The sequence below is a fragment of the Paenibacillus sp. FSL H8-0537 genome, from assembly GCF_038051995.1.
In the GTDB taxonomy this organism is placed as follows: domain Bacteria; phylum Bacillota; class Bacilli; order Paenibacillales; family Paenibacillaceae; genus Pristimantibacillus.
Genome location: NZ_CP150290.1, coordinates 1,566,267 through 1,623,937, shown reverse-complemented (window position 1 = coordinate 1,623,937; position 57,671 = coordinate 1,566,267). Strand labels below are relative to the sequence as shown.

49 protein-coding genes (2 of these 49 cut by a window edge) are annotated in these 57,671 nt (G+C 45.5%); 13 read left to right on the top strand and 36 right to left on the bottom strand.

Annotation, left to right across the window (positions count from 1 at the left end):
* The 16 genes in view from rfbB to MHB80_RS06535 are tightly spaced (at most 48 nt apart) and all read right to left on the bottom strand, a layout consistent with a single transcriptional unit that may run on beyond the window.
* Positions 1 to 907, bottom strand: the 5' portion of a protein-coding gene (gene rfbB / locus MHB80_RS06610) for a dTDP-glucose 4,6-dehydratase (protein WP_341281428.1). The gene continues 116 nt to the left of window position 1, outside the view; the window shows 907 of its 1,023 coding nt (coding positions 1–907); the start codon lies at positions 905 to 907; its stop codon lies beyond the left edge, outside the window.
* Between the two features lie 9 nt (positions 908 to 916).
* Positions 917 to 1,474, bottom strand: a complete 558-nt coding sequence (rfbC, locus tag MHB80_RS06605) for a dTDP-4-dehydrorhamnose 3,5-epimerase (RefSeq protein ID WP_341281427.1) — start codon at positions 1,472 to 1,474, stop codon at positions 917 to 919.
* Between the two features lie 15 nt (positions 1,475 to 1,489).
* Positions 1,490 to 2,233, bottom strand: a complete 744-nt coding sequence (locus tag MHB80_RS06600) for a sugar phosphate nucleotidyltransferase (RefSeq protein WP_341281426.1) — start codon at positions 2,231 to 2,233, stop codon at positions 1,490 to 1,492.
* 27 nt (positions 2,234 to 2,260) lie between these two features.
* Positions 2,261 to 2,611 carry an EamA family transporter gene (locus tag MHB80_RS06595; RefSeq protein WP_341281425.1) on the bottom strand — a complete coding sequence of 117 codons (351 nt, stop codon included), beginning with the start codon at positions 2,609 to 2,611 and terminating at the stop codon, positions 2,261 to 2,263.
* A gap of 34 nt (positions 2,612 to 2,645) precedes the next feature.
* Positions 2,646 to 3,008, bottom strand: coding sequence for a DUF2304 domain-containing protein (locus MHB80_RS06590; protein WP_341281424.1), 363 nt, complete (start codon positions 3,006 to 3,008; stop codon positions 2,646 to 2,648).
* Between the two features lie 23 nt (positions 3,009 to 3,031).
* Positions 3,032 to 3,757, bottom strand: a complete 726-nt coding sequence (locus MHB80_RS06585; RefSeq protein ID WP_341281423.1) for a glycosyltransferase family 2 protein — start codon at positions 3,755 to 3,757, stop codon at positions 3,032 to 3,034.
* A gap of 6 nt (positions 3,758 to 3,763) precedes the next feature.
* On the bottom strand, positions 3,764 to 4,696 hold the full coding sequence (locus MHB80_RS06580; protein ID WP_341281422.1) for an NAD-dependent epimerase/dehydratase family protein: 933 nt from the start codon (positions 4,694 to 4,696) through the stop codon (positions 3,764 to 3,766).
* A gap of 42 nt (positions 4,697 to 4,738) precedes the next feature.
* A complete protein-coding gene (locus tag MHB80_RS06575) occupies positions 4,739 to 6,553 on the bottom strand; it encodes a hypothetical protein (protein ID WP_341281421.1) in 1,815 nt (604 codons plus the stop codon).
* Positions 6,554 to 6,583: 30 nt separating this feature from the next.
* Positions 6,584 to 7,651 carry an acyltransferase gene (locus tag MHB80_RS06570; RefSeq protein ID WP_341281420.1) on the bottom strand — a complete coding sequence of 356 codons (1,068 nt, stop codon included), beginning with the start codon at positions 7,649 to 7,651 and terminating at the stop codon, positions 6,584 to 6,586.
* Between the two features lie 25 nt (positions 7,652 to 7,676).
* Positions 7,677 to 9,461 (bottom strand): glycosyltransferase family 2 protein, encoded by a 1,785-nt coding sequence (locus tag MHB80_RS06565; protein WP_341281419.1) that lies wholly within the window; start codon positions 9,459 to 9,461, stop codon positions 7,677 to 7,679.
* Between the two features lie 34 nt (positions 9,462 to 9,495).
* The gene (locus MHB80_RS06560; RefSeq protein WP_341281418.1) at positions 9,496 to 10,974 is read right to left on the bottom strand and encodes a methyltransferase domain-containing protein; all 1,479 of its coding nucleotides are present in this window, start codon (positions 10,972 to 10,974) and stop codon (positions 9,496 to 9,498) included.
* Between the two features lie 9 nt (positions 10,975 to 10,983).
* Positions 10,984 to 12,186 carry an ABC transporter ATP-binding protein gene (locus MHB80_RS06555; RefSeq protein ID WP_341281417.1) on the bottom strand — a complete coding sequence of 401 codons (1,203 nt, stop codon included), beginning with the start codon at positions 12,184 to 12,186 and terminating at the stop codon, positions 10,984 to 10,986.
* Positions 12,176 to 12,967, bottom strand: a complete 792-nt coding sequence (locus MHB80_RS06550) for an ABC transporter permease (protein ID WP_341281416.1) — start codon at positions 12,965 to 12,967, stop codon at positions 12,176 to 12,178. The genes MHB80_RS06555 and MHB80_RS06550 overlap by 11 nt, the downstream gene beginning before the upstream one ends.
* A 48-nt stretch (positions 12,968 to 13,015) precedes the next feature.
* Complete coding sequence (gene cysC, locus MHB80_RS06545) at positions 13,016 to 13,618, bottom strand: adenylyl-sulfate kinase (protein WP_341281415.1); 603 nt, start codon at positions 13,616 to 13,618, stop codon at positions 13,016 to 13,018.
* A 21-nt stretch (positions 13,619 to 13,639) separates the two neighbouring features.
* Positions 13,640 to 15,286 carry a hypothetical protein gene (locus tag MHB80_RS06540; RefSeq protein ID WP_341281414.1) on the bottom strand — a complete coding sequence of 549 codons (1,647 nt, stop codon included), beginning with the start codon at positions 15,284 to 15,286 and terminating at the stop codon, positions 13,640 to 13,642.
* Between the two features lie 14 nt (positions 15,287 to 15,300).
* Positions 15,301 to 16,668: an ABC transporter ATP-binding protein gene (locus tag MHB80_RS06535; RefSeq protein ID WP_341281413.1), complete on the bottom strand. Its 1,368-nt coding sequence runs from the start codon at positions 16,666 to 16,668 to the stop codon at positions 15,301 to 15,303.
* 260 nt (positions 16,669 to 16,928) lie between these two features.
* Between MHB80_RS06535 and MHB80_RS06530 the strand changes: the two genes are divergently transcribed.
* The 3 genes from MHB80_RS06530 (at position 16,929) to MHB80_RS06520 (ending at position 20,878) form a co-directional block, all read left to right on the top strand.
* Positions 16,929 to 19,169, top strand: a complete 2,241-nt coding sequence (locus MHB80_RS06530; protein WP_341281412.1) for an O-antigen ligase family protein — start codon at positions 16,929 to 16,931, stop codon at positions 19,167 to 19,169.
* 194 nt (positions 19,170 to 19,363) lie between these two features.
* Complete coding sequence (locus tag MHB80_RS06525; RefSeq protein ID WP_341281411.1) at positions 19,364 to 20,404, top strand: M23 family metallopeptidase; 1,041 nt, start codon at positions 19,364 to 19,366, stop codon at positions 20,402 to 20,404.
* A 24-nt stretch (positions 20,405 to 20,428) separates the two neighbouring features.
* Positions 20,429 to 20,878: a polymer-forming cytoskeletal protein gene (locus tag MHB80_RS06520; RefSeq protein WP_341281410.1), complete on the top strand. Its 450-nt coding sequence runs from the start codon at positions 20,429 to 20,431 to the stop codon at positions 20,876 to 20,878.
* A 270-nt stretch (positions 20,879 to 21,148) separates the two neighbouring features.
* Here the strand turns inward: MHB80_RS06520 and MHB80_RS06515 are convergent, their stop codons facing one another.
* The 4 genes from MHB80_RS06515 to MHB80_RS06500 form a co-directional block, all read right to left on the bottom strand.
* The gene (locus MHB80_RS06515) at positions 21,149 to 21,952 is read right to left on the bottom strand and encodes an ABC transporter permease subunit (protein ID WP_341281409.1); all 804 of its coding nucleotides are present in this window, start codon (positions 21,950 to 21,952) and stop codon (positions 21,149 to 21,151) included.
* Positions 21,945 to 22,847: an ABC transporter ATP-binding protein gene (locus MHB80_RS06510; protein WP_341282880.1), complete on the bottom strand. Its 903-nt coding sequence runs from the start codon at positions 22,845 to 22,847 to the stop codon at positions 21,945 to 21,947. The genes MHB80_RS06515 and MHB80_RS06510 overlap by 8 nt, the downstream gene beginning before the upstream one ends.
* A 686-nt stretch (positions 22,848 to 23,533) precedes the next feature.
* Positions 23,534 to 24,469, bottom strand: coding sequence for an LCP family protein (locus tag MHB80_RS06505; RefSeq protein WP_341281408.1), 936 nt, complete (start codon positions 24,467 to 24,469; stop codon positions 23,534 to 23,536).
* A gap of 13 nt (positions 24,470 to 24,482) precedes the next feature.
* Positions 24,483 to 24,914 (bottom strand): PilZ domain-containing protein, encoded by a 432-nt coding sequence (locus MHB80_RS06500; protein WP_341281407.1) that lies wholly within the window; start codon positions 24,912 to 24,914, stop codon positions 24,483 to 24,485.
* 314 nt (positions 24,915 to 25,228) lie between these two features.
* On the opposite strand from MHB80_RS06500, the gene MHB80_RS06495 reads away from it, so the two are divergent.
* Positions 25,229 to 25,597 (top strand): helix-turn-helix transcriptional regulator, encoded by a 369-nt coding sequence (locus tag MHB80_RS06495; protein WP_338554856.1) that lies wholly within the window; start codon positions 25,229 to 25,231, stop codon positions 25,595 to 25,597.
* A 544-nt stretch (positions 25,598 to 26,141) separates the two neighbouring features.
* On the opposite strand, the gene gltB is transcribed toward MHB80_RS06495, so the two are convergent.
* The gene (gltB, locus tag MHB80_RS06490) at positions 26,142 to 30,743 is read right to left on the bottom strand and encodes a glutamate synthase large subunit (RefSeq protein WP_341281406.1); all 4,602 of its coding nucleotides are present in this window, start codon (positions 30,741 to 30,743) and stop codon (positions 26,142 to 26,144) included.
* Between the two features lie 577 nt (positions 30,744 to 31,320).
* On the opposite strand from gltB, the gene MHB80_RS06485 reads away from it, so the two are divergent.
* Positions 31,321 to 32,610, top strand: coding sequence for a stalk domain-containing protein (locus MHB80_RS06485; RefSeq protein WP_341281405.1), 1,290 nt, complete (start codon positions 31,321 to 31,323; stop codon positions 32,608 to 32,610).
* A 128-nt stretch (positions 32,611 to 32,738) separates the two neighbouring features.
* On the opposite strand, the gene kapB is transcribed toward MHB80_RS06485, so the two are convergent.
* Entirely contained in the window at positions 32,739 to 33,125 is a 387-nt protein-coding gene (gene kapB / locus MHB80_RS06480; RefSeq protein ID WP_341281404.1) for a sporulation phosphorelay system protein KapB, read from the bottom strand.
* A gap of 306 nt (positions 33,126 to 33,431) precedes the next feature.
* Here kapB and MHB80_RS06475 point away from each other — a divergent pair, with 306 nt between their 5' ends.
* Genes MHB80_RS06475 through MHB80_RS06465 form a run of 3 tightly spaced genes read left to right on the top strand, consistent with a single transcriptional unit; the run spans position 33,432 to position 37,225 of the window.
* Positions 33,432 to 34,547, top strand: a complete 1,116-nt coding sequence (locus tag MHB80_RS06475; protein WP_341281403.1) for a glycosyltransferase — start codon at positions 33,432 to 33,434, stop codon at positions 34,545 to 34,547.
* 49 nt (positions 34,548 to 34,596) lie between these two features.
* On the top strand, positions 34,597 to 36,012 hold the full coding sequence (locus MHB80_RS06470) for an NAD-dependent malic enzyme (RefSeq protein ID WP_341281402.1): 1,416 nt from the start codon (positions 34,597 to 34,599) through the stop codon (positions 36,010 to 36,012).
* A 25-nt stretch (positions 36,013 to 36,037) separates the two neighbouring features.
* Positions 36,038 to 37,225, top strand: coding sequence for an acyltransferase (locus MHB80_RS06465; protein WP_341281401.1), 1,188 nt, complete (start codon positions 36,038 to 36,040; stop codon positions 37,223 to 37,225).
* A 111-nt stretch (positions 37,226 to 37,336) separates the two neighbouring features.
* Here the strand turns inward: MHB80_RS06465 and MHB80_RS06460 are convergent, their stop codons facing one another.
* The gene (locus tag MHB80_RS06460; protein WP_341281400.1) at positions 37,337 to 38,314 is read right to left on the bottom strand and encodes a C40 family peptidase; all 978 of its coding nucleotides are present in this window, start codon (positions 38,312 to 38,314) and stop codon (positions 37,337 to 37,339) included.
* 329 nt (positions 38,315 to 38,643) lie between these two features.
* Positions 38,644 to 39,555, bottom strand: a complete 912-nt coding sequence (locus MHB80_RS06455; RefSeq protein ID WP_341281399.1) for a cation diffusion facilitator family transporter — start codon at positions 39,553 to 39,555, stop codon at positions 38,644 to 38,646.
* Between the two features lie 398 nt (positions 39,556 to 39,953).
* Here MHB80_RS06455 and MHB80_RS06450 point away from each other — a divergent pair, with 398 nt between their 5' ends.
* Entirely contained in the window at positions 39,954 to 41,099 is a 1,146-nt protein-coding gene (locus tag MHB80_RS06450) for a DUF6688 family protein (protein ID WP_341281398.1), read from the top strand.
* A gap of 102 nt (positions 41,100 to 41,201) precedes the next feature.
* Here the strand turns inward: MHB80_RS06450 and MHB80_RS06445 are convergent, their stop codons facing one another.
* From MHB80_RS06445 to MHB80_RS06435, 3 genes are all read right to left on the bottom strand, one after another.
* A complete protein-coding gene (locus MHB80_RS06445) occupies positions 41,202 to 41,597 on the bottom strand; it encodes an immunity 22 family protein (RefSeq protein WP_341281397.1) in 396 nt (131 codons plus the stop codon).
* A gap of 189 nt (positions 41,598 to 41,786) precedes the next feature.
* The gene (locus tag MHB80_RS06440) at positions 41,787 to 41,930 is read right to left on the bottom strand and encodes a hypothetical protein (RefSeq protein ID WP_341281396.1); all 144 of its coding nucleotides are present in this window, start codon (positions 41,928 to 41,930) and stop codon (positions 41,787 to 41,789) included.
* 142 nt (positions 41,931 to 42,072) lie between these two features.
* Positions 42,073 to 42,399 carry a hypothetical protein gene (locus MHB80_RS06435; RefSeq protein ID WP_341281395.1) on the bottom strand — a complete coding sequence of 109 codons (327 nt, stop codon included), beginning with the start codon at positions 42,397 to 42,399 and terminating at the stop codon, positions 42,073 to 42,075.
* 361 nt (positions 42,400 to 42,760) lie between these two features.
* Between MHB80_RS06435 and MHB80_RS06430 the strand changes: the two genes are divergently transcribed.
* Positions 42,761 to 44,488: a methyl-accepting chemotaxis protein gene (locus MHB80_RS06430; RefSeq protein ID WP_341282879.1), complete on the top strand. Its 1,728-nt coding sequence runs from the start codon at positions 42,761 to 42,763 to the stop codon at positions 44,486 to 44,488.
* A 177-nt stretch (positions 44,489 to 44,665) separates the two neighbouring features.
* Complete coding sequence (locus tag MHB80_RS06425) at positions 44,666 to 45,829, top strand: ParB/RepB/Spo0J family partition protein (protein ID WP_341281394.1); 1,164 nt, start codon at positions 44,666 to 44,668, stop codon at positions 45,827 to 45,829.
* A 136-nt stretch (positions 45,830 to 45,965) separates the two neighbouring features.
* Here MHB80_RS06425 and MHB80_RS06420 read toward each other — a convergent pair whose 3' ends face one another.
* The 3 genes from MHB80_RS06420 to MHB80_RS06410 all read right to left on the bottom strand — a co-directional run bounded on the left by MHB80_RS06420 (position 45,966) and on the right by MHB80_RS06410 (position 50,158).
* Positions 45,966 to 47,585: an ATP-binding cassette domain-containing protein gene (locus MHB80_RS06420; protein ID WP_341281393.1), complete on the bottom strand. Its 1,620-nt coding sequence runs from the start codon at positions 47,583 to 47,585 to the stop codon at positions 45,966 to 45,968.
* Positions 47,586 to 47,811: 226 nt separating this feature from the next.
* Positions 47,812 to 48,882 carry a Gfo/Idh/MocA family oxidoreductase gene (locus MHB80_RS06415; RefSeq protein ID WP_341281392.1) on the bottom strand — a complete coding sequence of 357 codons (1,071 nt, stop codon included), beginning with the start codon at positions 48,880 to 48,882 and terminating at the stop codon, positions 47,812 to 47,814.
* Positions 48,883 to 49,018: 136 nt separating this feature from the next.
* Complete coding sequence (locus tag MHB80_RS06410) at positions 49,019 to 50,158, bottom strand: MBL fold metallo-hydrolase (protein WP_341281391.1); 1,140 nt, start codon at positions 50,156 to 50,158, stop codon at positions 49,019 to 49,021.
* A gap of 420 nt (positions 50,159 to 50,578) precedes the next feature.
* Between MHB80_RS06410 and MHB80_RS06405 the strand changes: the two genes are divergently transcribed.
* The gene (locus MHB80_RS06405) at positions 50,579 to 51,721 is read left to right on the top strand and encodes a conserved virulence factor C family protein (protein WP_341281390.1); all 1,143 of its coding nucleotides are present in this window, start codon (positions 50,579 to 50,581) and stop codon (positions 51,719 to 51,721) included.
* Between the two features lie 291 nt (positions 51,722 to 52,012).
* On the opposite strand, the gene MHB80_RS06400 is transcribed toward MHB80_RS06405, so the two are convergent.
* From MHB80_RS06400 to MHB80_RS06385, 4 genes are all read right to left on the bottom strand, one after another.
* Positions 52,013 to 53,155: a transglutaminase domain-containing protein gene (locus MHB80_RS06400; RefSeq protein ID WP_341281389.1), complete on the bottom strand. Its 1,143-nt coding sequence runs from the start codon at positions 53,153 to 53,155 to the stop codon at positions 52,013 to 52,015.
* Positions 53,156 to 53,390: 235 nt separating this feature from the next.
* Positions 53,391 to 54,023: a bifunctional 4-hydroxy-2-oxoglutarate aldolase/2-dehydro-3-deoxy-phosphogluconate aldolase gene (locus tag MHB80_RS06395; protein WP_341281388.1), complete on the bottom strand. Its 633-nt coding sequence runs from the start codon at positions 54,021 to 54,023 to the stop codon at positions 53,391 to 53,393.
* 21 nt (positions 54,024 to 54,044) lie between these two features.
* Positions 54,045 to 55,295: an A/G-specific adenine glycosylase gene (mutY, locus tag MHB80_RS06390; protein ID WP_341281387.1), complete on the bottom strand. Its 1,251-nt coding sequence runs from the start codon at positions 55,293 to 55,295 to the stop codon at positions 54,045 to 54,047.
* A complete protein-coding gene (locus tag MHB80_RS06385) occupies positions 55,292 to 56,188 on the bottom strand; it encodes an AraC family transcriptional regulator (RefSeq protein ID WP_341281386.1) in 897 nt (298 codons plus the stop codon). Before MHB80_RS06385 ends, mutY begins: the two co-directional genes overlap by 4 nt.
* A gap of 153 nt (positions 56,189 to 56,341) precedes the next feature.
* Between MHB80_RS06385 and MHB80_RS06380 the strand changes: the two genes are divergently transcribed.
* Positions 56,342 to 56,698 carry a cytochrome c gene (locus MHB80_RS06380; protein ID WP_341281385.1) on the top strand — a complete coding sequence of 119 codons (357 nt, stop codon included), beginning with the start codon at positions 56,342 to 56,344 and terminating at the stop codon, positions 56,696 to 56,698.
* Between the two features lie 226 nt (positions 56,699 to 56,924).
* Here MHB80_RS06380 and acpS read toward each other — a convergent pair whose 3' ends face one another.
* Together acpS and nadE are read right to left on the bottom strand one after the other, a co-directional pair.
* Positions 56,925 to 57,320 (bottom strand): holo-ACP synthase, encoded by a 396-nt coding sequence (gene acpS, locus MHB80_RS06375; protein ID WP_341281384.1) that lies wholly within the window; start codon positions 57,318 to 57,320, stop codon positions 56,925 to 56,927.
* 123 nt (positions 57,321 to 57,443) lie between these two features.
* A protein-coding gene (gene nadE, locus MHB80_RS06370) for an ammonia-dependent NAD(+) synthetase (protein ID WP_341281383.1) crosses the window boundary here: on the bottom strand, positions 57,444 to 57,671 show its end. The gene runs 582 nt beyond the window's last position; the window shows 228 of its 810 coding nt (coding positions 583–810); its start codon lies off the right edge, out of view — the gene reads right to left on this strand; the stop codon is at positions 57,444 to 57,446.

The window sequence follows — 57,671 nt, the reverse complement described above, 5'->3', positions numbered from 1 at the left end:
TTATGCCGCTTTCATATGCGAACTTTGGCTTCCAGCCGAGTTCATTACGTATTTTGTCCGCATCAATCGCATAGCGTCGGTCATGACCAAGACGGTCTTGTACATAAGTAATAAGCGACTCTGGCTTATTTAGTTCCTGCAAAATCGTTTTTACAACGTGGAGATTATCCCGCTCATTGCTGCCGCCAACATTGTAAACTTCACCATTGCGTCCTTTATGCAGAACCAAATCAATGGCGCTGCAATGATCTTCGACATAAAGCCAGTCACGAACATTGAGTCCATCGCCGTATACAGGAAGCGGTTTATCCTGCAAAGCGTTTTGGATCATAAGCGGAATAAGCTTTTCTGGGAACTGATAGGGCCCATAGTTATTCGAGCAGCGCGTGATATTCACCGGAAGGCCAAACGTCTCATGATAGGCTCTAACGAGCATATCTGCACCGGCCTTGCTTGCCGAATAAGGACTATTCGGGGCAAGTGGTGTCTCTTCCGTAAAAAGACCTGTAGCTCCAAGCGTACCATATACCTCATCAGTCGAAACCTGAACAAATTTATTTACTTCGTACTTTTTCGACAAATCCAACAGTGTCTGGGTGCCGAGAATATTGGTCTGCACAAAAATTTCCGGATGCAAAATGCTGCGGTCCACATGCGACTCTGCTGCAAAGTTAAGCACTGCATCCACACCAGCAGCGAATAGCGGCTCTAGCGCAGACTTATCAGCAATATCAGCCTTGACGAACGTATAGTTAGGATGCTGCTCAATACTGCGCAGATTTTCTAAATTTCCAGCGTATGTGAGTGCATCAACATTAATGATGTGGTAATCAGGATATTTATTAAGCATATACAGTACAAAGTTGCTGCCAATAAAGCCGGCTCCGCCAGTAACTAATAGTTTCACGAGTTGAACTCACCCTTCATATACAAAGTTAATTTCCGCATCAGCCAGAACGGGGTGTTTGTTATCCTTGTCAGATAGGATCGGTGTTGAAGTCGGCCAATCAATACCCAAAGCAGCATCATTCCATGCTATGCCACGGTCATGCTCTGGGGAATAGAGCGCATCGACTTTATATTGCACCTCACTGCCCGGAACAATCGTGCAGAACCCATGAGCAAAGCCTTGCGGGACTAGCAGCTGCCGTTTATTAGCTGCACTAAGAATAAAGCCCTGCCAATGTCCAAATGTAGGCGAGCCATGGCGAATATCTACAACGACATCATAGATTGCCCCGGCTGTTACACGTACAAGCTTAGTCTGAGCCTTTGGGTTCAACTGATAGTGCAAACCACGCAGCACGCCTGCTTCAGCCGAAAGAGAGTGATTGTCTTGAATGAACTTGTGCATAATGCCGTTTGCATGAGCTGTATGCTCATTATAGCTTTCAGTGAAAAAACCTCGATGATCGCCGAACACCGTTGGTTCTATAAGTTTAACGCCAGATAATCCTGCTTCCAATACTTTCATAATTGGCACCCCTCTTTAAAGCTTCAGCTTGCCAAATTCTTCACAAAAAATTAGATCTTTAGCAAGTTCATTGGCTTTCGTTAACGAATGATGCGTACCTGCATCTGTCCACCAGCCTTGCAATATATCGTAGCTTAGTTCATTCGCTTCAATGTACGCATTGTTCACATCTGTTATTTCCAACTCGCCTCGTCCAGAAGGCTTTAACGTTTTTACGATCTCGAATACTTTGTTATCATACATATATATTCCTGTTACAGCGTAATTACTCTTAGGTTGCTGCGGTTTTTCCTCAATGGAAACAATTTTATTTTCATGAAGTTCGGGTACACCATAACGTTGAGGATCATGTACCTCTTGAATGAGAATCTTTGCCCCTTGATTCTGCTCATGAAATTTATCCACAAATTCAGCAATGCTATCCTCAAAAACGTTGTCTCCCAAAATAACGACCATTTTGTCCCCATTTACAAAATGCTCGGCTAGTCCCAGCGCTTGTGCAATACCGCCTGCCTCATCCTGTACCTTGTAAGTGAAAGAGACTCCGAATTCATTCCCACTTCCAAGCAAGTTTACTACATCACCCATATGCTCTTTGCCTGTGACAATTAGAATATCCTTTATATTTGCCGATTTCAGCTTGGCAATAGAATGATAAATCATAGGATACTTCCCTACAGGTAGCAAGTGCTTATTCGTTACTTTCGTAAGCGGAAATAGGCGTGAGCCGGTTCCCCCCGCTAAAATTATCCCTTTCATTGAGAAGCCCCCTTTGTCAAAATCCTTCTATGTTTTATCAATTGCTACAAAAGTAACACCAACAATTATAATTAAAACGCCAATCCATTTCGTTACAGATACAGGTTCTTTAAATATTATCAAAGCTACAAGTAGGCCAAAAACGTAAGCTAAACTTTGTAAAGGGTAAGCAAGGCTTAATGGCATCCTTGTCAAAATTACAAACCATAACAACGTCGCTAGAGCGTATAATGTAATGCCAGAAATAATATACGCATTAAATAACGCTTTCCAAGCCGTCTGTAGCGTTACCCCTCCGATTTGATTTAAACCTAGTTTGAATAAAATTTGCCCCGTTACAAGCATTAGAATATTTATTAATAGATAGATATAATTCATTTTAGGAATGCTCCTTAATACAGGCTCTGGCCTCTTATTGCTTTTCCCGTTGCTGTTCATCCAAATAGTATCGTACTTTTTGCTCCAGCACTGCATTTTTCTGAACTAATTCTTTGAAACGATCGTTCATTATAGATATTTGTTGACTTTGTCTAAATAGCAAAAACAATATGAAAATAAAAGCTATTAAGAACAACAACGAAGGTGGATAGGCAATCCCAAGTACTCTAGAAATCACATCTATTGTTTTTGGAAAGATAGAAAGAACAAATAAAAAAAAAGCACCAATCATCCAAAAAAAGCTTTCTTTTTCTGAAAACAGATTTTTCTTCACTCGATTATAAACATATAACGTAAATAAAATCCCTATTAAAGCAAAAAACAAACTTGTTATCAATTAAATCTCTCCCAATTCAATCTTTACTTTTGAAAATCAACAGATCTTTTACCCTTCATAAATATCAATAGTATTGCATATATCATTTTCACCATATATTTCATCGGTTTGAAAATACCGCTATGCATACTCTCCCCAAATTCTCTGCTTCTCATATCCACTTGATATTCTGAAATTTTGTAATTATTTAATAACATTTCAATAATGAGATTGGCATCAGGATACTCTGGATAGCTATTCATTTTAGAATATTTCTCGAATATTTCTCTTTTAAGCACCTGGAAACCCGATGTTGGGTCTGTGATGTCTACTTTGCAAATTTTCCTTATTATATTTTTAAATAGTCCAGTACCTAATTTTCTAAACAAACTGTGGTTATAAGAAGACTTCATTTTAAATCTTGAGCCTATTACGATATCTGCATTCTCTTGCTCCATTACATGAATTAACTTGAGTGCTTCCGCTGCAATATGCTGCCCATCGCCATCAAACTGAATGACAATTTGATAGTCGTTTTCTACAGCGTACTTAAAGCCCGTCTGCAACGCACCAGCGTAACCGAGATTTACAGGTAATGATAAATAATTTATCCCTTTGCTACTTTTTAACACATCGAGTGTTTTATCAGTAGAGCAATCATTCACTACAAGAATATCTACAAAAGGTAGATCATGTTGTACTTCAGTTATAACCTTCCTTATATTAAGCTCCTCATTATATGCAGGAATAATTAATAAGACTTCACTCACTGCAAGTCACCCCTTTAGATTAAAATCCAATTCTTTTTGCATAGCCAATGTTTCTTTCAAGCCTCTTTCAAGCGAATACTTGGGTTCCCAATTTAGATGAAGAGCAATTTTTGAGTTGTCCAAATAACTTTTTCTAATATCTCCGTTTCTTTGTTCTTTGTATATGGGAGCTAATGAAGTTTCTGTTGCATTCGACATTATCTCATATAACTTATTAATTGTAATAGGGATACTTGAACTGACATTAAAAATTTCGTTATCTCCTTTTTCCAAAACAGATAAATTAGCGTTAGCAATATCTTTGACATAAATAAAATCTCGAACTTGCTCTCCATCACCGAAAATATGAGGATTTTCTCCATTTAAAATTCGGTTCATAAAAATCGAGATTACGCCGCCTTCTCCTTTTGGATCCTGCCGATATCCATATGCGTTTGAATATCTTAAGATCGTATATTTAATATTATATAATTCAGAAAATACCTTTATATAGTGTTCTGGGGTCAGTTTGGATATCCCATAAAAAGAAAGAGGTTCTTTAGCATGCTCCTCGTCTATAGGATAATAATTTGGGTTCCCATATATAGCTGCAGATGAAGCATAAACAATTTTTCTAACACCTGCATCCCTACAACATTCTAATACAGAAATTGCACCTAATATATTAGAAGTAGCATCAAACTTAGGATTTTTAAGTGAATGCTGAACATCAATTTGGGCCGCATGATGAATCACCACTTCAGGTTTGAATTGGATGAAAATCTGACTCATATTTTCATCCAATACATCCATTTGTACAAACTTTGCTTTAGGATTCAAATTATTTAATGAACCTGTTATCAAATTATCAATAACTAATACTTCATAATTCAGGTCTATTAATTCATCAACAATATGTGAACCAATAAACCCGCAACCTCCAGTAACTAAAATTCGCATACTAGTCTCCCTTTCAACTTGCCTCTCTAATAGAAGCATCTCTTACTTAATATACTTTATTAGTACTGCGCCTTCTACTTCATATACGGTTTCAAAATCATTTAAATTCACTTGTTCTTTGGTCAACCATTCATCATAATTGTTTAACAAAATAATATAAGGGTTCTTATCAGAATCTACTTTCCATTTACCATAGTCAAGAACTCTTTCCTCATAAATACCCCTCAACTCAGTGCTTCCATATTTAGGCCATATTTCTGTATAGGAATAAAACCATAGTTGTTGAAGTAAATTCCCGACGACTGGTATATAGTGGTGATCCCCTACAAAAACATCTCTGTTTGCTGCTATCTGCTCCATAAACTGTCGTTGCACTTTCGTATAGGAAAGTTCCATATTAGCAGGGATTTTTTTATTGAAATCCTGAACCTTTGTTAAATTACGTTCAATTTCTATATTAAATAGATTATTGTTCTTTTGAACTGGCTCATCAATAAAGAATGTATTTATAGCTAAAAACACTAAAACCAATATATATGAGTAATATAACATTTTAACATTACTCTTTTTCACATAGTACAACCCAAAACAAAATAATATTATAAGTAGATTTTCAATTAGATAATAGTTTTTATAAAAATAATAAGATGATGCTTCTCCTGCCATTCCAAATAAAAATACACAAACCGCAAATACATTGTAAATCATAACACTAATAAATACGGTAGGATTAATTCTATTTTTGAACCAAATAAATAAAGCAAGCACTGCGAAAAGTAAATAGGGCTTGTAATCCGAATATAATTCCCTATAAATAAACCCTTCTAATTTTATGGAACTGACATTACCATTTTCCTCAGACTTATTCAGTATGAAAAGATAAATGCCACCAAAAGTTATAGTAATCAAACTTATAAATATATTTTGTTTTCCAACTAAAGCTTTAAGCATAGCAGTCCACTTCATATTAGGAGTTTGAATTGAATTACTGATTAATAATGAAATAATTGCAGCAGGTATAAAATAATAGTACGCATAAAATAGTCCAATTAAATTAAGTGACATAAATATAATTTTCGCCCATGAGCTCCATTTCAAATCACATATAAGTATTAGAACTAAAGCAATAAATATGCCTGCCAACTGACTCGTAAAACCGAAAATGATACTATTTAGATTATACCCTATCGAAGCTGCTCCTATAAGAATTGTTGCTTGCATATAATCAACTTCATTAACGAGTTTCTTATATATACTGTATACAGCTAATATAATTAAGAAGAACAAAATAAAATTACTTATTAGATAAATCATAAATTTCGCTTCAATGGAGTCTGTCATCCCCATCCATATTCCAGTGTTGACATAAGCAAGGAACGGATAGCTTGACATGTGCAGGTAACCCATGAGTTCATTAAACGTAAGTAGCAGCTCTCCTGTTTCAGAAAAATATTTACTAAAAATAAAATGCACGGATGGATCGGTAGTCAAAAACTTTAAGTCTATCTTTGTGGAATACAAGTATATAAAAAAATAAGAACTAATACATAAAGTCAATATTATTGTATACCAGTCAATTTTATCGAAACTAACTCTACCTTTTTCATATCTTATCTGTTTTCTCCTTAATAACAGATACATGAGGCCTGCAAGTACAATATTGAAGATAGCAAGTGAAATTGGTGTAATTCTTAATGATACTAAGCTGAACAAAACACTTGCAACCGCATTATAGGATAAATATGTTGATACGATAATTATGAATACAAAGATACCTTTATTCACATATTGACTGATTAATATAAATATAGGGATCAATATAAGAATTGATGAAAAAAGATATAAAAACAAATCCATTATGATACTCCCTTTTAGATGCTGATATTTCTAGCTTGTTTTGCTTTTATCCCATATACTGAATTTCAGTTTTAATGCCTGCTTCTCCACTAAATGCCAGGACAAAAATGCTAGGACACTAGTTAGTATAAACGAGATAAAGAAGTTAATTATAGGACTCTCTTGATTGTGCATCAGCAGTTGTACAATTTGCTGTACAGGAAAAGCATAGATATAAAGCCCGTAAGAAAAATCTCCCCACTTTGAAAATCTATGAAGCTTAATATTGGGATGGTAGACAAAATAGAAAATTAAATAGGTCCCACAAAATAAAAAGGCTGTTTTAAACTGACCACTGAAAAAAGTAGTCGTCAATATACTAACACATATTAGAGCAATCGATCTTTTCAAAACAATGCTTTCCCTATAAGCATAAAAAATAACACCCATTAAAAAAAAGAGAATTAATTCAAGCAGGCTCCCTACAAGAAAACCTTTAATATTTATAACATGATATTTTCCGGGCAGAATCTGACTAAATATGAATATCATAATGAAGATTAATAAGACACTTTTTTTCTTCTTCAACAATCCGTAATATCCTATTATTGCCACTAAAATATACCCTAATATCTCATAAGGAATCGTCCAAATCGAGCCATTCACAGCGTTAGGATATAAATTCGTTTCAAACATACCAGGTAAAACATATTGTACCGAAAGCAATAAGCTATTATTCAAATAACTATAGGTTAAATTGTTACTAAAATACTCACTAATTTCTAAAGAAGTGAACAAAGGACCTAAAACAAATACAGATAATAAAACTGCCATAAATAGACCTGGAAAAATTCTCAAAAACCGATTCACTGTATACTGCAAAACAGTTGATCTTTCGAAACTATTACTTACCAAAAAACCGCTAATTACAAAAAAAATAGCAACCGCTACACCGCCAAAAGTCCATTGGCCTTTGGAAAGCAAAGCAAGCGGCTCAATGGACTTACCGGTAAGGGGATAACTATGTGAATAGATGACCAATACAGCTGCAAAATATCTTAACACATCAAAATTATTAATCCTTCCTGATAATCTATTTGATAGATGTAAATGATCCACAGCGTTATCCACCATTCTATGAATATTATTTTAGAACCTTCTTAGCATAATAAACCAATTTATTTCTCGTCTTAAACACAAAAGTCTTAAAAGTCATGCCTTTTATTTTATATATAATCGTTTGTGGGCGGCTCAGAATGTGATCGGCGTCTTCAAACCATGCTCCAATAGGAAGTGCAGTTTGCTGTTGCGCATACTTATCACGTACGATTTTGAGATATTTATCAAACATCTCCTGTCTGCTATGATGGTGGCTCACCTCGGCTGGTACTCGGTATACCGAAGTCACCTTCTCAACATATTGAAAATCATATTTCAAAGCATATTTAAGCCATAGATCCCAATCCTCTAATACTTCTAGCTCTAGATCTATACCACCTAACTCATCAAACATTTCTCTCGAAAACAATACACATTGGATTGGAAAATAATTATGATGCAATAATACAAGTCTATTAAATGGTTGACGATGCTGAACATTATGAAGGATTTCTTCATACACATAGGGATCTTTCGAGCTCACTTTAATCGGAGTTTCAAAAGCATGGGCATAGGCAGCCTTCTTATCCGGATTAATCGTCAACTGATAACTTAACACTTCAACATGATCGGCAAACAAAACGTCATCGTCATCTAGGAAATTAAAATATTGTCCGCTTGCCCTCTCCATAGCAAGATTCCCTACAACACATCTACCGACCTTTTCTTCAGTAGCAAAATAATTAATAGTTAAATCACCAAATTCAGCATTAATCATTTCCTTAGAGATCGCTGGCCCATCCTCAACGATAACTACCTCTATATTTTTATACGTCTGATTACGAACGCTCATTAATGCTTCTCTCAGCATCGCGGGCCTACCACAAGTTCTAATGAGAATAGATACAAGTGGATTTTGCTCAGGCAAAGTATTGATATAAAAGGCTCCATCCCGAATGATTTCATAATCCCATAACAGAAATGAAGGTTTGAACGAATGATTTTTATGCCTTCGCTTCCATGACCTAAATCGTTGTCCGTCGGAAAAGCTTTTCAGCATTTTTTTCAATACCGTACGACGATGCTTGGCAAACGGAACAGGATTAAAAAACAAGCTATAGTACAATAAATAACCTTTAACTATATCCTTTAACGTCCCGAACTTGTAGCGAAGCATTAAATTATTGTACGTACTATTGTAAAATTGATTAGGCTTAACCTGACCAGCACTTTCATAGGTGTAATGATGAATAATACTTTTAGGCACGTATCTCAATTTATAGCCATGAGCTCTAAAGCGCCAGCTTAAGTCTACATCCTCAGCATACATAAAAATTTTGTCATCAAACATTCCAACTTCATTAAAAAGATCGCGTCTTACCATACATGCTGCTCCGCTAGCCCATGTTATTTCCATTGTAACAGGGTTATACGTCTTTGGATGCTCGTAAGGAAATTGCCTGCATTCCCACAAGGCGACATCTTGAGAACTATTTTCTGCATCTTTTATAAGCTCTACTAGTGAATATTCTTCTACTTCAGTATCTACGTTAAGAAAAAGCACATACTTTTGCTTGGACTTGGATACGCCATAATTGTTCGCCGCTCCAAAACCAATATTTTCATCTAAATAATGAGCATTATAGCTGCCAAAATAATGAGACTTAGCAAACTGATCAATGATTTCCTTCGTTTTATCCTGGGACTTATTATCTACAAAGGTTAAATGAATGTTTTCTAAAGGGTACTTGCCGCTTATCATGCTTTCCAAGCAGCGCTCTATCCATTTTTCAGAATTATAAGTAACAATAACAATATCTAAATTATTCAATGTTTTCACTCTTTCATCATAAATTATCACAGTCCTAATCTTTGAAGAACCAACGACTTATGACTCTTAAAGGCTTGGTCAACCTCCATGTTTTTGATGTAACTAGCTTCTCTAGCTGCGATTGCACTTCATGCTCTCTTTTTATAGCTGCTTCTAATAAAGAATTTTGATGCTCCAGGGCTTTTTTTTGCACCGATAAGTTTTGTTCAAGTGCTAGGTTTTGCAGCTCAATAGCTGCTTTTTGTGCTTCTATATTTGTAATAATTTGCTGTTCTTCCTCCAGACGAACTTCGGCCTGCTCTAGTTGCAATTCTCTAGACCTGGAAAGCTGTTGCAAATTAATAATTTGCTGTCCATATATTTCTTTTAGAATTGTAATGACATGAGCACTCTCTCTTATGACACGCATTTCAATATGAAATTGATGTACATTCTCCAATAAGAGATGATTAAAATGAAGATGAATTTGCGGGTCATTATCCGTCACATAATATAGACATTGTTCAGGTTGCCCGACACTAACTATGTTATGTTCTAAATGGATAAGCTCAAATAAGTTTTCTCCCCTAAACTCATTAACGGTTTCAGCATGCTGATTCTTTAATGTTATAGTCGAAATTTGGATCAAAGCTTTAAAATTCGTCGGGTCTAGCCTAAGCTTTTTTCCGCGTGCTATATCAATTTTATCGAATGAGTAGCTCAAATACTCATCGTTGCTTGTGAGAATCGCCTTTTTCTGAGAAGCCCTTTCTGAAAACCCTTCATCTGTCTCGAAAAACAACTGGATAAAATCTGTGTATATGTAATCCGATTCTAAATGGAATGCTGTAGCCCCTTGCTCCCCGGGCTTTCCGGAGATGGTAATAAACTGGTAAACATGCGAGTCTTTTCTATGCTCTAGATATCGGCTTATTTCTATAGGAAGATCAGCATATTGTTTTTTTAATTCCGTATGCTCCGGGTGCAATAAAGTACGGTTCCACTCCTTCGCAACTAATCCTGCCCCTTCTATTAATCTCTCTACACTGGATCTTGTGAAAAAACGAATATGAGTGTGATCAAGCAAGCCTAAAGAACGATATTTAAACTCCCCTGACAGCAGTTCCATAATGACAGCTGAATGACTTATGTTTGGAATAGAGCTCAATATCGTACCATCTGCTTTTAAATAGGCGGCTGCTTCTCGCAAAACCTGCTCAGGATCACGCAAATGCTCCAATACATCAGCAAAAATAATATGATCAAACATGATATTTGGTGGCAGTTTATCCTTCCAAATCATTGTTTCAATATCACATATAATCATTTGCTCAGTGAAGCTTTGTGCTACTACTGCTGCTTCTGGATCAATCTCTACTCCATAAACCTTACACTTTAGCTCCTGCTGCATATAAGCTGTCATGTACCCTCTAGCTGGTCCAAACTCCAAAACGATAGAATTCGGTCTTATGTTACGCAATATCAACGATAATGAATTATCCGATGACATATCTATATTAAAGTCATATTTCATATTGACCAGCTACCTTTCAAGGCTCCATTCATGTTCAAAAAATGTAAGGCCCTCTGCAAAATATCGTTCTGAGCTAATTCTAAAAGAGTCATATCTTGCCTTGTAATCTAGTCTAACCAAGCCAGAGCTTTCAAAAAAACCTACATCAATAGAATAAGTTCCAGGCAACAATGCTATTTTGTCATATTTTAAAATTAATTTATAATTACCAGGAAGTTCAGATAATTTATACTTATCAAGCTTCGTATTCAAACCACATATATATGTACCTTGCTTATCAAATAAAGCTATGCCACCTACCAAATCCTGTTGGGATTTATGCAGTTGATAGTCCAATTCAATATATATATCTTCACCGAATTGAAAATGTTTTTTGTATTCACCTTGTCCATCACGAAATTCTACTTTATTTATCGTAAGAACCTGTGAGCTTCGTTCTTCATCATGTAATGCCGTTTCATCAGCTTCAATGGAGTCGAGTCCATGCTTCATAAAGTCTTCGTAGTCTTTCGTTACTGAATTAGCATCCCCACGCTGATGAATTTCGCCATCAATTAACCAGATCGCTTCATCGCAAAAATTGCGAATAGAATACCCATCATGACTTACAAATAATATCGTCTTCCCCTGTTCCTTAAACGCCTTCATCTTTTCAATACATTTTAGCTGAAACTGCATATCCCCTACAGCTAAAGCTTCATCTACAATCAGAATATCGGGATCAACATGAATAGCACAGGAAAAAGCTAAACGAACGTACATGCCTGACGAGTAGGTTTTAACCGGTTGATCCATAAAATCTCCTATATCCGCGAACGCCTCAATGGCTGCCATTCTTCCTTCAATTTGAGCGGAAGTAAAACCGTTAATCGCTCCATTCATAATTGCATTTTCCCGCCCCGTATATTCAGGGTTAAAGCCGCTACCGAGTTCGAGTAAAGCAGCAATTCTGCCGTAAATATTTATTTCCCCTTCGGTAGGAGTCAACGTTTGGGCAATAATTTGCAACAGCGTACTTTTGCCTGATCCATTTTTCCCGATGATGCCAACTGTCTGCCCTCTGTAAATATCCATGGAGATGTTTTTAAGCGGCCAGAACTCTTTATAGTTGTTTTTGCGCATAATGACTTGCTTTAAGCGATCTATTGGCTTTTCGTACATCTTAAAGGACTTGCTAATTTGCCGTAAGGAGATTATAGGATCATAAGACATCTGCAAATCCACCTTTCGTTTTGGAGAACCAATAATAACCTAGCCAGGTTGTAATTAAACCGATTGCAGTTCCTAGCAATAACCAAGACCAGCTTGGAAATTGTCCTAATATAATGACTTTCCTCATATCCTCTACTACATGACTAATAGGATTAATATAATAAATCCCTCTTAAATTTTCCGGAATGATAGAAATAGGATAAAATATAGGACTCAAAAACATTAATGCTTGAACAGCAACACCCAAAAACTGGCCAATATCTCTTATAAACACGCCAAGTGAAGCAAAAAACCAAGATAATCCCAGTGTCATTAGCGCGAGTGGCAGCATAACCAAAGGAACTAATATAATCGTCCAATTTATGATTCCCATTAGCACGATTAAAGCAACCAGCAGTATCCCAAAGCTGATTAAAAAATGAACGAAAGCCGCTCCTACTATCGTTACAGGCAAAATCTCCAGTGGAAAAACGACCTTTTTAACATAGTTAGGGTTGCTTACAATGATAGCCGGGGAGCGGGTTATAATATCAGAAAAGAAATTAAACGTAATAAGTCCACAAAACAAAATCAAAGCAAACTCTACCTGACTCTCATCTGCTCCTCCTCCCCATTTTGCTCTAAATACAACGCTGAAAAAGTAAGTATAAATGATTAGCATCATCAGAGGATTAATGAATGACCACACCATTCCCAAATATGAGCCTTTATAACGTCCTGACACTTCACGTTTAACAAATTGATTAATTAAATTTCTTTGCTTCCATAACGTTTGAACCATTATTAATGACCTCGCATTTCCTTTATACCGGGCTATTCCTGCCTCTGATTAGACGACAACATCATTTTGTTTCAAATATTGAATAATAACCTCTATACTATCTGTAATGGACTTATCTTCTGTTTCGATTGTAATTTCAGGGTTTATTGGCACCTCATAAGGAGAGTCTATTCCTGTAAAATTTTGAATATCTCCATTACGGGCCTTTTTATACAACCCTTTAGTATCTCTTTTCTCACAAGTATCCAATGAGCATTTTACATAAACTTCTATAAATTCTCCTGGCGCAAAAAGCTCTCTGACTGCTTGCCTGTCTTCATTAAAGGGAGATATAAATGCAGCTAACGTAATTATACCAGCGTCTGTGAACAGCTTTGCTACTTCCCCAATACGCCTAATATTTTCAGTACGGTCAGCAACAGAAAAACCAAGATTTTTATTTAATCCCATCCGAATGTTGTCCCCGTCGAGCACATAGGATTTAAGCTGGTTTTCAAAAAAATAAGCTTCCAAAGCATTTGCCAATGTCGATTTGCCTGAACCGGACAATCCAGTAAACCAAATAACACAGCTTTTATGATTATTTTGCTGCTGTCTCATTTCTTTTGTAACCGTATATAGTTGTAACATTAGCTGCTCATTTCGCTCCATTTATTCCCACCCTATTTTGCATTATTTATTAGTTGACTTAAACCGATTTTTCAGCCTTCCTATCTTCCTCATAAAGCGATAACTAATAGTAAGCTGAATCGCCTGCATTTCCTTTTCAAGCTCATTGTTTAGTTTGTTACTAGCTTCGAGCTTTTCTATTATATTTTGCACGTACAGCTCTTTGGCTTGATTCATCTCCAAGAGATTTTGAAGTTCCTTACTGTAGGCTATTTTGTTGTGCTGTAAAGTCGAGAGTGCATCATTTAATTTTTCAGTCAAATTTTCTTTCAAATTTTCTGTTTTGCGTTCTAATGCTGATAAAATACTTCTGTTGTCATCCAGCTCCTTTATCAGCCTATCCGAAATTAAATGCTGGCTAATAAAAGCGCCAAGCTCAGAAGGAAGATGTATGACCTTCAAAACCAACTTGATTACTGGATTTTCTATTGTAACAGGAGAAATTATAGTCAATTGTGGATCATATGTCTTCGATATGAAACAATACTGACTGCCTCTAGTTAATAGTTGAATATCATGGTATTCATTTAATCCATTAAAGCCATTATTATAATCCCAAATATGAAGAAGTGATTTCCCATCTCCTTGAAGCAATTGTAGGGATTCAATTTCCACATAGGCAGGAATGTCTACAGGATCAATTCTAAACTCTCCTTGATGCAGCTTCCCTTTAACTATTATATTCACTTCCTGCCTAGAACCATCAGCCTTAGATGATGCGCTTGAGACTAGCATTTCCGAATATCCCGATTCAGTAGGCAAATAAATTTTCGTCGTAAACGGGACAAAATCCATTTTACTGAACAGTTGTGAATACTCTTGATAAGACGAATAAAGCTGCCTTATAGTAGCGCTTTTATCATTAAATAATTCAGGCATCTTCTCAAAAAGCAAAAGCAATTGATAAGTCTCTTTAACTATTGTCGGCGCCATTTCAAGTTCACTATCATCAATATTGGAATGTCGCAACGCTGGCTTGATGTGCTGCTCAATCCGAGTTTGAACATTTCCCAATTCTTCTGGAGAAATCGCTAGCCAATGTAACGATGCAGACAGCTTTTCAATTGTTTTAGCTGGTTCCTTCAAGAAGCGATCAAAATGTATAAACCGAACATTTTCAGCTTCGCAAGACTTTAGCGCACTGAGAGTATTTAACGTCCACATTGCTAACGAAACATTTTCCTGATACCCATTGCGATTATATAAAGACGATGAAACCTCATAAGGGTGCCTAGTCATAAAAACTACACTCAATTCAATGTTCATCTCGCTAAGAACATTTTTCCACAAGGGAAGCAGCAAGCAGCTTCTCGGATCTTTCCATGCCCATAAAGGAACGTCTGAAAACTGTTCGCGTACCAATTCTTTCATGAGTTCTTTGTAGTAATTCATTTCTTCAGCGTTCCACCACTGATCATTCAAGGTTGCAAGCATATCCCATGACCCAGACAAAGATTCCAGGATTTGATCGTGCAAGCGGACAATTTTAGCATGCTCCCAAAACCCATCCGGATTATCAAAATTCGGCTTTATTAAGTCCTCCTCTTTGCCTAAATATGCCCCCATAATATTAATACCACGAGTAAGCACGGATGTTCCGCTTCTATGCATGCCTAATACACAAATTGCCTTTGATTGAAGGGATCCCACTGTTTTTTCGCTCCTTATCGCTCAAACACTTTACTCTCAACTTCAAAATCTACATATTCAGTAAATAAGGCTTCCTCATCCGCCCTAATTCTAAAAGCACTTATATCAATAACACGATGAATAAAGGTCTCTCCCTTATTCGAATCAGCCAGCACTCCACCATTCAGAAAATAAATTCCCGTATTAAGCCTCGGCACAAAACGAAATTCTACTTTAATTTCTGAGCCACTGTTTACTTGGTTTATTTGCTTGCCATACTTGGCAGAGGCTGCGCCTCCCAAACCAAATCCATTCATCGTTTTAATTAAAAAGCCAAATCGCACATTATGATGCTTCTTCTCAAATTTTACTTTATATTTAAATAAATAAGGTTGGCCAGATGCCAAAACATTTACCTGTGCACCTTCTTCATTATAAATGCCTGCTTCAAATATTTTTGCTCCATCCTCATCGTACTCAACAGGTCTAATATTATCCAGCAGCCCTGCATCAAAATAATCTTCCAGTTCTGAAGGAATGTTATCTTCGCTAGCTGACACCTGATCCTCTTGAATAAGGACTGTATCGATCACTTCTTCTTCCAACTCATTATCAAGTTCAGATACTTGACGAATAATATCATCACGCACCTGCTGTTTTCTCTCAGGAGAAGCATACAGAAGCTTATGATATAAACTGACTACGCTTTTGCTCTTTCCAATTATAATCTGCTCTCCAGAATCAAGAAGCATTGCTCTATCACATAATTCTATAACAGACGCACCCGAATGAGAAACGTATAAAATCGTTCCGCCGCTCTTTTTAAATTGTTCAATTTTCGCATAGCATTTGCGTTGAAACAATTCATCTCCAACTGCTAATGCCTCATCTACGATGAGAACATCTTTTGGTATAACAGCTTGAACGGCAAAAGCAAGCCTAACAATCATCCCTGAAGAGTAGGTAGATATTGGCTGATCCATAAAATCGCCTATTTCTGAAAAGTCTACAATCTCATCATAAAGCTTATCTATTTGTAATTCATTTAAGCCCCAAATAGCGCCATTAAGATATACATTTTCTTTTCCTGTGTACTGCATATTAAATCCGCTGCCTAACTCAAGAAGTGCGGCAACTTTCCCATTGACAGTCACTTTACCTGAAGTCGGCAAGAGGGTTCCGGCAATAATTTGTAAGAGTGTGCTCTTCCCAGAGCCATTTCTTCCTACAATACCTACTGTTTCGCCTTTATAAATATCCAAATTAATATCTCTTAAAGCCCAGAACTCTCGATAATATTGTTTATTTCCCCGGAAAATCATCTGTTTAAGCCGATCCTGTGAACTGCTATATATCTCAAAATGTTTACTAACATGGCTAACTGAAATAATTGGTTCTGTCATTTGGTTATAGAACCTCCGCATTTATCTTAAAAGTTTTCCGAACATTTGGTTTCATTATACCTCATTTTAATAGCCAATATGATAACTTGATGGCAACTTGGAAACATTTTTCACTAAATTATTACGAAATTCAACACAGGGCGTCATCATAAAACGCCATCCGAGGGCATCACTCCACTCCCCCATATAGTAATCCCCCCCATCATTTGTTAAAATAGTACTATGAAGAAATCTACTACGCATACAAGGAGTACATATTAATGAGTGCAAGGAAAAATGCAACACAAAACACAGCGGGATTAGCAAAAGAGCAGCCGCTGTTGCAAGGGTTACTGACGCTCGGCCTAGCCTTGTTCGTCCTTATTTTCCCATACGATCGCGGATTATTCAACGGCTACGAATATGCCTTCGAATCTCCCATTTACAACGCAGCCATCTACGGCTACGTTCTACTCGCCGCAACCGCCTTGTTCGCCTATCTCACGGGCTGGAAACTGAACAACCACCGCAGCGTGCTGTCGATTGCGATTTTGCTGCTGCCGGCCATCTATTGGCTCTCTTCTATGCAGGCCGTCTCCAGCTATTATGCCAAATTTATGACGTTTGTCTTTTTCCTGCTCGCTGCCCTGTTTCTGACCAGTCTCTATGCCGCTGGAAAAGTACAGATGCGCAAATGGCTGGAATACGGGGTTATGCTGTCTGCCTATTTAATCGTATTTTTCGGTCTGCTGAACTTGTTCGGTCAGCAATATTACAAAGACGCCATGTGGCTTGCCCATGACGGCTACCGGCTCAGCTCAGTCTTTCAATATTCCAATACTTACGCCGGCTTCCTGATTGCCATCTTTCTGATCGCCGCTTATTATGCGGCAACCTGTGAGCGCTGGTACATGCGTCTTGCTAATTCCATTATGCTCGTACCGATTTTAATTTCCTTTTTTCTCGCTTATTCGCGGGGCGCCATCGTTATCATACCGGTGATGCTTATTGTGATTCTGCCTTTCCTGAAGCTGGCTAGACAGTTTGCTTATGTCGTTTATGCTGGTCTATCCGCTTTGCTGACTCTCGTTATTTTGGGTAAAATTACGGCTAATACAGAAGCGATTTCCGCAATTGTTCAACCGACCGAAACGAAAGTTGCGACGACGATCTCGATGTTCGACAAGCTGCCGCTGCAAAGCTGGGCACTGCTTGCTGGCGCTGCTCTTGTTAATGCAGGGCTGATCATACTTATACACAAGAAGCTATTCCCTTGGATTGAAAATAAAAGTGAGCGCCTTGCGCAGCGCAAATGGGCATTTGCTGCTTTTCCCGCCGCGATTATCGTTATCGGACTATTAGCAGCCGTATTGCTTATTACAAGCGATGGCATACGTGATCTGCTGCCTGAGAAAATCGCTTCCCGCTTTGAAAACATCAACTTGCAGCAGCACAGCGTTCTCGAGCGCTGGACCTTCTACGAGGATGGTCTTAAGGTTGCCAAAGACTACCCGCTGCTCGGAGCAGGCGGAGGCGGCTGGCAGGCTCTTTATGAGCAATACCAGAACAATCCTTATTGGAGCAGACAAGCGCACAGCTTCTTCATTCAAACGCTGGTTGAGGTAGGCTGGATTGGATTTGCAGCGCTGATTGGGCTGCTTATATACACCTACTTCTTATATATCCGCTCATATATTCGTCACCCAGAGCGCCGGGGCAGCCACTTGATCTTTTTTATTTTGGCAACGACGCTGCTGCTGCATAGCGCCATCGATTTTGATATGAGTTATGTCTATTTGAGCGCTTTGCTGTTCATCAGCTTGGGTGCTATGATTGCACCGTATGGCAAATCGCTAGCGTTTAAACAAAGAGAAGAAAATGTACAGGGCCGCACCGTAAAATGGATCTATCCAACTGCAATCGGTGTGCTGGCAATTGTCCTGCTAGTCGGCTCCGCACGCGAGAACAGCGCAAACCACACGTTCCAAGAAACGTACAATACGGCTTCTGCCGGACAGGCTCAGCTTAACCAACTGCTGCCTTCGCTTGACAAAGCCATCAAGACGTCACCTGATCATTCCGTGTTCAGCTTGACGAAATATCAATGGCTCATGCAGGCCTATGAGCAGACGCAAAATGCTACAATGAAAGAACAGGCGCTGCAGACGCTTGCAGCAGGCAAAGCGAATGATCCTTATAATCGCACCTTTATTTTGGCCCAGTACGAAAATTTCAAAAAGGACGGCAACATAACGGAAATGCTTAAAGTGCTGGAAGAAGGCATCAGCAAATTCCGATGGGATATTGTTTTATATGATCATGCGATTGTAGAATACGCGGCTGCTATGAGCAGCGATGCTGGCAACGCGGATACTTACCGCACGCGGGCGCTGGAAATTAAAGCAGAAGTCGAGCGGCGCATTGCCCAGCTCGCAACGCTGCCTCCTGAGCAATCACAGGGTCGTGATTTCAACTTCACCCCTGCCATGCAGCAGGCACTGGCTGCAATCGAAAGTAAATAATTTGCCTACAGACAAGCGGCTCCCGGGTCGCGTCTTCAAACGGTTAAATCTAGCATGTTTTAACGCATGCCCCCGTTTAAAGACGCTTCCTAGGAGGCGCTTTTCCTATTTTTCTGACATGTTTCCCGCCGCCGCAGAATAAATTGCATTAGAACGTTCTAAATTCTCATACCGGCCGGAAGGAGAAACCTCTATTGAATCGATCGTCCAATTCAAAGTGGTCGTTTGTAATCATGCGCGGCGCCGACAAAACCGTCAAGCAGTTCCATGTCTCAAAGCGATCCGTCATTGCGGCTCCCGCCGCAGCCGCACTAGCCGTGTCGGGCTGCTTTGCCGCGCTGCAGCTCAAATCCGTCTTTGAGCTGCATGAGCTCGAGGCGCAGCTTGTGGAGCAGGCAACGCAGCAGGATAAACAGACGCAGCAGTATCATCATACCGTCGCCAATAAGGATGAGACGATCCTCGCCCTACAGCAGCAGCTGGCAAGCCTTGCCCAGCAAACCGAGGACATGCAGACGCGTGTAGATGAGCTCCTCGCACTGGAAAACAAGCTTAAAGCGTTCATTGACAAATATGGCAGCTCTGATTCTGGGATAGACACAAGCAGCCACAAGCCTCAGCAGCAATCTGAACAGCTGTACAAGCGCGAGCAGGCTTTGGCACAGCAAGCCGATTATGATGCCAGCGGTTCCCTGCAAACGAGCGGGATGTCCTTTCGAGCTTTGGCTTCTTCTACCTCATTTGACGTTCAATCGTTGAGCGAAATGGTCGATTCTTTGGAGGAGACGATGGCGCAGACGCTTCGGCAAGCTCAAACAAGAAGGCAGCAGGTCGACTCCTATCCATCGGGCTGGCCTACCTATTCGAAGAAGCTGACCTCCAGCTTCGGCTACCGCAAGGACCCTTTTTCAGGGAAAGCTGTCTTTCATGCCGGTATAGATATTGGCGGCAAAGCAGGCGACCCTGTTTTCAGCGCAGCGGAAGGAACGATTAAGGAGGTTGGTACTGGAGGCTCAGAGGGCAACTATATTGTTGTCGACCATCATAACGGACTGAACAGCGTCTATATGCATTTGCAAAGCATGGAGGCCAAGGAGGGAGAACAGGTTGTACGGGGCGAGAAAATCGGCCTGCTAGGCTCTACCGGCAGAAGTACGGGCCCTCATCTTCATTTTCAAATTATGCAGGGCGATGAGGCCGTCAATCCTTTGCCCTACTTGCTTCAACCATCCTAAGCTGCGAAACAAGGAGGTTTTTCCATGTCTATTTTCAAGGAAAACAAACGAATATCTCCCACAGATACACTGATTGGGCAGGGTACCCATGTGGAAGGCAAGCTGATCTGTGAAGCAGGCCTGCGCATTGAAGGTGAATACCGTGGAGACATTGAATGTGCAGGAGATGTCATTATTGGCGAATCTGGGATAGCGCGTTCTAACATAACTGCGAAGGATTTGACTGTAGCGGGCAAGCTATTCGGCGATATTACGACGAAGGGGCGGCTCACCATAACCGCAACTGGGCAAATTACAGGGAACATTAACGCCCATTCCTTAATCATTCAAGATGGCGGAAGCTTCAATGGCAGCAGCCATATGGAACGGGGGCAGGCACCGCTCACACGCCCGCTCTCCGAAACAGACGGTACAGGCAAAGAAACGGCTGCTAAGGACGGCAGCAATCGGGATAAAGCCCGTCAGGCAGTCTAGCAAGCGGCTAACGTATTTCAATGAACGGCACGTAAGAAGCAGCTTGAAGCACACAGCTGAAAAACACATAGAACAGGCTATCCGGATTGGATTAAGAGAAGCAGCCTGCAAGCATCATTAGAGAACATACGAAAGCAGGGCAGGCGATAATTCGCCTGCCCTGTACGATTTCACTCCCGCTTGCTCTCTTATTCAGGAGCCAGGCTGGCAAGCCCTCTTTTTCAGCGGACTAAAGCCCCGCCAAGCTTCCCTCATGCTTGTACGTCCTCTCTAAGCGCCAACGTCACGCTTCTCGAACACGAACCAGGTGAGCGCTGCAAATAGCGCATAATAGACGGCAAGCACGCTAATCGCGAAGCCGAGCGTCCGACCGCCTACGTCTCCAACCAAATAAGGCACCAAATCCAATTGGACAAAAAACAAGTAGTCCACCCATTCATAATTGATTAGCCCGATAAAAGGACCAACAGAAATGGAGGAAAATACGAGAAAAATCGATAATCCAATGGCAAGTCCGCCGCTTCGAAATACCGTTGACAGCATAAACGCTATCATTGATGTCACAAGCAATGCAATAAAGCGCATCGCATAATATTTCATATTATATACCGCTGCCGACCCTTCATATTGTCCCTCGTCCATGAAAAAGCCGTGAATCTCTCCAGCCGTTACATTCGTAGAATCAAAAAACAAAAAATTGAACGCAATAGTAAATGCATATAACAGCACGACCTGGAACAGCGCGAACAACACGACCGAAATGTATTTGGACAATAAAATTTTCCATCTCATCCATGGGCGAATAAGCAGCAGCTTAATCGTTCCACTCGTGAACTCCTCAGCAACACTCCCAGCCGCAACGACGGCTGTGAACATCGCAATAAGCAAATAACCTACAGCTGATTCATATTTTACAAGTGTCCACATCGATGTCGCACTGTCTTTGGACATAAAATAAACAGGTACGGTCATAAATACAACCAACGCCAGCAGCAGACCCGTCATAATCCAGGTTCTTGTGCGGAGATAGATTTTCATATTTTCATTCAATAGCAGCTTGCTGAAGTTATACAATATGACCACCCCCCGTCTTCTCGAGGAACCGATCCTCTAAAGATTGATACTGTGCCTGAATGGCATATACTTTAATGCCTGCCGCTACAAGCTTTGCATTAAAGATTGCGACCGCTTCTTTATCCGCCCCAATAGCGATGGCTTGGCCAGCCCTTTCCCCTGTTATCCCCTCAGCTGCTGCAACAGCAAGCGCCGCCTCTAAATCGTCTACTTCAAAAACAACCCGCTGCATTGCCGTTTGTTCTGACTCCCTGTTTTTCTCAACCTTGACAACCTCCACAAGCTTGCCCTGCTGGATTATGGCCACCCGGTCGCACATTAGCTCCATCTCGGCTAGCAAATGGCTGGAGACGAATATCGCCAGTCCCTCTTGCTTGGCCAGCCTTTGCAAATAATCTCGCAGCTCACGAATGCCCATGGGATCAAGTCCATTCGTCGGCTCATCCAAAATAAGCAGCTTTGGACGATGCAAAATCGCCTGTGCTACGCCCAGCCGCTGCCGCATCCCCAGCGAATAGGTATTAACTTTATCATGAATGCGCGAGCCAAGCCCGACAAGCTCCGTCACCTCCTGAATACGTGAATGCTCAACACCAGGAACCATCCGGGCAAAATGAACCAAATTTTGATAACCGGTCATATATTTGTACATCTCGGGATTTTCGACAATGGCGCCGACATGGCGAATCGCTTTCTCAAAATGCTTTGAGATGCTGTGGCCATCGATTTTGATTTCGCCTTCCGTTATTGAAATGAGGCCGACCATCATTCGGATCATGGTTGTCTTTCCTGCTCCATTCGGACCAAGGAAGCCGAATACTTCACCAGCCGGCAAGTCAAGGCTAAGATGATCAATGATCGTCCGTTTGCCGATGCGCTTCGTTACATTTAGCATTTGTACGATTGGCTGCTCCAATTTCTATTTCCTCCTTCTCCAGTGGACCGCATGTCCTCTCACATTTCTAATAGCGATCTAATACTGATCTAACATTAATCTGACTGCATATAACCCTACCTAGTATAATCGAATAAGGAAACAATTGGAACATGCACGCGAATAGCAGCAATGAAATAGAAAAAACCTCCTGCTACACAACTTCTGTAGTCAGGAGGTTTTGGCTTGCCGGATAGAAGCTCGTTTGATAGGGATCATAATCAGATTTGGCAGTTAACGGGATGACTTCACCTGTTACGCTTTGCAATTGTGCCTCCAACTTATTAGCATGGCCAGCTTGTGCCTGAGCACAAGCTCTACAACACCCTAGCCGATTTACTACACGGAAAAATCCAGTTCGGAATAACACATTCGCTAGCCCTGTAGGTATCATGTTTTGGCATCCGACGCAATAGAACTGCTCCTGAAGCTGAATCACCTGATCACTCCTTGTATACTTATTGTATCACTTTTATGTAAAATGTTACGTAATGTATCTGTTTGTTTATATTTTATGGTATTTAGCGAATAATGTCAACAAAAAAACTCAAATTTTGTCGTCTTACAGAAGCATCGAACCCTGACAACATTTTGTCAGGGCCCTTATCATTTTTTTATAAGAACAGAGGGCTTTAAACCTCATCCATCTATATGCTCATTTGTTTTTTAAGAAGCTCGTGAATTCGATTGCGTTCCTGATCGCCGACGATATAATACCAAACCTTATCAATCATCGTCCCGCTGCCGCCTATTTCAACGCTATCCAGCTTTTCGATCCCTGTCCCATATTCCTTAAAAAAGGTTTTCATCTCATCAAAGGTTATATTCGTCCTCACATTGTCGCCCATCTCCGCAAGCAGATTGCTTAATTGTGCAGCGCCATATAAGGTAAACACATTGGAAATGAGCTGCTTTAGGACAGCGCGCTGACGGTCATTTCTTCCCCTGTCCCCTTTCGGGTCCTCATATCTCATGCGAGAAAAAAGCAGCGCCTGTTCACCATTTAACTGAATTGGTCCTTGCTCAAACGTATAACCGCTGAAATCAAAAGCATATGGATTGTTGACGGTTACTCCGCCAAGCTTGTCGATGATTTTCGAGAAACCTTCCATATTGACCCGAATATAATAATCAATCGGATAATCAAGAAAATGCTCCACCGTCTGCTTTGACATTTCCACCCCGCCAAAAGCGTAAGCATGGTTTATTTTGTCCGTCGTGCCATGTCCAATAATTTCCGTTCTCGTATCACGCGGAATGTTGAACATAAAGACCGAATGCTTGAGCGGATTCACTCCCATGACGATCATGGTGTCTGTTCGTCCGCGATCATTTGTCCTCTCATCTACTCCCATTACTAATACGGTGAAGGGCTTCTGCCCGATTATTGCTTCTTCTATGCCGGATACCTGCAGCTCCGAGTCTGAGCTTACGTACGGAGTAGAAATGATGGGCTCAAACATATCAGCAGCCGTTTTTTCAAACCTTCCATAAAGATACCAGCTGTATAAAGCCGTTCCCAAGCCTGCCACCAGGCATACGGTACTGACGACGATAAGCGAGCGTTTCACCCAACGTTTCACCCGAAAATCCTCCTCATTTGACAAAAGTGCTTCTTGCGTTCAAACTGCGGTATAATTGATGGATTTTCTGCTGCTGCGGATGTTGGGCGAGTAATTCTTCATTCAATAGGCGGGTAATAATGGATTTGATAAGCAGTGGGGGCTCAAAATGCATACCGTACTCGAAAACATTATCCGTTCGTTTACGCCAAACCACATTTCCCTGAAGCCGGATGTTTTTGCCGGAAAGCTTCATGCGAATTTCTACCATATACAGTCGATGTACGGGGAGCCTTAAAGAAGACCAGAAGCATAAACCCTCCTGGCTTAAATTCAGCACCAGTACCGTTCCAGTAGATGGACTTATTAAAATGCCATGCCGATTGAGCAGCCTCAGCCCTGCCTTAATGCCTGGCTTTAGCTTTAAACGGACCTTGCTGCGCGAATTTTCCTCTTTAGCATCCATTTATTTCTCCTTATAGGTATAAAGTGATAGAGCCTTGGAAATAATTCGATACATTATGTATCAATCTTTTCCTTCACTTTAAGATACAATATGTATCATGTCAAGCAAAAAAAACGTCTAACAATATTTTTTGCGACATTTCGTTGCAACAAATGCAAATCTAACGTTTCCGTATTAATATAGGTGTAGCAGTAATAATCCAATATGTGTGTATACAAACTAGGTTTTGCATAGCAAAACCTGCCGTTTATATGTTGTAAGTACATTTATGCTTACGAAGTCAGTTTGCTACGCAAACCTTTAGGAGGGGTCATATGAATATAGGCAGCAGAATTGCTCAATTGAGAGATGACAGACATTGGACACAAGAGCAAACCGCAGCAAAGCTTGGCATTTCACGTGCTGCTTTATCTCATTACGAGAAAAATCGCCGGGAACCGGATTCCGAGACATTGAAAAAATTTGCTGATCTATACCAAGTGTCCGTAGATTTTCTAGTTGGACGCACCCTTCATCCGCAAACGGTGCTTAGCGACGACGTTCGCAATTTTACCGAGCATTTGGAGTTAGCCGATGATGAGATATTGGAGAAGTTTAATTTGAGTATTGATGGGCGTAAGTTGACAGTGGAAGAAACGAAACGGTTTATAGCTTTTGTACGAGCGGAGAGAATGATGAATTAGACTATTTATTTGGATGGTGGATTCGCTAGCGGCGGCCATTTCTCTGGAGGAATTCCCATTTGGATAAGAATATCCTTAATATCTAATTCAATACGGCCTGAATTTTTCTCTGCCATCTTCGTATCCGACTCCTGCCTTATGTATAGTTTGAACAATACTGTTATTATACCCAATACCTTACTGGGAATTTGTCGTAAGGTGGGAGCACGATTGTTCTTTTTTTGTTGTTTTTTTGTCGAATTACGTAGATTTAAGGTAAATATTATGTGATTTTTGAAATACTTTTCATTTTTCCTAAATAAGTGAACACTGCTTGTTCGGAAAAGAAAACGGTAAAATCTGCCGACATAAGCAAATGCTAGTTATGGTTTGGCACAAGGTGAAACGGCTGTCGCCGCCCTTTGGCGGCAAAGCTAATGTTTTGCGTAGAATTATAGTGAAAGGATGGAACAATCATATCCTTTCCTATATTTAAAAAAAAGCAATGAAAAACGGCTCTCCTTATCGGAGAGCCGTTTTTCATTTATCTATTGGGCCACATGGATCAGCCGCCTGTGCGGGCAAGCTCTTTCATGCTGGCTTCAAATGCTGACAGCAGCGCTGCGTCTTCCGTCAAACCGGAATCTTCAGCTTTGCGGATATACTCAAGCATTTTCTTATAATCTTTCGGAATGACTTTTACGAAATTCGCAAGCGATAGATCCCAGTCATTCAGCACACGACCGCCAATAGCGCTATCCGTATAGGCAACATGGCGTTCAATCATGCCGCGTAATTCAGCAATGTCGACTTCCTCTTCAAGACGCTCCAGCAATACCATTTCGATATTGCAATGCTTGTAGAAGTCGCCTTGCTCGTCATAGATGTAAGCAACACCGCCGGACATCCCAGCTGCAAAGTTGCGTCCAGTCTGGCCAAGAATGACGACTCTGCCGCCCGTCATATATTCACAGCCATGGTCGCCCACGCCCTCAACAACAACGTTCACGCCGCTGTTGCGAACCGCGAAACGCTCGCCGGCAATACCGCGAATATAGGCTTCGCCGCTTGTTGCTCCGTAGAGTGCCGTGTTGCCGATAATGACATTTTCTTCAGCGACAAAGGTTGCTTTCGATGAAGGAGCCACAATGACCTTGCCTCCGGAAAGTCCTTTACCTACATAGTCATTCGAATCGCCTTCCAGCGATAGCGTAATACCTTGAGGAACGAAAGCACCAAAGCTTTGGCCTGCCGAACCAACGAAGTGGAAGGAAATCGTATCCTCTGGCAAGCCCTTCGCGCCATAACGACGAGTCACTTCGCTGCCAAGCACCGTTCCAACAACACGGTTCGTATTCAAAATTGGGAATGTACCACGTACTTGCTCCCCATTTTCCAGAGCGGCTTTCGCTGCTGGTACCAGTTCCTGAACGTCAAGGGACAAATCCAAACCATGGTTTTGCTCTTGCGCACAGTAACGAATAGCATCCTGAGATACTTCCGGTTGATACAATAGCGGCGACAGGTCAAGACCTTTCGCTTTGTAATGATCAGCCAGATGCTTCGCTTCAAGAATATCTACGCGTCCAACCATCTCCTGAATCGTACGGAAACCAAGCTCAGCCATAATTTCGCGCAGCTCTTCACCAACAAAACGCAGGTAGTTGACCACATGGCTTGGATCACCCATAAATTTCGCGCGCAGCTCCGGATTTTGCGTTGCTACACCGACCGGACATGTGTCTAGTTGGCAAACGCGCATCATTACACAGCCAAGCACAACAAGTGGTGCTGTCGAGAAGCCATATTCTTCAGCGCCGAGCAAAACAGCGATCGCAACGTCGCGTCCGTTCATCATTTTGCCGTCTGTTTCAAGCGTAACGCGATCACGCAGGTTGTTGATCATCAGCGTCTGGTGAGTTTCAGCCAGACCAAGCTCCCACGGCAAGCCCGCATGACGAATCGAGTTCATAGGAGATGCGCCCGTTCCTCCATCATAACCGCTGACCATAATAATGTCGGCGCGGCCTTTGGCAACACCTGCTGCAATCGTACCAACGCCAACCTCGGATACGAGTTTAACGTTAATGCGCGCGCGCGGGTTCGCATTTTTCAAATCATGAACTAGCTCAGCCAAATCCTCGATGGAATAAATATCATGATGCGGCGGAGGCGAGATCAAGCCTACACCTGGCGTGGAGCCACGAACCTCGGCAACCCAAGGGTAAACTTTGCGTCCTGGCAGCTGTCCGCCTTCTCCTGGCTTCGCGCCTTGCGCCATCTTGATTTGAATCTCATCCGCATTGACCAAATAGTTGCTCGTTACGCCGAAGCGTCCCGATGCCACCTGCTTGATTGCACTGCGGCGGGAATCGCCGTTCTCATCCGGAATGAAGCGCGCTGGGTCCTCGCCGCCTTCTCCTGTATTCGAACGTCCGCCAAGGCGGTTCATCGCAATCGCTAGGCTTTCATGCGCTTCCTTGCTGATCGAGCCGAAGGACATCGCGCCTGTCTTAAAGCGTTTCATAATCGATTCCAGCGGTTCAACCTCTTCGATCGGAATCGCTGTTCTGCCATCCTTAAATCTCAGCAATGAACGAAGCATCATATGCTTCTTGTCCTCGCCTTGAACAAGATGGGAGAATTTTTTGTAAAGCTTATAATCATTGGAGCGAGCCGCCATCTGCAGGGTGTGGATCGTCTGCGGACTAAACAGGTGGTCCTCGCCATCTTTACGCCATTGGTATTCGCCGCCGGATTCCAGCTCCGTTACACGGCCTTCCTGTTCAGCGTAAGCCAAGTTGTGATATTTCAGCGTTTCTTCTGCAATAACATCAAGTCCAATACCGCCGATACGCGAAGGCGTCCAAGTGAAATATTCATTAATGAGCTCCTCTTTCAAGCCAAGCGCCTCGAAAATTTGAGCGCCACGGTACGATTGAATCGTGGAAATACCCATTTTGGACAATACTTTAGTTACGCCTTTAGTAGCTGCTTTAATGAAGTTTTTGACCGCTTTCTCATGCGAAATATTTCTCAGCAAGCCTTGGCGGATCATATCGTCAAGCGTCTCAAATGCCAGATAAGGGTTAACGGCGCTCACGCCATAGCCGAGCAGCAGCGCAAAGTGATGAACCTCGCGCGGATCGCCGGATTCAAGCAAAATCGCTACTTTAGTCCGCGTACCTTGGCGAATCAAATGGTGATGCAAAGCGGATACGGCAAGCAATGCCGGGATCGCCGCATTTTCTTTGTCGATACCGCGGTCGGACAAAATAAGAATATTATGCCCTTTGTCGATAACGCGGTCTGCTGCTTCGCACATTTGCTTCAGTGCTGCGCGCAGCCCCTCTTCTCCCTCACTAGCCGTGAAGAAGATCGGCAGCGTAATCGACTTGAAGCCCGGACGACGAACATGGCGAAGCTTCGCAAACTGCTCATTGGAAAGGAGCGGCGTCTCCAGCTTAATGTGGCGCGCACTTTCCGGCTCCGGCTTCAATAGGTTGCGCTCAGGTCCGATTGTTGTACCTACTGCAGTAATGATCTCCTCACGAATCGAATCGATTGGCGGGTTCGTTACTTGCGCAAACAGCTGTTTGAAATAGTTGTACAAACGCTGAGGACGGTCTGACAATACAGCAAGCGGAGCATCGTAGCCCATCGAAGCAATCGGCTCCATGCCGCTGCTTGCCATAGGCTCAAGCACTTTGCGCAAATCTTCAAAGGTATAGCCGAAAGATTGCTGGCGCTGCTGTACCGTCGCATGGTCAAGCTCCGGCAATTCCGGCGCATCCGGCAAATCTTCCAAATCGATCAAATGCTCGTTCAACCACTCGCGGTACGGCTGCTCCGTCGCGATTTGCTTCTTCACTTCCTCATCGGAGATGATGCGGCCTTCCTTCGTATCGATGAGCAGCATCATACCCGGACGCAGGCGATCTTTATACAAAATATCCTCTGGCGGAATAACAACGGTCCCCGCCTCGGAGCCAAGAATAATATGATCGTCCTTCGTTACGTAATAACGAGCTGGACGCAAGCCATTGCGGTCAAGGAAAGCACCGATCTGCACGCCATCTGTAAAGGCCATTGCAGCCGGTCCATCCCAAGGCTCCATTAGAGTGCTGTGGTATTCATAGAAAGCTTTCTTATCATCATCCATGCCTTCGTGGTTAGACCATGGTTCTGGAACCATCATCATTGCCGCATGCGGCAATGAGCGACCGGACAAGTACAAAAATTCCAGCGTATTGTCAAACATCGCTGTATCCGAACCATCAGGATTAATAATCGGTTTAATTTTGTCCATGTCGCTGCCGAACAATTCGGTTTCAAACAGCGTCTGGCGAGCATGCATCCAGTTCACATTGCCGCGGAGCGTATTAATCTCCCCGTTGTGAATCAAATAATGGAACGGATGGGCACGTTCCCAGCTCGGGAAAGTGTTTGTACTAAAACGAGAGTGGACAAGCGCCATCGCTGTGACGACCGACTCATCATTCAGCTCCACATAGAAGGAGCCAACCTGCTCCGTCGTAAGCATGCCTTTATAAACGATTTTCTTCGTGGACAAGCTCGGGAAATAAAACATTTCTCCGCCTTCTTTGCCCGAGAAGCGAATGGCGATTTCCGCCCGTTTGCGAATGACATACAGCTTGCGCTCGAATGCCAAGACGTCCTTCAAGCTCTCGTTCTTACCAATAAATACTTGGCGGACAAAAGGCTTAACCGACTTAGCAGATTGACCGAGCTTTGCATCATTCGTCGGCACGGTACGCCAAGCAATGAGCGACTGGCCTTCTTCACGAATAATAGCTTCAAGATCGCTCTCCAGCGAACGGCGAACGTTCTCATCCTGCGGCAGAAACACCATACCTACGGCATATTCTCCTTCGCTTGGCAGTTCCACTTCCATTCGCTTCAGCTCATTTGCAAAAAACGCATGGGGGATTTGAAGCATAATTCCTGCTCCATCTCCAGTGTTTGGTTCGCTGCCTTGACCGCCGCGATGCTCCATATTCTCCAGCAACGTCAGCGCCTGGCGAATAATCTTGTGCGACTTTCTTCCTTTGATGTTCGCCACGAATCCCATGCCGCATGCATCTTTCTCAAATTGAGGATCATACAGACCTTGTTTCGGCGGTAATCCAAAAATTTTCTCTTTCATTGTGTGCAACCTTTCTATCAGAAGATTTTTGGGGCATGCATAACGGAACCAAGCCGATCGCTGTGAGAACAAGCAGTTATGCTTCATCAAACAGGCTTGTAGCTTGACAAGCGTAAACGGCTGAAGCCGTCCTTTGGTGGCAAAGCTGCCGTTTCGCGATGATATATAAGCCCATTTATAAGTGTGAAACTTATAAATACTTATATTTTAGTAAAGCGGACAATAGAGACTATCCGCCAGCCTATCACTTTGCATAATTACTCATACGTCTGTATCCGACAGCGCGCCGAATAGATGTACACAAACTTTTTAGCTGCACTCGCAGGAAAACGTTCGTGTTATGTTGAATAAAATTAAGCAGCGCTGCGGGGATCGTTTGAGGTTGACCATATTCCGGGCTCTATTCCGCCACTTGCGATTATTACAGTATTTTAACATCAGGCCAAAACGGAATCAATTTAATATTTTCATAATTGTGATCAGAACGGCAATGTTCGTGTTCTTTCTGCAAACTTTATACACAATTATGCAAATGAATGAAAACCCGCTGCTACTATTTTATCAAAAGGAAGTGTCCATGTTGTCTGGAAAGTGGAGGAAAGTGTCGTTTCTATTTATTATTATCGGTTTATTGGTGGCTTCACCCGGCTTGAAAACAGCTGCCGCCGCAGAAAAAGAAGCTGAGTCCTATCAGATCGTCGCACTTGGAGATTCACTAACTGCCGGCTATGAGTATGGCTTTGATGCAAAATCTGTACCATACGGCTACGTGGAGCACGTATATGAGCAGGCATTGTTCCAAGGGCTACGCGCAGAATATGTCAATTACGGTATTCTTGGCCTGACGACAAATGGCTTTAGCCAATTGCTTGGAGCGGTGACAGAAGGTAAAACCGTCACGGTCAGCGATGTTCAGCCTGGACTGAAGGATCCTCGCGCGGCAGCTATCATTAGCGGAACTGCACAAATGCAAGGCAGCATTCGCGGCGCCGATCTGATCGTTATGACGATAGGAGGAAATGATTTGATCGGTATAGCCGCACAAATCACATCCACTACTACGAATGAGGAGAAAGCACAGCTGCTGCAAACGGCGCTGACCCAATTTGAAACAGGGCTGAGCACTGGGCTGCAGGTGGTTACCGCACTCGCGCCAAAAGCAAAGTTCGTAATCGCCGATCAATACATGCCGATTCCGGCTACGATTACAGTCGGCGGTCTAAGCTTTCCCTTACCCGAAGATGCAGCACGCCTGCGTGAGTTTGAGTTACAAGCGCTGAGCCAGCTTAACGATAAGCTTAAAACGATTGTAGCCGCTACAAAAGCGGAAGGATTCGATATTTCCATTACTGAAGTCAGCAAACCTTTTGTCGGCAAAGAGCTGGAATATACGTCGATTGCAAACAGTGACTTCCACCCGACCCGCCTTGGGTACGCGGCTATGGGTCAGACTTATTCTACCACAATATGGAATAAGTTTTTGAGTGTTCGCACTCGCCCAGCGAATGTGCCCGTCTCTGTAGTCGTACGCGGCAAGGAGCTCGCAGCTTCATCCCCTGCCACCATGAAAAGCAACCGCACCTTCGTGCCGATGCGCGACATTACAGATGCCATTGGAGCAAAGCTTGTTTGGAACAAAACGTACCAAACGGCAACCGTTTCCTACAATAATCATACGGTAGCATTTACAATTGGATCTTCTACTATCCTTGTTGATGGCGTGAAGAAAAAACTGAACAGCCCCGCTGCTTATTTGCAAAAGAGTGGCAAAGAACAAAAAACCTATTTGCCGCTAGCGGTCCTCTCCGAGGAGCTTGGCTTGCAGGTTACCTATCGCAGTACGCTTCAAGCTGTCTTCATCAACTAGCTTTAAGCTAAGGCAGCGAGCAAATGTAAGACTAGTCATAAATTAAACAAACGGCAGTCGTCCTAAGCGAACGACTGCCGTTTGTTTTACCCGAATAGCGCAGCACAATATATGAGCTGTATAAAAGGCTACTTATATTGCTTTCCAAGCTGCTCAAGCAAAGCAAGACCTTGCTTCGACCAGCGCTTCAACCGGTCAAGCGTAGCCACTTCGGCCTCCAAAGCAGCACGCAGAGATTCGCGGTAATCCGGCACATCGCCGCTAAAGGTCTGCAGCTGGCGCAGCGGAATCATCGTCTTCTCTGTATAGGCCAGCGCCGGCCGCTCATGAAACAGCGGCACATCCGGCTCATACGGATGATGCAAATCACCTTGCTGTGGATGCTTAAGGACAGCCAGCACCTTGAACAATGCACGGGGTCCATGCAATTCCATTACTTCTCCGACATATAGGCCCGATCTTACTTCTGCTCTCACAATGGCTCCGACTTCAAATGTGCTCCTTGCTTCTTCCATTAATTATGCCTCCTACTTAAGTGCCGTATGCAGCTTCTTTAAATAGCCGCAACACCAGCTTTATTTTAAATGAAACGATCAGGATGTATAATCTGCTTCCGGTTGATGCCATTCTAATCATAAAGGACAATGCCGCAGGCAGGCAAGCTCAGAGCAAGGCAGCTTGTGACAGGTTGCTGCACTGGCATGTGGAGCAGGCCACTATGCGGACGCAACAGGCATGGCCGCTTACATTTTAATAACCTGGAATGACTTGTGTTCCCAACCTCGGCGACGTATTATGGAATTAGAAAAGTAGGTGACATTATGCGTAAGAAAAGAGTGCTGCTACTCTCCGAGGGTTTCGGCTCGGGACATACGCAAGCCGCATATGCTCTAGCGGCGGGATTGCGCCAAATCAACCCCGAGATTCAAACCCGCGTTATTGAGCTGGGCAAATTTCTTAATCCGGTAGTCGGGCCATGGATTATGTCTGCTTATCGCAAAACCGTAAGCAAACAGCCAAAAATGGTCGGCCTGATGTATCGCAGCAATTACAAGAAATCGCTAAACCGCTTTACGCAGCTTGCTCTTCATCGCATGTTCTATACACAAACATCACAGGTCATTTCCCAGTTGAAGCCGGATCTTATCGTATGTACGCATCCCGTTCCCAATGCAGTCGTAGGCAGGCTAAAGCGTCTTGGACTACATATTCCGCTGTACACGCTTATTACCGATTACGATGCCCATGGCGCATGGGTCAATCCGGAGGTCAGCAAATACCTGGTGTCTTCCCCGCTTGTGAGAAACAAGCTGATGGAGCGCGGCGTAATCCCCATGAATATTGAAGTGACCGGCATTCCGGTACACCCGAACTTCTGGACAACCTACGACAAGCAGGAGCTGCTGCAGAAATTCAACTTAAAGCCTATGCCTACCGTGCTTATTATGGGTGGCGGCTGGGGATTGATGTATGAAGACAATCTCCTAGAATATATGACCAAGTGGCGCGAAAGCATACAGTTGATTTTCTGCGTCGGCAGCAATGAGAAGGTAAGGGAGAAAATGCTTTCGAGCACCATGTTCCAGCATCCGAACATTCAAGTGCTCGGGTTCACTAACGAGATCAGCAAGCTGATGGACATTGCCGATCTGCTCGTGACGAAGCCGGGCGGGATGACCTGTACCGAAGGCATGAGTAAAGGAATGCCGATGCTCTTCTATGAGCCGATTCCGGGACAGGAAGAAGAAAACTGCGAATATTTTATTCGCAATGGCTTTGGTGAAATGCTTGATTCTGCTGCAATGGTAGATAAGTGGTTTGCCATGATTCAGGAACCGTATACCTCAGGCCAATTCCGAGAAAGCTTGCTAACGAAGCGCAACCAACAATACGATCCGAAGAGCTGCCCGAATGCCGTCCTGCGTTTAATGCAGTGACGGCGTTTTTGTCAGACTCCTCGGCCAATCGATAAGGAGTGGAAAGCGAATGAAGGAACGCAGCATGGATGGTAAAACGATTATTTTACGGGTGGAAATCGATATTCAGCAAGCACAGTTCGGCAAGGCCGCGACGGCTATTGAGACCGCTGGCGGCGATATTATAGCGATTGATGTCATTCATACCGATAAAACGACGACCGTACGGGATTTGACCGTGAAAATGACCGAGGCTGGCACAGCCGATCGCATTTCCGCGGCTCTTGGCACGCTGCCCGGCATCCGCCTTCAGCACATTTCCGATCGCACCTTTCTGCTCCATCTCGGTGGCAAAATTACCGTTCAGCCAAAAACGCCGATTCAGAACCGCGACGATCTCTCGCGCGTTTACACGCCGGACGTCGCAAGAGTATGCCAAGCAATTGAACAGGATCCATCCAAGGCTTTTACGCTAACCATCAAGCGCAATACCGTCGCTGTCGTCTCTGACGGAAGTGCCGTACTCGGGCTTGGCAATATCGGACCCTATGCCGCAATGCCTGTCATGGAAGGCAAAGCGATGCTGTTCAAGCAATTCGCAGACGTTGATGCGTTTCCCATTTGCCTCGATACCCAGGATACGGAACAGATTATACAAGCCGTCAAACAATTAGCGCCGGGTTTCGGCGGCATTAATCTAGAAGATATTTCCGCTCCGCGCTGCTTTGAGATCGAACGCCGGTTGCGTGAAGAGCTTGATATCCCTGTGTTTCACGATGATCAGCATGGCACGGCCGTCGTCCTGTTCGCCGCTATGCTGAACGCGCTCAAGCTGACGGGTCGAAACATTTCGGGTACCCGCTTCGTTATATGTGGTATTGGAGCGGCAGGTACGGCTTGCACTAAGATGCTGCTTGCCGGCGGCGCAAAACATATTATTGGAGTCGACCGTGAAGGGATTTTAACCGCAGACCGCCATTATGACAATAGCATGTGGCAGTGGTACGCCGAGCACACAAATGCCGAGAAGAAGACGGGCCATTTGGCCGAAGCGCTTGCTGGTGCAGATGTTTTTATTGGCGTATCGGCAGGCGGGATTTTGTCCAGAGCGCATGTTGAGTCGATGAATGCAGAGCCTATCGTATTTGCTATGGCGAATCCCGAGCCTGAAATTCGACCGGAGCTGGTCGAGGATATCGTTGCCGTGTTTGCAACAGGGCGATCCGACTATCCGAATCAAATTAACAACGTGCTTTGCTTCCCGGGGATTTTCCGCGGGGCACTCGATAGCCGAGCAACTACCGTTAATGAAGAAATGAAGCTGGCTGCCGCTGAAGCGATTGCTGCTGTCATTAGTGATGACGAGCTCAGTCCGATGTATATTATCCCCAGCGTTTTCAATGCCAAAGTCGTAGAAGAGGTACGCAAACGCGTCATCCATGCTGCTATCGAGAGCGGTGTAGCTCGCAGACATCCGCGCGAATAGCCTCACAGAAAGGAAGAAATGCTCCATGTCTACAGCATCTTTGCAGCGGCGGGAAGCGATTCCCGAGCTGCAGATTGTTCGTGCAATGGCCATCCTAGGCGTATTATCGGTCCACTCGACCTCCTACGCTACGCTGAAAATGGTCAATTCCGGCTACTATTTCTTGTATAACTTTTTTAATATATTTATGAAGTTCGGCACGCCGACCTTTATTTTTCTAAGCAGCTTCGTCCTATTTTACAATTATTATACGAGGCCGCTGGATGCCAAGCTAATTGGCTCTTTTTATAAACGCAGAGCGCTTTATATCATTATTCCTTATTTGGTGTTTTCCATTATCTATTTCACTCTGCTGCATTACAACTACTATCCGAACAGGCCGCTCGATGAAACGTTAAGCAGGTTCTGGGATAAGGTGCTGACGGGTAACGCCTATACGCATTTGTATTTTGTATTTATCAGCATTCAGTTTTATTTGCTTCTCCCTTTGTTTCTATGGCTGCTGAAAAAGTTTCCGGCATTGGTCAAATGGGCGATACCGGCCGGCTTTGCCATTCAATGGGCTTTCGTTCTCATTAATAAATACGCACTGACGACGCCGATTCCGAATAAGGGCAGCTACTCGCTATCCTACTTCTCCTACTATTTGATGGGGGCAGCAATCGGTATCTATTTTCCGAAAATCAAGCATTGGATCATTATGAACAAACAAAATGCAACCAAATCGCGTGTTATTGCCTGGATTGCCCTTTGGTGTCTTTGGGTTGGAGCCGGCCTATGGCATGTAAGCATTTGGTATGATACGAGACTTAAAATCGAAAGCTATCACTCGCTGCTGTATGAGTTTTTATGGAATATGCATACCTTCTTCTCGGCGCTTGTGCTGCTGCAGCTCGGATTTCTGCTTTACCGCAGAGCAGCGCCTTGGTTAGTCTCACTGCTCTCAAAGCTTGGCGCTTTATCGTTCGGCATTTATTTGGTTCATCCGTTCATCCTGTTCTACTACCGCGAATATCCGCCTGTGACTGGAAATTCCTTGCTGCTGCACAGCTGGTATTTAGGCGGCTATGCAGCTGCGCTCGTCGGTTCTTGGATTATCGTTTCATTAGCTGCACGGTTTTTGCCTTTCTCCTGGGTGTTGTTTGGCAATTTGCCAAAGCCGGGAAAACGGCCGCAAACGCCAAGTGCGCCGCAAAAAAACTTTACAGCTTAACGTTGGTTTTTCTCAATAAACAGCCTCCGGCATCCATCGCTGCTTTGCAATGGTTGACGGAGGTTGTTTTAATAATAGGCTTTGTAAAAATAGTGTTACCCCTTGCTAACCCTACAGCGCGCTGCCTCCATACAGGAAACGATATTCCCAATGCGTGCCTGCTATGCTGCTAATCGTTACGCCGCCCGCCTCATTGGAATATGTATGCAAAATTTTGCCGTCTCCCAAATAAATACCGTCATGCGTAATGGTGGCTGACGATTTATTCGTACCCGCATAGGCAGAAGCTTTACTTCCCTTATAAGACATGAAAAACATAATATCGCCACGCTTAAGCTGACGCCAGTCCGTAACAGCTTTCCCTCGCTGCGCTACATACTCCCCTTGCCCCCTCGAATCAGCGGGCAGCTTAATGCCTACTCCATCTAGAAAAGCCTGCCTTACAAAATCCGAACAATCAAATGTTGCCGTCGTGCTGCGGCTTGAGCCATATTCATAGGGGGTGCCTAAATATTTAAGCCCCGCCGCAATGACGCTTTCCACAGACCCGGTCGACGGTGCTGTAGTGCCAGGCGATCCGCCTGAGCTGCCTGAGATGCTAATATATTGGGATTGAGAGCTGACATAGCCAGCTTGTCCAGAAGAATCTTTAATCTCATACCAGCTGCCGTTTGGCTGCGATACAATTACTACCTGTTCACCAGCCTGCAAAAAGCGGATACGGCTAGCCGAAAGCGAAGCTCCTGTCCGGAAGGATACCGATTTTTGAATGGTACCTGTTGTCGCGTTCGGAGTCGATACGGAGGACACTGAGAAATAGGAAGGCGAAGCATAGCCCGTCCGGCCAGAGGAATCCTGAAGCTTGTACCAATACGTGTTAGACGCATCTAGAATCGTGACCTGTTCTCCTTTTTTAAGCATACGAATAACGGGAGCTGAGGCCGATGGTGCGCTGCGGAAGTTCACGCCTGCATCTACGGTCGCGCTCTGAGCAGCCAACACTGTGGGAATTGAAGCCGAGACAGAACCCAGTAATAGAGATGCGGTAAAAGCTGCGGTGAGCATCCTTTTTTTCATGGTGTGTTTCAAGCTGTACGCCTCCTTGGTTGTTTGTACATAAATAAATGGTGCTTCAACCATTGTAGAGGCGCCCTCTTGCTGCCAGCATCAACCTTTTTTCCTATTTGCCAATTTACCAAATTGGTAAATTGGAAGCATTAATATTTCGCAATAAAAAACGAAGAGGCCTTCGCAATAGCGATTGGCCTCTTCGTTAAAAGCTCTGTAACTACTGCTGTTACTCACTTTAATGCTTTATTTACCCGTCCAAGAAAGCGTGACTATAGTCGCGATAATGAATTGAGACTAAAGTATCATATAGATTGGTTTATTTTACCTTGGGAACAATTACATCCCTTTTATTCGACATGTTTTTCGTCATTTGGCTCAAATTTAGCATTCTCCAGCTCATGGGGCTCTACATGGACATGCACACTCATAATATTATGCTTGCGCTCCATGCGATGCTCAATTTCATCACAAATGACATGGCTTTCGATCAGTGTGAGCTCGGGATCAACCTGTACAATAACGTCAACCAGCACGTTGCTGCCATGAACGCGGGCTTTAATATCCTTAATGGATTTAACCCCTTTCGTACGTTCAATCGTCGCCCTGAGCGTCGTCAGCTCATTCTCATCAAAGCCGTCCGTCAGCGCATGGGTCGAGCTGTAGAAAATTTCCCAAGCCGTCTTGCAAATAATAATACCAACCGCAATTGCCGCTACTGGATCAAGCCAAGGCAGGCCGAACTGGGCGCCGATAATGCCAATCGCAGCTCCTGTACTGACGAGCGCATCGGATAAATTATCCTTTGCCGCCGCCATAAGCGCCTGATTGTTAATTCGCTTCGCCAGCCGCCGATTGTAATAATAAACGCTCAGCATGACGACAGCAGAAAAGATGGCGATCCAAGCCGAGTTAAGGGATGGCGCCGCTTCTTTACCCGACCAAAGCGAACCGACAGCTGTAATCAATACTTGAATGCCGACCGTTGCCATAATAAAGGACGCAATCAGCGCGGCAATCGTCTCTGCCCGAAAATGTCCATAAGGATGATCTTTATCCGGCGGCTTCTGTGATATTCGCAAACCGATAAGTACCGCCAGCGAGGCCACAATATCCGTTAAATTGTTAAAGCCATCCGCAACGAGCGCTCCAGAAGCAAAATAGTAGCCGCCTCCTAGCTTTAGTGCGGTCAGCGTCAAATACGTCACAATGCTGAGCCAAGCACCCTTCTCGCCCTGCTTGATTTTTTCATACTGATCCAAAGCGACTTTACCTCATTTCCTAATGATCTCCAAGTAAAGGTATCATACCCGACTAAACCAGAGTGGGTCTAGAGAAACAGTGTTGACCTTATGCGTACTTTTATGCAGCAGGGCAACACTTCACCTTGGAAATCGCATAGCAGCAGGGGCTGAGGCAGATCGCTTCAAAACGCTATTTCAGAAAAAAAACTTCACGGAGCGGCTTAATAATCGCTTTTCCGAATAAATTTTCGCGTCTGCTAGACCGGAAATGGGTAAATATGAGAGGATATAAGGATACAAATATTGGTCAGCCCATGGGCTTGGAAGGGTAGCTTTCTCCGTTCAAGCTCAACTGCTGTTATTCACACAAGGGGATTAACAACACCGTTGTCCGCCTCAATTAAGGAGAGAAGAGTTTGCTTTTTTATCTGCTAGTGTTTATTGCTATCTTTCTTTTCCCGGTCAGTTCCATCGTATTAATGGTTCGCAGCTGGATCGTAGATGAGCGTACAACCGCTAAAAAGGTGCATGTAATAATAATGGAGGTGCTGTGCTTCGTCGCAATGGCGGGGTTTCTATCGTTAGGCTTTCTGCTGAACCATTACGGTCTAGCGGGAGGATTGCCACTCAGGCAAAGTGATCTGACTGGGAACTTTCTCGATGGCTACGCTACTCTTTCCAATGATTATGCAGTGACTGTTATTTGCAGCTTTATTTTGAGCTGCTTCGCCTATTGGGGCTTGAAAATCGTCAGGGGAGCATTATCGCCTATTCTTTACACAGCTTCCTCTGTCCTCTTAATTGCCAATGTCATATTTGCCATCGTATATTTTTCGCACACTGGCTTTGGTCATTACGGCGATGATTCCGCTGGAGCCACCCCTATTATTTTGCTGCATTTGGGCTTCGCTTGCTTAATCGGACTGTATGTAGCTGAGCTTAAGCATTCCGCCAATGCGTTTATGCACCGCGCCCAGCAGGAAGAAATCGTGTACAGCAGCAAATGGCTGCGGTTCATGGACTATTTTCGCCAAAAATATTCCCGGCTGCCGCTGCTCTGGTCGATTGCATTTTTCCCGGTCATGCTAATCGTCCAGCTGTTGCTTGTGCTGTTCGGGCAGCGTCCAGACAGCTTTATCCGTGTATTTCTGGATACGAGCAGCTTTCATTACTCGCAATTGCCTGTCCCTCCGCCGGTTATCGTACCGGGAGACGGTCATTATTTATGCACCGTTTCGGTGAGAGGGCACCGCAAAATCGTTAGGCCGCTGCGTGCTGGGCTTCGACACGGCTCCCGAATCGTCGTCAACCGCCAACTGCTGGTTGCCAATGCTTTTGAAAATATTATCGAAGAGTACGCGCCGCAAGCGCACAAAATCATCCGCCGCTGCTACGATAAATACGGCTATCCACTAAGCAAGCATATTAATCAGCCGTGGTCCGCCGATGTCGTTTACCTGCTGATGAAGCCGCTGGAATGGTTGTTCCTCGCCGTATTATATACGGTTGATCGGAACCCCGAAAACCGCATTCATCGGCAGTATAGCGAGCTCCGAAAATAGCTCTCCCGGCAATGAAAAAGAGAGATTAGCTTTGCTTGAAGAAGCAGGCTGATCTCTCTTTTTTCAACGAATAGGTGGGGATCCAATGGACATAGGCTGTCATTATGTTTGATATGGCATACTACCGATAAATTTCAACTGTGCAGATATGTCCTGATGGCTCCCCTGCTTGCCTTCATACTTGAAGTTGTAGAGAATAATGACGGTATTACATTCATCAAAAGTCATGCCCTTTAGCAAATCGGCAAACTTCGGAATCAAACCCTCCTCAAAGGAGAATCCTGCTAGCAAATTCGCTGCATCGCCACCTCGACGTTCCTCCACGAAAAATTCAGCTTCTCTAAAATCATCGTCATACCACTCGATGCCAAAATACCCTGCAAAAGCGGAAGGAACCGAATCTCCATCATCTGTATACTCAATTTCAAGCAGTTCATCAAGCTGCTGCTCCGAGTCCAGCTTCCCCAGCCATAATGAAGCATAACCTTCTTTTCCCATGACATTCCCTCCTGGAGGTTAATATTATTGTTACAGCAAAAATTTAAATTCTGCCCTAACATCCGCATGGAGACGAATGGCGATAAAAGACAATCGCTCAAGCTGCTGTTCGAAATTGATGCTCTTTTTATCGTAAAAAACAGAACAATCCGATGCACCACAATACAATTTCCCCATCCAAAAAGGGCTCTAACTAAAAACAGGAATAAATTGTTTTTCAACCAGTCTCTTAGTTCCATCAAAATTTCGCGCTGGCAAGGATACAGCTTTTTGTTGAGTTTGTAAGGAGGCATTTTTCATCGCTTCTCTAATATGTTCTTCTGTAACTTGCATTCCAGGTTTCCAAGAAAGCCCACCCAGCCCCGGAATCTCACAATTATGAACCCAAATCCCCAGATTCGACACAAAATAAGAATTAGAATCCTCAGCCTCAAAGTTATAAACGGTTGCTTCGCGCGACTCTTTTTCGATCTGTCTATCGCCAGTTTAGTGCCGTCACTCGAAACAAGCAAGTCGCTGACTTCCAGGTCTTTAACAAACGTCCATCCCTTGCCATCAAGCCAGAATGGATGCTCGCCTGTAACCTCGATGATTTCATCCCAGATGTGGACGTAATAGATTTCATCAGCCTGTTGTAAATGTCGATTTTGGAAACGACGTCAATGCCCGCTGTCGGCTCTTCAATTATGAAAATACGGGCATTGCTGAACAGCCATTTGGCTAAAATGACCTTCTTCTGTTTGCCGCCGCTGAGATGCATCGGCTGCTCCGTCTCTTCGCCTGTAATTTCCAGGCGGTCCATCAAATCTCTCGCATAAGCGGCTTCTTATCCGCTGCGTATAAATCCGGCTCGCGAAACGTGCGGGAGATTCGTCAGTGTAATATTTTCCGCAATCGGCGCATTTAAGAGTAGCCCTTCCTCCGCATGCAGCCCCGTCACATAACTTAAAATTTGTTTGATTTTTTGATTCTTTCTATCGCAAAAATAAGATATGCTCCACTTTCTATGAAAGATTCTTATGGTGCGATTACAGCATATTTCTGTTTGTTTGTGATTGGCCCTCTGCTCTCCCTAATAACGCTTACTATTTTTGCCGATACATATAGGTAGTGAGACTTACGGACTATTGCTGCAAAAGATGCCAGGGAGGCTGCTTTCATTGATGAATAGCTTGTTTATGCGTATTTTTATGTTTTTCTCTATTATTTTGCTTATTATTGGTTCGGTGCTTGGAATTACCTTGTATCGTGCCTCCGCCCATTTGGTGGAAAATTCGATGGGTATGCAAGCGCAATCCGTTGCTGAGCGTGCAGCCAGTCTTGTTGATACGCAGCAATTCGATAAGCTCAGCAAAGGCATGGAGCAGAGCGATTATTACAATGAGCTTCGTACGCAGCTTAACGATATGCGGGAAGCGAACGGTTTAAAATACTTGTATACGCTCGGCATGAGAGAAGAAGGCGGACAGCCGGTTTATTTTTATGTCGTGGATGGCGCCCCCCAGGACGTAGCAGAGGATGATTTCTCCCCCTTCGGTTCGGTTGAAGAGAATCCCTACGCGGGTATGATTACAACCTTCCAAGAGATGAAGCCCAGCATTGGCGAGCTGACTCAGGATGAATATGGGTCAACTTTATCCGCTTATGTGCCGATTATGTCTGCCGATGGCAAGCTGCTTGGCCTCGTCGGCGCTGATCTCGATGCCACGAAGGTTTACGAGCTGATGGAGCAAAATCGCAATACGATGATTTGGATGGCGCTGGGGATTTTTGCGCTCAGTCTGCTGCTCGTTTATTTGCTGGCCCGTTATTTGACAGGGCCGCTCGTCCAGCTCAAAAAGCTGATTGCCCGTGTCGGCAGCGGCGACTTGACGGTCGCTATTGATCTAGACCGCAAGGATGAGGTCGGGCAGCTGGCAGCCGCCTTCAAGGCATTAGTAGAAGATACACGTACGGTCATTAGCGGCATACGCAGCAGCTCAGATCGGCTGCTAACCGCCGCCGAAGCCGTTTCTTCCCATTCCCTTGCGACGAAGGAAGCAGGCGTTACGATTACGGACAGCATTCAGCAAACGTCGGAGGGTGCTGCCGCACAGGTTGTACGCGCTGGGGAAGTTACGCATGCGATGGAGGCGATAACCTCCAGCATGCAGCATATTGCCCATTCCGCTGCCATCGTCTCATCCGTATCGGAAGCAACGACCAGCAGCGCTAAAAATGGCGAGGAAGCGATCTCCGCAGTCATTCAGCGGATGGACACCATTCATGCCGCCACTTCCAAAATGAGCGAAACGTCTGCACAGCTGGAGCAGCATTCCGGCAAAATTGTCGAAATTATTTCGATTATGAAAGGGATTGCCGCACAGACCAATTTGCTTGCCCTTAATGCCGGAATCGAGGCTGCCCGTGCGGGCGAGGAAGGACGCGGCTTCGCCGTCGTCGCCTCCGAGGTGAGAAAGCTCGCTACCCAATCACAGGAATCCTCCGAGCATGTGGCGACGCTCATCGCAGAAATTGTCCGCCATACTTCTGATTTGTCTGGGCAGATGGAGGCGAGCAACACGGAAGTACTCGCAGGTCTAAGCGTTGTCCAGGAGGCAGGAGCATCGTTCGCCTCTATCCATTCCGGCATTGGCACAATTAATGAGCGCCTGCATGAAGTATCTGCCGCCTCCGAGCAGCTGTCCGCCGGATCGCAGGAGGTCGCTGCCTCCATCGAGGATATGGAGAGCATTTCCCGCGGGTCGGCCTCGCGCTTTGAACAGGTCGCTGACGCTTCTGGGCTGCAGCTTGCCTCGATGAATGAAATCAGCCTCTCAGCGGAATCGCTGCGCCAGCTCTCTAAAGAGCTGAATGCACTCATTGGCCGCTTCAAAACCGAGCAATTGTAAATGAACGATGCCTTCTTTTGCAGGCGGCACCCGTTTTGCAGAGAAATAGAAGCAAAAAATCCAGTTATTCCAAGGGCCTTCATTTCCCCGAAGGCCCTCCTTGTTATATAATTAAGGTTGGCCCATAAGCCCTGCCACTCCGGCATGGAAGCCTGGTTTATAGATAGGAGAGTAGATATGGACATTATACAAATGGATATTAATCTGATTGATGAAGATACGGACCAGCCCCGCTACCAATTCGACGAGCAGTCGCTGCAGGAGCTCATAACTAGCATCGAGGAGCTTGGCCTGCTGTCGCCTATTAAAGTCAGAAAAACAGATAACGGACGCTACAAAATTATATATGGCAACCGCCGATACAAAGCTTGCATCGCGCTTGGGAAGCGGACGATTCCTTGCATCGTCTCGACGATGACCAATGAAATGGATATTTATTTGGAGCAAATTGCCGAAAATTTGACGCGCGAGGGCTTCTCGCCGATTGAAGAGGCGGAGGCGTTTCACAAGCTGCTGAACAACGAGAAGTTTAGCAGCTCCGTTAAATTTCTTGCGAGCAAGCTCAGCAAGCCGGAATCGTATATTAAAAATAAATGCGAGCTGCTCAAATTCAGCAGCGCGGTCAAGAAGCGGATCGTCAGCGGCACAGCGATCCGCAAGGATGTGCTGACGGAAGATCAGCTGCTTCCGATTAAAGACTTGCCGATGGAGCTGCGCGACCCGCTCGCGCTTATTTTCGCGCGTGACGAGATGCCCGTCAGCGATGTCAAGAAAATCGCTAAGCTATTCAAGGACCCAGATATTTCAGCAAGCACGAAAGAGAAGCTGCTGTTCAAGAACGGTCCCGGACTGCTCGAAACATGGTCCGTTCGCCAGAACAATAAAGCCGAGCGGGCCAAGCCGGCAGAAGCTAAAAAGAAAGCTGCTTCGTTACAAGCCGAGCAGCCATCTGTAGAGCAGCAAGATCAGCCGCTGGGTGGCGTAATGGACAATCTGCCTAATCATAGCGCTTCGCTTGCTGCTAATACGGCTTCTGTTGATAGCGCTGCTGTTTCGGCCGCCCAACCGGCAGCTGCTAATGTGCCTGTAGCAGCTCCGCCTGTTACCGCCGTAGCGACACTCGCAACTGCCGAAGCAGAAGCGGGCCTTGATGGGATGCCACCTGTTCTAGCTCAGCTTCAGCAGTTAATGACGACGCTGGAAGCTGCGGGCGCACCGCCGCTGGCGAAAGCACTTGAAAGCATGGAAACGGAAGCCAGAGACACTTTTCTACAAGATGTCGACAAGCTAATTGTCCATTTGCAGCATCAGCTGCTGGAATGGAATCAGCATAAAGAATAGTCTAATGCCGAGCTTTATACATTCTCCGAAAGTCTAAATACTATAAAAGCTGCTGCATCAAACACAAAAAAAGGCTGCCCTATCGTCCATACAGACGAGGGCAGCCTTTCTCTATTTCAAGCTGAATGCAGCTCTATTATTCGGCGTACATTTTTTCCCGAAGCGCTTTAACCTCATCGCTTTCAAGGTACTCATCATACGTCATCATGCGGTCGATCAGTCCATTAGGCGTAATCTCCATAATACGGTTCGCAATCGTTTGAACGAACTGATGGTCATGCGAAGTGAACAGAATCGTGCTATCCGTATCGATCAGGCCGTTATTGAGCGCTGTAATGGATTCGAGATCCAAGTGATTCGTTGGCTCATCCATTAGGAATACGTTCGAGCCGCTGAGCATGATTTTGGACAGCATGCAGCGGACTTTCTCTCCACCGGACAATACGCTTGCTTTCTTAATCGCATCGTCGCCGGAGAACAGCATCCGTCCGAGGAAGCCGCGGATGAACGTCTCATCCGGATCTTTGGAATACTGGCGCAGCCACTCGACCAAGTTCAGATCAACACCGTCGAAATAAGACGAGTTGTCTTTCGGGAAGTAGCCCTGCGTTGTTGTAACGCCCCACTGGTACGTACCCGCGTCCGCTTCAACCTCGCCCATCAGCACTTGGAACAACAACGTCTTCGGCTGTTCGTTCGGGCCAACAAAAGCGATTTTATCACCTTTATTAACGGCAATCGTCAGGTTATCCAGCACCTTCACGCCATCCACCGACTTCGTCAAGCCTTCTACGAGCAACAGCGATTTGCCTGCTTCGCGCTCACCCTTGAAGTTGATAAACGGATATTTCCGGTTCGAAGGACGAATGTCATCGAGGGAAATTTTATCAAGCAGCTTCTTACGGGAAGTCGCCTGCTTGGATTTCGATTTATTCGCGCTGAAACGCTGAATGAACGCCTGCAGCTCTTTAATTTTGTCTTCCTTCTTCTTGTTCTCGCCGCGCATCAAGGAAAGCGCCAGCTGGCTGGACTCGTACCAGAAGTCGTAGTTGCCGACATACATCTGGATTTTACCGAAATCGATATCGGCGATATGCGTACATACCGTATTCAGGAAGTGACGGTCATGGCTGACCACGACGACGGTTCCTTCATATTTTGCAAGGAAATCTTCTAACCAGCGAATCGACTCAATGTCCAAATGGTTGGTAGGCTCATCGAGCAGCAAAATATTCGGTTCGCCGAACAACGCTTGCGCGAGCAATACACGTACCTTCTCGTTACCGCTCAGCTCAGACATCGTCTTGTCATGCAGATCAGGCGTAATGCCCAGGCCGTTCAGCATTTCTGCTGCTTGTGACTCAGCTTCCCAGCCGTTCATATCGGCGAATTCAGCTTCCAGCTCGCCTGCGCGCATGCCGTCTTCATCAGTAAAGTCAGCTTTGGCATACAGCGCGTCCTTCTCTTTCATTACATCATAAAGCTTCTTGTGGCCCATCATTACCGTTTCAATAACGGCAAACTCGTCATATTCAAAATGGTTCTGTCTCAATACAGCAAGACGCTCGCCCGGTGTAATATGAACCTCACCGCTCGATTGCTCTACTTCTCCGGACATAATTTTCAAAAACGTTGATTTACCTGCGCCGTTCGCGCCAATAAGGCCGTAGCAGTTGCCCGGCGTAAACTTAATGCTAACATCTTCAAAAAGCGCCCGCTTCCCAAATCGAAGCGTTATGCCAGTAGTACTAATCATGGTTCGCAATCCCGTCCTTCACATTCATTCTCATTATCTTGCATTATTATAGCACAGTATGCCCGCAAACGAACCTCGAATTGTCAATTCACTGCATTTTTCCGCGCGAACAGGCCCCGGTGAAGCCGCCTTTTCAAACAGCGGCCTTTCGGGACCTTGCTTCATCTGCGCCCTGCGCCAGCAAGTCCACATCAGGGCTTGAGCGCTGCTACTCCTGCACAAGGGCTTAGTCCCAGTGCAGCTTCACTTCATTTCCTGTACGGGACGATTCATAAATCGCATCCAAAATCCGGCTGTTCGTATAACCGCTCAGCGCCGAAGCAATCGGCTGCTTGCCTTCGTTAATGCAGTCGATGAAATGCCTGCTCAGCAGCACGCGATCCTCTTCCCCATCAAATGGCGTGATTTCTGATTCCACAACTTTATCATCCTCATGGGTAACGTAGCAGCCATTGGTGCCAACAAGCGCTGCACCGCCCTCCGTGCCCATCAAATGGATGAACGGCTCCTCGCTAAGCGAAGCCGAATGCGCGGCCCAGCTGACGTCCAGCGACAACGTCGCGCCATTTTCAAACTTGATAAGCGCCGTTGCCAAGTCCTCTACATCATAATAGCCGTCCCAATTCGGTGTGCCCCAAGTGCCCATGCCGCGGCGCTTCGGACCAAACTCGGCATACGTCGAGCCATATACCGATACGGGGCGCGGGTTACCCATTAAATACAGCGACAGATCAAGCATATGCACGCCAATGTCGATCAGCGGACCACCGCCTGCCTGATCCTTGCGGGTAAACCATGAACCCCAGCCTGGAATGCCTTTTTTGCGGAACCATCCGGTTTTCACATTGTAGATCGAGCCGAGATCGCCATTTTCCACACGCGCTTTAATCGCACGGTTAATGCCGAGCCAGCGCATTTGATGCGCCATCATAAGCACCTTGCCCGCAGCCTGCGAAGCTTCATAGATGTTGCGGGCCGCTTCGGCATCAATAGCCATCGGCTTCTCCAGCAGCACATGCTTGCCCTGCTTCAATGCCTCAATCGCTAAAGGCGCGTGAAATTGGTTTGGTACGCCGATGATGACCGCATCCAGCTCCGGATCCTCGAGCAGCGCCTGCGGGCTTTCATGAATCGTCGTTATGCCAAATTCCGCTGCGCGCTGCTCGGCAAGCGGCAAGTATACGTCCGTTACCGCCGTTACGATTGCGGCTTCCGCTCCTACCTTTTGAAACGTTTCCATATGCACCTTGCCGATAGCTCCGGCCCCAATAATTCCTATACGAATCGGTTGACTCATTACATGCTCCTCCTAATAACGATGCGCTGTCATTTATTATTGCCGTTCATTCTGTTTGCCTACTTACTAAGTATACGCATGAAGCGGCCGGGAAGTCATTTCACAGTTTTGGCTTTCTCTTGTCCGCGTTTGGCATTTATAGTCCTGCAAGCCGCCAGGATTCCCCATGAGGCAGCACAACAATACGCTCTTCCTCAATGCATCGGCTCTCCCGGCAAGCTTCAAGGCGGTCCAGCGCTTCGCGCGGCGTATCATCGGCCAGCTTAAAGGCACCGTAATGCATGGGCACAAAAAACTTCGCCTCTACATCCTCGAATGCCTGCAACGACTCCTCTGGCGTCACATGCTGCGGTCCCATGAACCATTCCGGCTCATAGGCGCCTATTGGCATGAGGGCAACATCGATATGGAACTTGCGTCCGATATCCTTGAAGCCGGGAAAATATCCGCTGTCACCTGCAAAATAGACGGTAGGCGCAATTCCCGCTACAGGACGGGCAGCATGTCCCGGTCCATGGGAATGTCCAGGGCGCTCAACTCCTACTGATGCTTTTGCTGCCTCGGCAGCTTTTGCTTCTGGCGCTTCCACTGTCTGCTGCTCTCGCTCCGCCACACTGGCACTGCCGCCCATGCCGTGCAGTTGAACTTGCTCGTGCGAGTGGTCGCCGCTTCCGCTTGGCATCGTGGCATAAGGCTCCATCACCCAGCCGCCCCAATGCGAGCTGTTCGTATCCCACGGATTGCGCCTCGTCCAATGCTGGGATGGCACAAAGGTGAATTTAACGCCATGAATATGGACCGATTCCCACCAATGCAGCTCCTTGATGCGGCGGAAGCCTTTGAGCTTAAGCTTGCCTGCAAGCCCCGCGGGGACGAGAATTTGCTTCACGCCTCCCAGCTTGCGGAGCGAGTTAATGTTCAAATGGTCATAATGCGAATGGGAAATGAGCACAACGTCAACCGGGGGTACATCGCTGATGGGGATGCCCGGTGGCGCAAGCCTTTTTTCAAAGGCCATATTCCCTGACCAGACGGGGTCCGTCACAATATTAAGCCCCGCCATCTGGATCAGAAAAGTCGAATGCCCCACCCAGGTGACGGAAGGATGCTTGCGGTTGTGATGCAAATAATGCAGATCCGGCGCTACATTCGGCACGGTATATGAATAATCTTTGCTTTTAATCTTATTTGATCTTTCCGAGCGCCATCTTTGAAACTGTTTAAAGGAGTTATGCTGTTCAACCTGCTGCTGATTCTCAAATCTTCTGGGTTTCATCCTGGCTTCCTCCTACGCTTTATAAAAATAGAGTATATATAAGTTGAACAAAAATGTTATGGAGCAAGGGAGTAACGGAGAGAAAGATTGGAACTGGAGAGAGCCACAGCTTTCCGTAGGAAAGCCGCTTCGTAAGCATTAGCTTAGCGTCCGCCTTTGTTTTCTGATTTCCTCCTCAAAGAAGAATATTAATCGAGAAACCAGAAAACAACAGCGGCCGTAAGTCCAAACTTTCTCGTAGTGGCGACCGAAGCTCCATACAAAGCTTTTGTTCAACTTACTATAGCATTAAGATACCAACTACGAGCGATCGAAGCAACTTTCCCGCCGCTTCTTATGCACCTTGAATTCGCATCCTCCTGCAAATTCATGTAAACTAAACCCATAACCTTTGAATTGTATGAACGGAGGATGATAAATGTGAAGCTTTTATCCATTGAACCGACGCCCAGCCCGAACTCCATGAAACTGAATATGGATGAATCGCTGCCGCGCGGCGTAAGACAGACCTTTTCGAAAAAAGAAGCAGAAAACGCACCGGAGCCATTGAAAAGTCTCCTTGCTATAGAAGGGGTGCGCAGCATTTTCCGCACCGCTGATTTTATTGCCCTGGACCGCGTATCGAGCGCGGATTGGGCGCTCATTCTCGGCGAAGCAAGAACGCTGATGCATGGCGACGACAGCGGAGCTGGTCAAGCAGCCTTGACCGAGAACAGCTATGGCGAGGCGCATGTGCTCGTACAGATGTATCGGGGCATTCCGATGCAGGTACGCGTGAAAAACGGCGAGCGCGAAGCCCGATCCGCGCTGTCCGAGCTGTTCACGAACGCTGTCAGCGAAGCGGCCGGCTCTTCCATGATTCGCGAACGCAAGCTTGAGGAGTTCGGCGTCCGTTATGGCGAGCTCGAGGAGATCGCCGCCGATGTCGTCCTCGAGCTGGAAGCCGCCTATACGGCGGAGCGGCTGAATGAGCTGATCGCCGCCGCGAAGGCGCAAGGCGCAGCGGACGGCGATGCCGCAGCCACTCCGGCAAGGCCCGCGCAGCGAGCGGCGAACGAAATCGCCGAGCTGTTGGAATCGCCGGACTGGCGCATTCGCTATGCCGCGCTTGACCGCTTGACGCCAGAGCCCGAGCTGCTGCCGCTTCTCGCTAAGGCTCTGACCGACGACACGGTGTCGATCAGAAGGCTAGCCGTTGTCTATTTGGGCGACCTTCGCACAGCTGAAGCGATGCCTTATTTATTCCAGGCGCTCCGCGACAAATCGGTATCGGTGCGCAGAACGGCTGGCGACACGCTCTCCGATTGGGGCGATCCTGCCGCTACTGCACCGATGATTGAATCGCTTAGCGACACGAACAAGCTTGTGCGCTGGCGGGCCGCCCGTTTCCTTTATGAGGTTGGCGACGAATCGGCCATTCCTGCCCTGCGCATCGCAGCACAGGACAGCGAATTCGAAATTCAGCTGCAAGCCCAAATCGCCTTGGAGCGCATCGAGCGCGGCGAGGAAGCAGCTGGCTCCGTCTGGCAGCAAATGACGGCCGCCCGCCAGCAGGGCAAATAAAGCTAGAGCTGTATCTGCTGAACGCCCTTACTTTAAGATTACCTTTCCTTTTGCAGCTATAAACAAGCGTAAACGGCTGAAGCCGACCTCTGGCGGCAATGCTACCGTTTCGCGGTGAAATAAAAGCTGATTATAAGGGTGAAACTTATAAATGCTTATATTTCAAAAAAACCTCTTGGCTCACCTTCAGTAAGTTGAAGGGAGAGAAGAGGTTTTTGCTACTTAGCTCGTTTTTCTTACTTGGCGGCTCTTTTGCTGCCACGTTGTTTGCGCGGCTTGTATAGGGTTCAATCAATACGACAGCTGCAATTTCACCAGCTGCGAGCCATCATGCAAATAAGGCTCATAGCGTGCAGAGTAGCCAATCGGCACATTCAGCGCAGCTACGGCGCTTTTGAGATCGGCGGAAAATGTAGCGCCCTTCATATAGCGAAACTCAAGGCTGGCCGCTCCGCGCTTGACGCCAGCGCGAATTTTTTCGGTCAGCGCAGCCCGATCAGCGACGATGTTTTCCGGCTTCAGCCATTGGAAGCCAAGCTGCTGCCCAAGCTTTTTGTAAGAAGCTGCGGCAGAACCGCCTTTCTTCTCAAGCTTGTCTAGCTCTGCGGCATACGAAGTATTCGCAGCCGGATAGCTTTTTTTCCATTGATGGTCATGACGCATTTCCTTGTCCGTCTTCAAATAGTAGCTGTACTGGATCGTATCAGCTGGCGCCGCAGGATCAGTCGAGACCGGATCATCCCATGTCACATCAAGATGGTACCAATTCCCGCCGAGCTTAACCATATTCCACGCATGATCACCTGTATCAACTGTACCCTCGGCAATCTTCGTCGTTATGCCTGCTTCACTCAGCATTTTGTAGGCAAGCAGCGCGTAGCCCTGACATACGGCACTCCCAGTAGTAAGTGCTTCATAAGCGGTATATTGAGTCAGCGACTGGTCGTACCGCAGCTTGCCCACAATCCAGTCATGTATGGCCTTCACCTTCAAATGGTCATTCATGCCAGCAGTCACCAGCTTCTTAAGCTGCTGCGCAACCACACGGTCCACCTCAGCCGTCTGCACCTTTGATTCCCGGTAGCTCGCCTCCATCTTGATCGTTGAGCGAGTACCAAGACTGCGCGTCGTATACACATACGATTCCAAAATATACGCCGTATAATCATCCTTCGCCATCGCGCGGTCAATAATCGATTTAAGCTCTGCCGACAGCTTGCTGCTGTCCCCATTATATTGAAGCGTAAAATGCTCTTCTCTATTTTTAAAATGTGCGGCTATTTCCTGCTCCAATTGACTGATCGTTCCGCTGCCTTGGCCCTGCTGCTCCGATGCAGCGAATACAGGCAGCCACTCCGGCTTCATTGTAAAATAAAGCGTGCCTAACACCGCTGCTGCGATGACCGCCGGTTTCCAAATGGAAAAACGCATCATGCTCACCCACCTTTTTTGTAAGCGATTTCCTTCTTGTAATCTAACTGTAATATATCGCTCAGGTTATATTCATCTTATCCAATTATACTAGCTTTATGACCCCCCTTTATTATATATTCTCTCTTGCAGCCTGCGGCCGTTGTTGCCGCAGGCCCTTTTATTTATTACTCCCAGTAGATGATAGAAAACTATAATAGAGAATAAACTCTTTGGGCTAACCGCCCGCTAACCCATATTAAAGCTTGCTCACCGCATCAACGAACTGCCGCGCCCGCTCCGTAACTAGCTCGAGCTTGCCTTCGCGTACCCACTCTAGGTTAACGAGCTTGCCGCCCAGACCGACGGCATTCGCCCCAGCTCCAAAATATTCGCCGAGATTATGCAGATCCGCTCCACCTGTCGCCATAATAGGAATATGGTCCAACGGGCCGCGAATCTCCGCCAAATATTTAGTGCCAAGCGTCCCCATCGGGAACAGCTTGACCGCTTCCGCCCCAGCTTTCCAAGCTTTGACGATTTCGGTAGGCGTCATAACGCCAGGCCATACAGATACGCCATGCTCCGCGCCGTAAGCAATAACCTCCTCATCGAGATTCGGCGAAATGATAAACTGCGCCCCCGCAGCCACTGCCTCCTGCGCCATCTTAAGGTCCAGCACCGTACCTGCGCCGACAATCGCTTGATCGTCAAATTTGGTGCGCCAGCGATGAATCATCGTTGTAGCGCCCTGCGTATTCAGCGTAATTTCCATCAGGCGGATACCGCCGTCTATTAATGCCTGTCCTGCAGCATCAGCATGGCGATCCTCGATTCCTCTAAGAATCGCTACGATTTTGTGCTCAAGCAGCTGCTTCAACCTATCACTCATTCCAAAGCTCTCCCTTCGGTTTTACAAATCCTGATTCCAATAATCGCGTAAAATTTTCAAAAATAAATTCGGAAATGCCAGCTCATCCATATGCTCCGGCCCAATCCAGCGATACGGCTCGGGAAGCTCTTCCTGCTGCTTTAATTGCTCCCCCTGCTCAGTGTCCACCTGCTCTTCCAGCTGCTTTCCAGCAGCTGTATAGACAGCCGCAGCTTCAGCAGCCATTTGCGCCATTGGCACTTCTGCGCCCATCTTCATCGCACCTAGATCCGCCTTATAAACTCTCATTTTCCAATGGATATGGCTGAAAATATGATCGGCGTCCATCAGCTGGCGGTGAGGACGAATAAGCAAGCCCGTATCGCCTACGACCGCCTCGGTCAGCAGCCCGCCAAGCGGTGCTTGCTCCGTCAGTTGCTCCTCGCTGAAATGAAGCAGCAATTCCAGCTCCTTCGGCACAAGCAAATGCGGCAGCTCCCACATTTGCGCAAGCAGCCCGGTAGCCGGACGCTGCCGGACAAGCACCTTGCCCGCATGCGCGCCTGAGCCTTCAACAATGACGCCAATTCGAGCTTCTGGCCGTGGCGGCTTCGCCTTCGATTTAATAGGCAGCTCCGTCTCGCGTCCTTCGATTCGAGCTTCACAATGCTCCATCACCGGACATGGCAGGCAGCTAGGAGACTTTGGCGTACAGACGAGCGCACCCAGCTCCATTAGAGCTTGATTGAAGTCGCCTGCTGCGCCTTCAGGAATCAGCTCGGCGGCGAGCTTTTCGATTTTCACCCGCGTGGCCAGCTTTGCAATATCATCCTCCAGCGCAAAATAACGGGACAGCACGCGCATGACGTTGCCATCTACAGCTGGCTCAGGCCGATTAAAGGCGATGCTCATAATTGCACCGCTCGTATAAGGCCCCACGCCTTTCAAAGCAGCGACGGCTGTTTTATCATCCGGCACCTGTCCTTGATGCAGCTCCATTACTTGGCGCGCTCCCGCTTGCAAATTCCGCGCCCGCGAGTAATAGCCAAGCCCTTCCCAGCACTTAAGCACCTCGGGCTCGGGCGCTTCAGCAAGCGCCTGAACCGATGGAAATTTTGCCATAAACCGTTCGTAATAGGGAATAACCGTATCGACTCTCGTTTGCTGAAGCATAATTTCCGATACCCATATCCGGTAAGGGTCGCGGCTTTTACGCCATGGCAAATCGCGATTGCCTCTCTGGTACCAATGCAGCAGTTCTCTGCTAAAATGTTGTTTTGCTTCCGCTGTCATGTATTTCTGTACTCCTCTCGATCTGTTTGTCCGGCTTCCTGCCAGGCGCTGCTGCAAATAATTCGGCGGTATTCCGAAGGGGTAATGCCCGTCTGCTGCTTGAACAACCGCGACAAATAATGATTAAGCATGCCAACCTCCGCAGCAATAGCGGCAATCGGCAAGCTTGTCGTGCGCAGCAGCTTCTTGGCTGTCGCAATTCTCCGCTGCGTGATGTATTGAACGAGCGAGCAGCCGACTTTATTTTTAAACGCAGCATGAAAATCCACAGGCGATAGGTCTGCCAGCCTGGCCAGCACGCCAATTGGAATTTGATATTGCAAATTTGCCTCAATAAAATTAAGCACTTCATCATAGACAAGCACTTCATTCCAGTGTTCATGCTCCGACAGCTGCAGCAAGGTCGTGTTTTGCGTCCGACTGTTCTCCATGAACAGCGCAAGCAGCTCGAAAAGCACAGCCTTCGTCCGCAGTTCACCCGTAAGGTCGCTTTCTTCCTGCGCCGCCAGCATTTTCGTAAACAGCTGCTTGACAACCTGCGCGTCCTTCATTTCAACCTCCAGCGGCAAATGGGCTAAATGGGTATAGGATTCGGCAGCCATCTCCGCGCGGAAAAGACACCAATAATGAATAAAATGATTTTCACCCAGCGAGCCGTACCTTCTTGCCCAGCCTGGACGCAGCAAATACAGCCGCCCGGCGCTGACCTTATATTTGGACTCGTTTATTTCCAGCCAACCTTCACCTTTATCGACGTAGCATAAGCAGAAATAGTCAGGCTCCACCCGCCTCATTATCCAGCCTGCTGGACTTTTCGTATAGGATGCCACCATCACATCAACCTTTAACTGCTTAAACTGTTGGTTGAGCATATGTTCGCCAGTTATTTCCATATATCTTCCATGCCTACCGATCTCTTGTCGTATTTTCTTGTTAGTCTTTTCTATTATAGCGCCCCCCTTGGCAAAATCCTATGGAAGTTGCAGCAAGCAATCCGCTATACTATCTCTATGATTTCCTAATATGGATAAATGGGAGGAACCCAAATGTTACGTAATTCTCTATCTGTCTGGGTCAAAATGCTGCTGCTTGCAGCCCTGACTACAGCCCTGCTTGCTGCCTGCGGCGGCACGTCACAGCCGGGAACGAAAGCAACGCCGCATATGGATGCACCTGACGGCACAGCCTCTGTCTATAAATCCAACTGCATCAGCTGCCACGGCACGGACCTGCAAGGCCGCATGGGGACTCAGACCAATCTGCAGAAGGTTGGAGCCCGGATGAGCGAGGCAGACATAGTGAAGCAATTGGAAAATGGCGAAGGCTCCATGCCGTCGTTCAAGGATCGTCTCACAAGCGAAGAAATCGCTGGACTCGCCGCTTGGCTAGCTGGCAAGAAATAGACGAGCAGGCTTGTCCGCCGCCATCGATAGGCGGCGAGCAAGCCTGCTGCCAACACATGCTGTATATAGAACGTGCCGAATGATAGCGGCGGCTTCAATACCCTAAATTCAGTCTCCTTATCTTTATCGGCAAATAGCCCCCTGATAATGACAAAGTTGACATCAACATTACAATTCGTAGCATAATCTTGTATAACTAACTATTTTGCTACAATAAGCAGCGTAATTAGGCTAGCTGTTCGACGATGGCAACGGCAGATGCCAGCTCCCGGTCATGCGTAATCGTAATATGAACGCGCACTGCGGCAGCGGATAATCCAAGCCTCTGCCATGCCGCTTCTGACAATACACATTCTGGCTTTCCAGATTCTGAACGTAAAATATTAATATCGCCAAAGCCAATAATGCTTCCGATGCCACAGCCAAACGCCTTGACCACCGCTTCCTTCGCCGCAAAACGGCCCGATGCGAATTGAACCTTCCGTTTCCCTTCATAACTCTCAGCCAGCTTAAGCTCCTGCTCTGTCAAAATCCGCTGCAAAAATCTCCCCGCCGAGCTGCCGGTAAGTATCGTCTGCATTCTGCTCATGTCCGTTATATCATGACCAATTCCTACTATCATTGCCTCGCCTGCCTTCAATGATTACTTTCGTATATGTACTCTTCCCTACAACGTATTTGCTCCATAATAACAGAAGCTTGCCCGCTTTTGCAGCGGACAAGCTTCTAAATGATACGTTTTTAATTAAATGCCAGGAATAGGCGCGCGCTTGTGCTCGGTTTTCTGGTATTGCTTCTCCAGCTTTTCCTTTGCCTCAGCACCAATTTCCTTGCCTTCCAAATAATCGCTGTTGTCATCGTAGCTAATGCCAAGCTCATCCTCATCAGTCTGCCCTTCCCATAAACCAGCAGATGGCGCTTTGTCGAGAATGCTCTTCGGCACGCCAAGGTGCGAGGCAAGCTGGCGTACTTG

Coding starts and splice junctions, on each gene's coding strand:
- MHB80_RS06425 (WP_341281394.1), top strand. CDS start 44,666: ATGGACATTATACAAATGGATATTAATCTGATTGATGAAGATACGGAC.
- gltB (WP_341281406.1), bottom strand. CDS start 30,743: ATGAAAGAGAAAATTTTTGGATTACCGCCGAAACAAGGTCTGTATGAT.
- MHB80_RS06430 (WP_341282879.1), top strand. CDS start 42,761: ATGAATAGCTTGTTTATGCGTATTTTTATGTTTTTCTCTATTATTTTG.
- MHB80_RS06530 (WP_341281412.1), top strand. CDS start 16,929: ATGAGTGCAAGGAAAAATGCAACACAAAACACAGCGGGATTAGCAAAA.
- MHB80_RS06495 (WP_338554856.1), top strand. CDS start 25,229: ATGAATATAGGCAGCAGAATTGCTCAATTGAGAGATGACAGACATTGG.
- MHB80_RS06510 (WP_341282880.1), bottom strand. CDS start 22,847: ATGCTAAATGTAACGAAGCGCATCGGCAAACGGACGATCATTGATCAT.
- MHB80_RS06400 (WP_341281389.1), bottom strand. CDS start 53,155: ATGATGCGTTTTTCCATTTGGAAACCGGCGGTCATCGCAGCAGCGGTG.
- MHB80_RS06435 (WP_341281395.1), bottom strand. CDS start 42,399: ATGGACCGCCTGGAAATTACAGGCGAAGAGACGGAGCAGCCGATGCAT.
- MHB80_RS06380 (WP_341281385.1), top strand. CDS start 56,342: ATGTTACGTAATTCTCTATCTGTCTGGGTCAAAATGCTGCTGCTTGCA.
- MHB80_RS06415 (WP_341281392.1), bottom strand. CDS start 48,882: ATGAGTCAACCGATTCGTATAGGAATTATTGGGGCCGGAGCTATCGGC.
- MHB80_RS06535 (WP_341281413.1), bottom strand. CDS start 16,668: ATGACAGAACCAATTATTTCAGTTAGCCATGTTAGTAAACATTTTGAG.
- MHB80_RS06410 (WP_341281391.1), bottom strand. CDS start 50,158: ATGAAACCCAGAAGATTTGAGAATCAGCAGCAGGTTGAACAGCATAAC.
- MHB80_RS06465 (WP_341281401.1), top strand. CDS start 36,038: ATGTCTACAGCATCTTTGCAGCGGCGGGAAGCGATTCCCGAGCTGCAG.
- MHB80_RS06560 (WP_341281418.1), bottom strand. CDS start 10,974: ATGAAATATGACTTTAATATAGATATGTCATCGGATAATTCATTATCG.
- MHB80_RS06595 (WP_341281425.1), bottom strand. CDS start 2,611: ATGAATTATATCTATCTATTAATAAATATTCTAATGCTTGTAACGGGG.
- MHB80_RS06550 (WP_341281416.1), bottom strand. CDS start 12,967: ATGGTTCAAACGTTATGGAAGCAAAGAAATTTAATTAATCAATTTGTT.
- MHB80_RS06385 (WP_341281386.1), bottom strand. CDS start 56,188: ATGGAAATAACTGGCGAACATATGCTCAACCAACAGTTTAAGCAGTTA.
- acpS (WP_341281384.1), bottom strand. CDS start 57,320: ATGATAGTAGGAATTGGTCATGATATAACGGACATGAGCAGAATGCAG.
- MHB80_RS06475 (WP_341281403.1), top strand. CDS start 33,432: ATGCGTAAGAAAAGAGTGCTGCTACTCTCCGAGGGTTTCGGCTCGGGA.
- MHB80_RS06555 (WP_341281417.1), bottom strand. CDS start 12,186: ATGTCTTATGATCCTATAATCTCCTTACGGCAAATTAGCAAGTCCTTT.
- mutY (WP_341281387.1), bottom strand. CDS start 55,295: ATGACAGCGGAAGCAAAACAACATTTTAGCAGAGAACTGCTGCATTGG.
- MHB80_RS06440 (WP_341281396.1), bottom strand. CDS start 41,930: ATGCAAGTTACAGAAGAACATATTAGAGAAGCGATGAAAAATGCCTCC.
- MHB80_RS06575 (WP_341281421.1), bottom strand. CDS start 6,553: ATGGATTTGTTTTTATATCTTTTTTCATCAATTCTTATATTGATCCCT.
- cysC (WP_341281415.1), bottom strand. CDS start 13,618: ATGGAGCGAAATGAGCAGCTAATGTTACAACTATATACGGTTACAAAA.
- MHB80_RS06600 (WP_341281426.1), bottom strand. CDS start 2,233: ATGAAAGGGATAATTTTAGCGGGGGGAACCGGCTCACGCCTATTTCCG.
- kapB (WP_341281404.1), bottom strand. CDS start 33,125: ATGGAAGAAGCAAGGAGCACATTTGAAGTCGGAGCCATTGTGAGAGCA.
- MHB80_RS06420 (WP_341281393.1), bottom strand. CDS start 47,585: ATGATTAGTACTACTGGCATAACGCTTCGATTTGGGAAGCGGGCGCTT.
- MHB80_RS06485 (WP_341281405.1), top strand. CDS start 31,321: ATGTTGTCTGGAAAGTGGAGGAAAGTGTCGTTTCTATTTATTATTATC.
- MHB80_RS06445 (WP_341281397.1), bottom strand. CDS start 41,597: ATGGGAAAAGAAGGTTATGCTTCATTATGGCTGGGGAAGCTGGACTCG.
- MHB80_RS06395 (WP_341281388.1), bottom strand. CDS start 54,023: ATGAGTGATAGGTTGAAGCAGCTGCTTGAGCACAAAATCGTAGCGATT.
- MHB80_RS06520 (WP_341281410.1), top strand. CDS start 20,429: ATGTCTATTTTCAAGGAAAACAAACGAATATCTCCCACAGATACACTG.
- rfbC (WP_341281427.1), bottom strand. CDS start 1,474: ATGAAAGTATTGGAAGCAGGATTATCTGGCGTTAAACTTATAGAACCA.
- MHB80_RS06580 (WP_341281422.1), bottom strand. CDS start 4,696: ATGCGAATTTTAGTTACTGGAGGTTGCGGGTTTATTGGTTCACATATT.
- MHB80_RS06470 (WP_341281402.1), top strand. CDS start 34,597: ATGAAGGAACGCAGCATGGATGGTAAAACGATTATTTTACGGGTGGAA.
- MHB80_RS06500 (WP_341281407.1), bottom strand. CDS start 24,914: ATGGATGCTAAAGAGGAAAATTCGCGCAGCAAGGTCCGTTTAAAGCTA.